The 56,976-nt window shown below is 62.2% G+C and carries 51 protein-coding genes and 1 tRNA gene; 33 read left to right on the top strand and 19 right to left on the bottom strand.

Features of this window, described 5'->3' with window-relative positions; all coding sequences use genetic code 11:
• Positions 1–121: 121 nt before the first annotated feature.
• The 3 genes from OX460_RS20960 to OX460_RS20970 form a co-directional block, all read right to left on the bottom strand.
• On the bottom strand, positions 122–832 hold the full coding sequence (locus OX460_RS20960; RefSeq protein ID WP_289899806.1) for a DUF5343 domain-containing protein: 711 nt from the start codon (positions 830–832) through the stop codon (positions 122–124).
• A 461-nt stretch (positions 833–1,293) separates the two neighbouring features.
• Positions 1,294–3,048 (bottom strand): allantoate amidohydrolase, encoded by a 1,755-nt coding sequence (locus OX460_RS20965; protein WP_289899807.1) that lies wholly within the window; start codon positions 3,046–3,048, stop codon positions 1,294–1,296.
• A gap of 73 nt (positions 3,049–3,121) precedes the next feature.
• The gene (locus tag OX460_RS20970) at positions 3,122–4,060 is read right to left on the bottom strand and encodes a LysR family transcriptional regulator (RefSeq protein WP_034754583.1); all 939 of its coding nucleotides are present in this window, start codon (positions 4,058–4,060) and stop codon (positions 3,122–3,124) included.
• Between the two features lie 131 nt (positions 4,061–4,191).
• On the opposite strand from OX460_RS20970, the gene OX460_RS20975 reads away from it, so the two are divergent.
• The 14 genes from OX460_RS20975 to OX460_RS21040 all read left to right on the top strand — a co-directional run bounded on the left by OX460_RS20975 (position 4,192) and on the right by OX460_RS21040 (position 20,039).
• A complete protein-coding gene (locus tag OX460_RS20975; protein ID WP_289899808.1) occupies positions 4,192–5,424 on the top strand; it encodes a urate hydroxylase PuuD in 1,233 nt (410 codons plus the stop codon).
• Complete coding sequence (locus OX460_RS20980) at positions 5,421–6,656, top strand: M20/M25/M40 family metallo-hydrolase (RefSeq protein WP_289899809.1); 1,236 nt, start codon at positions 5,421–5,423, stop codon at positions 6,654–6,656. The genes OX460_RS20975 and OX460_RS20980 overlap by 4 nt, the downstream gene beginning before the upstream one ends.
• Before the next feature lie 57 nt (positions 6,657–6,713).
• Positions 6,714–7,640 carry a LysR family transcriptional regulator gene (locus tag OX460_RS20985; RefSeq protein ID WP_289899810.1) on the top strand — a complete coding sequence of 309 codons (927 nt, stop codon included), beginning with the start codon at positions 6,714–6,716 and terminating at the stop codon, positions 7,638–7,640.
• 134 nt (positions 7,641–7,774) lie between these two features.
• Positions 7,775–8,446: a DUF4286 family protein gene (locus tag OX460_RS20990; protein ID WP_289899811.1), complete on the top strand. Its 672-nt coding sequence runs from the start codon at positions 7,775–7,777 to the stop codon at positions 8,444–8,446.
• 108 nt (positions 8,447–8,554) lie between these two features.
• On the top strand, positions 8,555–9,880 hold the full coding sequence (locus OX460_RS20995; protein ID WP_289899812.1) for an MFS transporter: 1,326 nt from the start codon (positions 8,555–8,557) through the stop codon (positions 9,878–9,880).
• 4 nt (positions 9,881–9,884) lie between these two features.
• On the top strand, positions 9,885–10,562 hold the full coding sequence (locus OX460_RS21000; protein ID WP_289899813.1) for a DUF2848 domain-containing protein: 678 nt from the start codon (positions 9,885–9,887) through the stop codon (positions 10,560–10,562).
• Positions 10,563–10,566: 4 nt separating this feature from the next.
• The gene (locus OX460_RS21005) at positions 10,567–11,925 is read left to right on the top strand and encodes an amidase (protein ID WP_289899814.1); all 1,359 of its coding nucleotides are present in this window, start codon (positions 10,567–10,569) and stop codon (positions 11,923–11,925) included.
• An 89-nt stretch (positions 11,926–12,014) separates the two neighbouring features.
• Positions 12,015–13,346: a paraquat-inducible protein A gene (locus tag OX460_RS21010; RefSeq protein ID WP_289899815.1), complete on the top strand. Its 1,332-nt coding sequence runs from the start codon at positions 12,015–12,017 to the stop codon at positions 13,344–13,346.
• Positions 13,339–14,970 (top strand): MlaD family protein, encoded by a 1,632-nt coding sequence (locus tag OX460_RS21015; RefSeq protein ID WP_289899816.1) that lies wholly within the window; start codon positions 13,339–13,341, stop codon positions 14,968–14,970. Before OX460_RS21010 ends, OX460_RS21015 begins: the two co-directional genes overlap by 8 nt.
• A complete protein-coding gene (locus OX460_RS21020; protein ID WP_289899817.1) occupies positions 14,967–15,563 on the top strand; it encodes a PqiC family protein in 597 nt (198 codons plus the stop codon). Before OX460_RS21015 ends, OX460_RS21020 begins: the two co-directional genes overlap by 4 nt.
• A gap of 47 nt (positions 15,564–15,610) precedes the next feature.
• Positions 15,611–16,012: a DUF2946 domain-containing protein gene (locus OX460_RS21025; protein ID WP_289899818.1), complete on the top strand. Its 402-nt coding sequence runs from the start codon at positions 15,611–15,613 to the stop codon at positions 16,010–16,012.
• Between the two features lie 78 nt (positions 16,013–16,090).
• Complete coding sequence (locus tag OX460_RS21030) at positions 16,091–18,205, top strand: TonB-dependent receptor (RefSeq protein ID WP_289899819.1); 2,115 nt, start codon at positions 16,091–16,093, stop codon at positions 18,203–18,205.
• An 8-nt stretch (positions 18,206–18,213) separates the two neighbouring features.
• Positions 18,214–19,557, top strand: a complete 1,344-nt coding sequence (locus OX460_RS21035) for a PepSY-associated TM helix domain-containing protein (RefSeq protein ID WP_289899820.1) — start codon at positions 18,214–18,216, stop codon at positions 19,555–19,557.
• Positions 19,558–19,646: 89 nt separating this feature from the next.
• On the top strand, positions 19,647–20,039 hold the full coding sequence (locus tag OX460_RS21040) for a hypothetical protein (protein WP_289899821.1): 393 nt from the start codon (positions 19,647–19,649) through the stop codon (positions 20,037–20,039).
• 3 nt (positions 20,040–20,042) lie between these two features.
• On the opposite strand, the gene OX460_RS21045 is transcribed toward OX460_RS21040, so the two are convergent.
• On the bottom strand, positions 20,043–20,957 hold the full coding sequence (locus OX460_RS21045; RefSeq protein ID WP_289899822.1) for a LysR family transcriptional regulator: 915 nt from the start codon (positions 20,955–20,957) through the stop codon (positions 20,043–20,045).
• 102 nt (positions 20,958–21,059) lie between these two features.
• On the opposite strand from OX460_RS21045, the gene OX460_RS21050 reads away from it, so the two are divergent.
• The 4 genes from OX460_RS21050 (at position 21,060) to OX460_RS21065 (ending at position 24,962) form a co-directional block, all read left to right on the top strand.
• The gene (locus OX460_RS21050; RefSeq protein WP_289899823.1) at positions 21,060–22,169 is read left to right on the top strand and encodes a muconate/chloromuconate family cycloisomerase; all 1,110 of its coding nucleotides are present in this window, start codon (positions 21,060–21,062) and stop codon (positions 22,167–22,169) included.
• 153 nt (positions 22,170–22,322) lie between these two features.
• Positions 22,323–22,613, top strand: coding sequence for a muconolactone Delta-isomerase (gene catC, locus OX460_RS21055; protein ID WP_289899824.1), 291 nt, complete (start codon positions 22,323–22,325; stop codon positions 22,611–22,613).
• A 24-nt stretch (positions 22,614–22,637) separates the two neighbouring features.
• Positions 22,638–23,453, top strand: a complete 816-nt coding sequence (gene pcaD, locus OX460_RS21060) for a 3-oxoadipate enol-lactonase (protein ID WP_289899825.1) — start codon at positions 22,638–22,640, stop codon at positions 23,451–23,453.
• A gap of 105 nt (positions 23,454–23,558) precedes the next feature.
• Complete coding sequence (locus tag OX460_RS21065) at positions 23,559–24,962, top strand: sodium:solute symporter family protein (RefSeq protein ID WP_289899826.1); 1,404 nt, start codon at positions 23,559–23,561, stop codon at positions 24,960–24,962.
• Between the two features lies 1 nt (position 24,963).
• Here the strand turns inward: OX460_RS21065 and OX460_RS21070 are convergent, their stop codons facing one another.
• From OX460_RS21070 to OX460_RS21080, 3 genes are all read right to left on the bottom strand, one after another.
• Positions 24,964–26,358, bottom strand: coding sequence for a GntP family permease (locus OX460_RS21070; protein ID WP_289899827.1), 1,395 nt, complete (start codon positions 26,356–26,358; stop codon positions 24,964–24,966).
• A 128-nt stretch (positions 26,359–26,486) separates the two neighbouring features.
• Positions 26,487–26,563: transfer RNA gene (locus tag OX460_RS21075), tRNA-Pro, on the bottom strand.
• A 54-nt stretch (positions 26,564–26,617) separates the two neighbouring features.
• Positions 26,618–28,711: an AsmA family protein gene (locus OX460_RS21080; RefSeq protein ID WP_289899828.1), complete on the bottom strand. Its 2,094-nt coding sequence runs from the start codon at positions 28,709–28,711 to the stop codon at positions 26,618–26,620.
• 133 nt (positions 28,712–28,844) lie between these two features.
• On the opposite strand from OX460_RS21080, the gene OX460_RS21085 reads away from it, so the two are divergent.
• Genes OX460_RS21085 through arsH form a run of 3 tightly spaced genes read left to right on the top strand, consistent with a single transcriptional unit; the run spans position 28,845 to position 30,374 of the window.
• On the top strand, positions 28,845–29,216 hold the full coding sequence (locus tag OX460_RS21085; protein WP_289899829.1) for a metalloregulator ArsR/SmtB family transcription factor: 372 nt from the start codon (positions 28,845–28,847) through the stop codon (positions 29,214–29,216).
• Positions 29,213–29,635, top strand: a complete 423-nt coding sequence (gene arsC, locus OX460_RS21090) for an arsenate reductase (glutaredoxin) (RefSeq protein WP_289899830.1) — start codon at positions 29,213–29,215, stop codon at positions 29,633–29,635. Before OX460_RS21085 ends, arsC begins: the two co-directional genes overlap by 4 nt.
• A gap of 1 nt (position 29,636) precedes the next feature.
• Entirely contained in the window at positions 29,637–30,374 is a 738-nt protein-coding gene (arsH, locus tag OX460_RS21095; RefSeq protein WP_099665333.1) for an arsenical resistance protein ArsH, read from the top strand.
• A gap of 66 nt (positions 30,375–30,440) precedes the next feature.
• Here arsH and ispB read toward each other — a convergent pair whose 3' ends face one another.
• Positions 30,441–31,430 carry an octaprenyl diphosphate synthase gene (gene ispB, locus OX460_RS21100; RefSeq protein ID WP_099395339.1) on the bottom strand — a complete coding sequence of 330 codons (990 nt, stop codon included), beginning with the start codon at positions 31,428–31,430 and terminating at the stop codon, positions 30,441–30,443.
• 304 nt (positions 31,431–31,734) lie between these two features.
• Between ispB and rplU the strand changes: the two genes are divergently transcribed.
• From rplU to proB, 5 genes are all read left to right on the top strand, one after another.
• Entirely contained in the window at positions 31,735–32,046 is a 312-nt protein-coding gene (gene rplU, locus OX460_RS21105) for a 50S ribosomal protein L21 (RefSeq protein WP_034754730.1), read from the top strand.
• A gap of 40 nt (positions 32,047–32,086) precedes the next feature.
• On the top strand, positions 32,087–32,359 hold the full coding sequence (gene rpmA / locus OX460_RS21110) for a 50S ribosomal protein L27 (protein ID WP_070219281.1): 273 nt from the start codon (positions 32,087–32,089) through the stop codon (positions 32,357–32,359).
• Between the two features lie 113 nt (positions 32,360–32,472).
• A complete protein-coding gene (obgE, locus tag OX460_RS21115) occupies positions 32,473–33,582 on the top strand; it encodes a GTPase ObgE (RefSeq protein ID WP_077400162.1) in 1,110 nt (369 codons plus the stop codon).
• 12 nt (positions 33,583–33,594) lie between these two features.
• Positions 33,595–34,005, top strand: a complete 411-nt coding sequence (locus OX460_RS21120; protein ID WP_035825091.1) for a hypothetical protein — start codon at positions 33,595–33,597, stop codon at positions 34,003–34,005.
• Positions 34,006–34,032: 27 nt separating this feature from the next.
• Entirely contained in the window at positions 34,033–35,151 is a 1,119-nt protein-coding gene (proB, locus tag OX460_RS21125) for a glutamate 5-kinase (RefSeq protein WP_289899831.1), read from the top strand.
• Positions 35,152–35,328: 177 nt separating this feature from the next.
• Here proB and OX460_RS21130 read toward each other — a convergent pair whose 3' ends face one another.
• From OX460_RS21130 to rsxB, 6 genes are read right to left on the bottom strand one after another with little or no spacing between them, the layout of a single operon-like run.
• Complete coding sequence (locus OX460_RS21130; protein WP_289899832.1) at positions 35,329–36,423, bottom strand: MBOAT family O-acyltransferase; 1,095 nt, start codon at positions 36,421–36,423, stop codon at positions 35,329–35,331.
• 34 nt (positions 36,424–36,457) lie between these two features.
• Entirely contained in the window at positions 36,458–37,348 is an 891-nt protein-coding gene (locus OX460_RS21135) for a hypothetical protein (protein ID WP_289899833.1), read from the bottom strand.
• A 1-nt stretch (position 37,349) separates the two neighbouring features.
• Entirely contained in the window at positions 37,350–39,143 is a 1,794-nt protein-coding gene (locus tag OX460_RS21140) for an AMP-binding protein (RefSeq protein WP_289899834.1), read from the bottom strand.
• Between the two features lie 14 nt (positions 39,144–39,157).
• A complete protein-coding gene (locus tag OX460_RS21145; RefSeq protein WP_289899835.1) occupies positions 39,158–42,016 on the bottom strand; it encodes an AMP-binding protein in 2,859 nt (952 codons plus the stop codon).
• A gap of 27 nt (positions 42,017–42,043) precedes the next feature.
• Positions 42,044–42,691: an endonuclease III gene (gene nth, locus OX460_RS21150; RefSeq protein ID WP_034782448.1), complete on the bottom strand. Its 648-nt coding sequence runs from the start codon at positions 42,689–42,691 to the stop codon at positions 42,044–42,046.
• Positions 42,688–43,419 carry an electron transport complex subunit RsxB gene (rsxB, locus tag OX460_RS21155; RefSeq protein WP_289899836.1) on the bottom strand — a complete coding sequence of 244 codons (732 nt, stop codon included), beginning with the start codon at positions 43,417–43,419 and terminating at the stop codon, positions 42,688–42,690. Before rsxB ends, nth begins: the two co-directional genes overlap by 4 nt.
• Positions 43,420–43,782: 363 nt before the next feature.
• On the opposite strand from rsxB, the gene OX460_RS21160 reads away from it, so the two are divergent.
• The 3 genes from OX460_RS21160 to OX460_RS21170 all read left to right on the top strand — a co-directional run bounded on the left by OX460_RS21160 (position 43,783) and on the right by OX460_RS21170 (position 47,955).
• Positions 43,783–44,523, top strand: coding sequence for a transporter substrate-binding domain-containing protein (locus OX460_RS21160; protein ID WP_099665327.1), 741 nt, complete (start codon positions 43,783–43,785; stop codon positions 44,521–44,523).
• A 129-nt stretch (positions 44,524–44,652) separates the two neighbouring features.
• Entirely contained in the window at positions 44,653–47,217 is a 2,565-nt protein-coding gene (locus OX460_RS21165) for a TonB-dependent receptor (protein WP_289899837.1), read from the top strand.
• A 42-nt stretch (positions 47,218–47,259) separates the two neighbouring features.
• Positions 47,260–47,955: a DOPA 4,5-dioxygenase family protein gene (locus OX460_RS21170; protein WP_289899838.1), complete on the top strand. Its 696-nt coding sequence runs from the start codon at positions 47,260–47,262 to the stop codon at positions 47,953–47,955.
• A gap of 66 nt (positions 47,956–48,021) precedes the next feature.
• Here the strand turns inward: OX460_RS21170 and phaZ are convergent, their stop codons facing one another.
• The 4 genes from phaZ to OX460_RS21190 all read right to left on the bottom strand — a co-directional run bounded on the left by phaZ (position 48,022) and on the right by OX460_RS21190 (position 51,948).
• Positions 48,022–49,242, bottom strand: a complete 1,221-nt coding sequence (gene phaZ / locus OX460_RS21175) for a polyhydroxyalkanoate depolymerase (protein ID WP_077400193.1) — start codon at positions 49,240–49,242, stop codon at positions 48,022–48,024.
• A 275-nt stretch (positions 49,243–49,517) separates the two neighbouring features.
• Entirely contained in the window at positions 49,518–49,841 is a 324-nt protein-coding gene (gene fdxA, locus OX460_RS21180; protein WP_010395176.1) for a ferredoxin FdxA, read from the bottom strand.
• A 332-nt stretch (positions 49,842–50,173) separates the two neighbouring features.
• Complete coding sequence (locus OX460_RS21185) at positions 50,174–50,461, bottom strand: protealysin inhibitor emfourin (RefSeq protein WP_289899839.1); 288 nt, start codon at positions 50,459–50,461, stop codon at positions 50,174–50,176.
• Between the two features lie 89 nt (positions 50,462–50,550).
• Positions 50,551–51,948, bottom strand: a complete 1,398-nt coding sequence (locus OX460_RS21190; RefSeq protein ID WP_289899840.1) for a hypothetical protein — start codon at positions 51,946–51,948, stop codon at positions 50,551–50,553.
• Positions 51,949–52,148: 200 nt separating this feature from the next.
• Between OX460_RS21190 and OX460_RS21195 the strand changes: the two genes are divergently transcribed.
• The 4 genes from OX460_RS21195 to proX all read left to right on the top strand — a co-directional run bounded on the left by OX460_RS21195 (position 52,149) and on the right by proX (position 56,407).
• Complete coding sequence (locus OX460_RS21195) at positions 52,149–52,433, top strand: polyhydroxyalkanoic acid system family protein (protein WP_077400202.1); 285 nt, start codon at positions 52,149–52,151, stop codon at positions 52,431–52,433.
• A 573-nt stretch (positions 52,434–53,006) separates the two neighbouring features.
• Positions 53,007–54,239 (top strand): glycine betaine/L-proline ABC transporter ATP-binding protein ProV, encoded by a 1,233-nt coding sequence (gene proV / locus OX460_RS21200; RefSeq protein ID WP_099668215.1) that lies wholly within the window; start codon positions 53,007–53,009, stop codon positions 54,237–54,239.
• Entirely contained in the window at positions 54,236–55,339 is a 1,104-nt protein-coding gene (gene proW, locus OX460_RS21205; RefSeq protein ID WP_289899841.1) for a glycine betaine/L-proline ABC transporter permease ProW, read from the top strand. Before proV ends, proW begins: the two co-directional genes overlap by 4 nt.
• 9 nt (positions 55,340–55,348) lie before the next feature.
• Positions 55,349–56,407 carry a glycine betaine/L-proline ABC transporter substrate-binding protein ProX gene (gene proX, locus OX460_RS21210; protein WP_099665321.1) on the top strand — a complete coding sequence of 353 codons (1,059 nt, stop codon included), beginning with the start codon at positions 55,349–55,351 and terminating at the stop codon, positions 56,405–56,407.
• A 138-nt stretch (positions 56,408–56,545) separates the two neighbouring features.
• Here the strand turns inward: proX and OX460_RS21215 are convergent, their stop codons facing one another.
• Positions 56,546–56,800 (bottom strand): acyl-CoA-binding protein, encoded by a 255-nt coding sequence (locus OX460_RS21215; RefSeq protein WP_034782468.1) that lies wholly within the window; start codon positions 56,798–56,800, stop codon positions 56,546–56,548.
• Positions 56,801–56,976 lie beyond the last annotated feature (176 nt).

Here is a 56,976-nt window from a genome sequence, read left to right on the forward strand (position 1 = left end):
TCATGCTAACTGTGATCCGCTTCTGCGGGGGTATTTTTAGAGAAGCAATCCTTACGGATTGCGCCATGCTCCTAACAGCCTGCCTCCGCCAAGAGTTTTTTAGGCTGTTAGGATTTTCTAACTAGTTCGTTTCATTTGGGCTTTTGAAGCCTTTCCAGCGTTTAATATAGACGGTGATCATGCTTTGAAGCATTTCCCAATCGTCAGCGTCTAAGTCTCCCGGAACAATAACTTTTACACTAGTTTTTCCTGGAATGGGAATTTCAAACCTTTCTGTTCCTGTGGGGTCTTCTTGATCTGTTTTTGGTGCCGCCGGCTCATCTTCCCTTAGCTTGCTTGTTTTTTTTGCACCCTTCGCTAGTCGTACAGTCGTCGGTGGACGTATGTGACTAGATACTTTTATTCCTGATTCTTTCGCCGCTGCAAGAAAAAACGAAATTGTTTTTGTCAAAGTACTACCGGAAATATTCAACTCCCTGAATTTTTCCGTCATCTCTCCACTAGTAGCTTTTTCTAAATTAAAGTTGCTATCGGAGAATAAAAAACTGTAAGAGCTTCTTAAAACCTGCTCAATAGTTTCCTTCCTCTTACTATCATCTTCCATCACTAGTGACTGAAACGTCTCACTAGGACGATTTACATCATCAATCAATGACAAATATTTAAGCGCAGCTAGCATGCCGGACGTTTGTGAGCCTGATGCTGTCGGCATTAGTGTTTTGTCAATTCTGGTCGGCACATGACCGTGCTCTCGTAGTTGATTTAAGAATGAGACAAAAGAAGAAAATGACACAATGGGAGGTGTTGCTAATCGTTCAGTTTTCGATGCCATTTTTATCCTTTCGTCAGATATGGACAGATAGTACAGTCGTTGCATATCTGCTGCAACATAAATCGCGCAGAATTTCCTTTTTCTTGCCGAAAGCGGCACTTACTCCGTCTCTGTGTCAGCTATGTGCTAACTCTGTGTCAATTTATGTGTGAGGAAATGTGTGAAGGAATGAGTGAAGGAATGTGTGAAGTGCGTGTAGGTACATTAAAGTGGAGTGATATGTGGCGAGGTGTAGTGAGGTGTCGCGAAGTATAGTGAGGTGTGATGATGTGCAATAAGGTGAATTAATGTGTGATAACGTTCGGTGATGCTAAGAGGTCTCTGTGCGTTCTCTGTGTAATTTATGCGTTTTTTTGGGGGAGCTAAGTTGACCGCTAGCGATACTAATCGCATCTTCCTGATGAATATCTGTGGGAGTTGTAATCCTGGGAGTGTTGCGTACTGGGAGTAGGAGCTTTAGTTCAAGGCTTGGGCTGGAATCTGCGCAAAAACGCCAGCAGGGCGCGCGCCGCGATGTCGGCGTCGTCGGCCGTCATGGTTTCCAGCGGGTTGTGGCTGATGCCACCATTGCCGCAACGGGTAAATAGCATGGCCACGTCGGTGATGGCAGCCATGGCCATGGCGTCGTGGCCGGCGCCCGACAGCAGCGCGTATGGTTCGACGCCAACCGATTCCACGGCTTGCGCCAGCTGCGCCATCAGCCATGGCGCACACGGTGCGGCACGCGCCGACAGCAGCAGTTCCAGCTGGTAGTCGATCTGGCGCCGTGCACAGATGGCGGCGATGCCATCGAGAATATCGTCGACGGCTGCCTGGCGTACCGCGTCAACGGCCGCGCGGATGTCGAGCGACAGGGTGCAGGCGCCGGCGATTACGTTGACGGAGCCGTTGGGCACGTGCAGCTGCCCCACGGTGCCCACCAGCGCCTCGCCCTGGTTGCAGCGCCGTTCCACCAGCAGGATGATTTCGGCCGCAGCGCTGGCGGCATCCTTGCGCATGGTCATGGGCGTAGTGCCCGCGTGGCTGGCCACGCCACCAAGATTGACCAGGTAGCGCGAGCTGCCGGCAATCGCCGTGACGATCCCCAGCGGCAGGTCGCGTTCCAGCAGCACGGGACCCTGCTCGATATGCACTTCCACATAGCCGAGCAAGTCGGCGGGATCGCGTGCTATGGCGCCGATGGCGCTCACTTCGTGGCCGGCGGAGGCCAGTGCGTCGCGCATGCTCACGCCATCCGCATCAAGCTGCTCAAGCAGCGATACGTCGAACTTGCCCGTGACGGCCGTACTGCCCAAAAACGTGCTCTTGAAGCGCACGCCTTCTTCCTCGGCGAAGCCGACAATCTCGAAGTGAAACGGCAGCTTTTCGCCCTGTTCGTGCAGGTGGCGCACGACGGCGATCGGCAGCACGATGCCCAGGCGGCCATCGTACTTGCCGCCGTTGCGCACCGTGTCGTAATGCGATCCCGTCATCAGGGTTTTTGCGTCAGGCGCATCGGACAGATAGCGCCCGACCACGTTACCGACGGCGTCGATGTGCACCTGCATGCCCGCGTCCCGCATCCAGTCGGCCAGCTGTGCTGCCGTTTTCTGGTGCGCCGGCGTCAGGTAGGCGCAGGTCAGGTTGTAATCGCTGTCGCTCCAGCCGGCCAGGGTTTCTGCCTGCTGCATGATGGCCGGACCGAAGTCCAGGCGCACGTCGAACAGGTCGTTCAGGCGCAGCTCGGCGATGCGCTTGATCTGCCGCAACGATTCGGCCAGTTCATCGGCGCGCCGGTTCTTCAGGCGCCGCGCAAACGTGGCGATGATGTCCTGGCGCGTCAAGCCTTCGCCCGTCGGGCCCTTGACGGCCAGGATGAAGGGAAAGCCGAATTTGGCGTTGTATTCACTATTGAGGCGCTGAAGCGTGGAGAATTCGTCGGCGCTACACAGGTTCAGGCCGGACTTGGCCTGCTCGCGCGTCGATTCCGCCGTCAATTGCCCTGCGATGGCGGCCTTGCCTGCCAGCTCCGGGTGGGCGCGTATCAGCCCCAGCTGCTCTTCCGGCGAAGCTTGCGCCAGCACGCGCTGCAGCTCCGTCTTGAGTGCCGTCAGGCTGGCAAATGGCCGGGCGGGGGCCGCGCGCTGGGCGATCCAGGGCGAATGTTCATAGATGCCGTGCAGCCGTGCGATAAAGTCTGCCGTGCTGCCGGCGTTCAGGTCTGAAAGGGTGGTCATGGTTTTCCGATCATGCAAGCGGTGATGATAGCGCCCCGTTCCTGTCTCCATTATATGCGCGTGCTGATAGCGGCTATCGCTGCACCAGCGCCTTGGCGGCCGCGCTGACCTGGTCGCGCAGCCATTTGTGTTCGGGCGCCTGGTGCACGCGCTGGTGCCACAGCTGGTAAAAACGCATGGGCGGGAATTTCAGGGGCACGGTATACGTTTTCAGCGGCAGCGTCTTTTCATAGAAGCGCATGAATTGCCGGCCCGTGGTCAGCACCAGATCCGTCTGCGTCAGCATGTAGGGGATCAGGCCGAAATACGCCGATTCCACCACCACATTGCGCTGCAGGTTTTGCCGTTCGAGGAAGGAATCGATTACGCCGTGGTAGCCGGGCATCATCTGCGACGGCGCCACGTGGGGCAGGCTCAGATAGTCGTCGAGGGTCATGGCGTCGCTGGCCGTGCGCCGCGCATAGGCGTTTTCCGCATGCATGGCGCAGATGATGGGGTCTTCGAACAGCTTCGAGATGTGCAGATGCGCGGGCGGCTCGTCCCAGTTGGCGATCACCAGGTCCAGGCCCCCATCGGACAGTTGGCGGATATGGTCGATGCCGGGCCCCAGACTGTGCAGCACGACGCGGCTTTTCGGTGAACCGCGGCGCAGCAGGGCCACCACGTTGGGCAGGAACTGGCTATCCAGGTAGTCGGGCGCGGCGATATGAAAGGTGCGCGCCTCTTCCTGCGCCACGAACGGCGTCTTCTTGACGAACAGGCTCTCCGTCTGGTCGAGGATGCGCTTGGCCGGATTGAGCAGGCTTTCGCCATGCTGGGTGGGCACCATGCCGCGCGCGCCGCGCACCAGCAGCGGGTCGCCCGTCAGTTCGCGCAGCTTGCGCAGGGAGGCGGAAATCGAAGGTTGCGGCTGATTGAGTTTGAGCGCCACGCGCGAGACATTCTTTTCCACCAGCAGCAGGTAGAGGATGCGGATCAAGTGCAGGTCAAGGTGTTGCGGCAGGCTGGACATGTGGCGGCGGCTCTGTTGTATATCGATTTGAATATGTCAAATATACGATATTTTTCATGTGATAGGCGGTAAATCCGTTTATCTTGTGTAGATTGGCACGAATATTGGTTCGGTCTGACTAGAGGAAATTTATGGAAGTATTTGCCTACCTGATTCCGTACGGCCTGGAGTGGCTGAACCTGATCGTCCGCTGGCTGCACGTCATCACGGGCATCGCCTGGATCGGCGCTTCCTTTTATTTCGTCTGGCTCGACAACTCGATCCGCCCGCCCGCGCCCGGCTCGGAGCTGGCGAAGAAAGGCGTGTCGGGAGAATTGTGGGCCGTGCACGGCGGCGGCTTCTATAACCCCCAAAAATACCTGGTGGCGCCCGCGGAACTGCCGAAGGAACTGCACTGGTTCAAGTGGGAAGCGTATTCCACCTGGCTGTCCGGCTTTGCGCTGCTGACGATTGCCTACTACTTCAATGCCCAGGCCATGATGATCGACAAATCCGTGGCCGACATCAGCAGCGGCCAGGCGATCGGCATCGGCATCGCCACCCTCGTCATCGGCTGGACCGTGTACGACCTGCTGTGCCGATCAAAGCTGGCGCAATACGAGCTGTGGTTCGGCGTGACGGTGTTTGCCCTGATCGTCGGCGCCGCGTATGTGCTCACGCACTTGCTCAGCGGGCGCGCCGCCTACATCCACGTGGGCGCCATGATCGGCACCATCATGGTGGCCAATGTGCTGATGCTGATCATTCCCGGCCAGCGCAAGATGGTCGAAGCCATGGCCGCCGGCAAGCTGCCCGACCCCAAACACGGTCTGAAGGCCAAGCAGCGCAGCGTGCATAACAATTATTTTACGTTGCCGGTGCTGTTCATCATGATCAGCAACCACTACGCGATGACCTACCGCAACGATCGTGCCTGGCTGGTGCTGGCGCTGATCATGGCGGCCGGCGTCTTCATCCGCCACTTCTTCAACCTGCGTCACAAGGGAAGAGTGGAGTGGCGTTATCCAGCCCTCGGCGTGGCCTTGCTGGTGGCCGTGGCCGTGGCCATCGCACCCAAGGCGCCTGTGGCCGTGGCGGCCGTGCCGGCGGTGGACCCTGCCGCGCAGTTCAAGGCCGTGCATGCCATCATCGCTCAACGCTGCGCCACCTGCCATTCGGCCCAGCCCACGCAGCCGGGTTTCGCCACGGCGCCGGCCGGCATGATGCTGGATAATGAAGTCGAAATCCGCCAGCACGCGGCGCAAATCTACAAGCAGGCCATCGAACTGAAGGCCATGCCGATCGGGAACCTGACCAATATGACGGACGCCGAGCGCAGTGAGCTGGGCGTCTGGCTGCAACAGACCATGCAAGGAACAAAATGACAACGCACACAGAACGAATCACGGCCTGGATCGACGAACACTTCGACGAGGAAGTCGCCTTTTTGCAGAAGGTGGTGCAGCAGCCGACGGATACGCCGCCCGGCAATAACGCGCCCCATGCGGACCTGGTGGCGCAGCTGCTGCAGGCGTATGGCTGGCAGGCGGAGCAGCATGCCGTGCCAGCGGCGCAGGTGGAAGCGTACGGCATGCAAAGCATCACCAACCTGATCGTGCGCCGGCCGTATGCCGCGGGCGGGCCGACCGTGGCCCTGAATGCGCATGGGGACGTGGTGCCGCCTGGCGACAACTGGACGTATCCGCCGTATGGCGGCCAGATCGACGACGGCTATATCTACGGCCGCGCGACGGCCGTCTCGAAGGGCGATTTCGCCACCTATGTGTTTGCCGCGCGTGCGCTCGAGGCGTTGGACATTCCCTTGAAGGGCCAGCTCGAGCTGCATTTTACGTACGACGAGGAATTCGGCGGCTTGCTGGGGCCGGGCTGGCTGCTGGAACAGCAGCTGACGAAGCCCGATTTCGTCATCGCCGCCGGTTTCAGCTACGGCATCGTCACGGCCCATAACGCCTGCCTGCAGCTGGAAATCACTGTGCACGGCAAGTCGGGCCACGGCTCCATGCCGGAGACGGGACACGACGCGCTGCAGGCGGCCAACAAGATACTCAACGCCATCTACGGCCAGTTGCCGGAGCTGAAAAAGGTCAGATCCACAGTGGCGGGCATCGATTCGCCCACCATGCTGGTGGGGCGCATCGACGGCGGCACGAATACCAATGTGGTGCCGGGCAAGGTGGTCATGAAGATGGACCGCCGCATGATTCCGGAAGAAGACCCGGTAGCGGTGGAAGCGCAGGTGCGCGCGCTGATCGAAGACGCCGTGCGGGGCGAGCCCGGCATCCGCCTCGAGATTCGCCGCCTGCTGCTCTCGCACGCGCTGCGTCCCTTGCCCGGTTCCGAGCAGCTGGTGGGCAGCCTGCAGAAAAATGCGCAAGCCATCCTCGGCGAAACGATTCCCGCCGTCGGCACGCCCCTGTATGCAGATGCGCGTCTGTATGGCGAGCGGGGCATCCCTGCCGTGCTGTATGGCGCCGGTCCGCGCACGGTGCCCGAATCGAATGCGAAGAAGGCCGATGAGCGCCTGGCGCTCGACGATTTGCGCAAGGCCAGCAAGATCGTCGCCCTGACCCTGCTGGACTTCCTGGCGCAGAAATAAGGTCGCTGACTTTGGCTTACAATGGGGCGGACATTCAAACTGTGAAGAAGAGCCCCATTGAATACCCGTTTTCTCGAAGCGTTTGTCTGGGCCGCGCGGCTGGGCAGCTTCCGCACGGCGGCCGACAAGCTGCACATCACGCAGGCGGCCATCTCGAACCGCATCGCCTCGCTGGAGCAGGATTTCGGCACGCGTCTGTTCGACCGCGACGCGCGTGAAATCCGCCTGACCTTTGCCGGGCGCAACCTGCTCGTGTACGCCGAGCGCATGCTGGAACTGTGCCGCGACATGTATGCGGCCAATTCCTCGCCAGCGCTGATCACGGGCGAAGTGCGCATCGGCGTCATCGAAACCATCGTGCATACCTGGCTGATTCCGTTCCTGCAGCGGGTGCAGGAGCGCTATCCGGGCATCGAGATCCAACTGACGTCGGAATCGACGCGCCGTCTGCACGAGCAGCTGCAGCAGGGCGAGCTCGATATCGCGCTGCAGACGGACATGCTGACGGGCGACCATCTCCGCAGCACGGGCAGCGGTGCCATCGCCATGGGCTGGGCGGGCAGGGCTGCCGACTGGCCCGACACGGGAAAGCCGTTCACGGTGGCGCAACTGGCGCAGCATCCGATCATCACCATGAACCGGGGCTCGCAGCCCCATTCCGCATTAAAAGCGCTGTGCCAGGACGAGGGTGTGCAGTTGGGCAGGGTGCATTGCGTCAGCTCGATTTCCGCCATCGTGCGGCTGGTTAAAGCGGGTTTCGGCATCGCCGTGCTGCCGCTGGCGCCCCTGCGCGAGGAAATCGAGCAGGGCCACATCGCGCTGATTCCCTGTACCAGCAGCCTGGCGCCGCAGCGCATCGTCATCAGTTACAGCGAAGACCTCACCACGGAAGCGATTCAATTGGTGGCCATGCTGGCATGCGAGGAGGCGGCCAGGTTCACCCTGGGGCTGGGCGAAGAGTATGGCGCCGGTGCGCGGACGTGAGAATTAAATTGCTGTTGTCACCGCGACCCATAAGAAAAACTTATCAGTCACGTTCAGAATAACCCGTTTGCCAAGTGATGGCGTGCCACCTATTCTGGGCTGGCATACCACCCATCACGCAGAACGGAACCATCATGACGACGTCCACCACCTTGCCCGGCATCCTGTTTGTCTGGACCAGCGCCGACCCGGAGCACGAACTCGATTTCAACCGCTGGTACGACCGCGAACACGTGGAAGAGCGCGTGCGCATTCCCGGCTTCGTCAGCGGCACGCGCTACCAGAGCGTGCGCGGTCCCCGCAAATACCTGGGCCTGTACCGCACCGATTCGCTCGACGCCTTCCAGACGCCCGACTACTTCAAGGCTTTCGGCCAGCAGACGCCATGGTCGGTGACGAATCTGCAGCGCATGGTGGACCCGATGCGCCGCGTCTGCGCCATCGAGGCGGAAACGGGCATGGGTACGGGCGCCTGGCTGGCCGTGTTGCGCCTGGGCGCGTCGGCGATCGGTCAGGATGCGCAAGCCGTGGCCGCCATGGCCGCGCTGGGGGCGACATTGCTGCAGATCGATGGCGTGATTGCCACTCGCTTGCTGACGCCCGACGCGAACCTGTCCGGCCCCCTGCCGGCGGAGCAGAAGGAGGGCCGCGTGCTCGACCCGATCTTCCTGATCGACGCATCGTCGGAAAGCGCCGCCATGGCCGCCGCCAATGCCGCCAGCGCGGCGCTGGGCCTCGACGGCGAACAGGCGGCCATCCTGCAGCTGTCCTGGCAGTTGCGCGAGGCCGACCTGCACGCGGCCTGACACGGCCGCGCGTATCTTGCCGGCACTGATAACACGAGACACGGGCCACGGCGCAGGGCAAAGCATCCTGCGCCGGACCTGCAATAAAACTGACGAGAGAGGTAGGCAATGACCACATATACAACGGCAAACGCTGCGCATCCGGCGGCTCAGACACCGGGCGACAAGCCAAAAACGGGACGCCTGGCCACGGCCAGCATGGTCGGCACGACCCTGGAATGGTATGACTTCACCGTCTACAACACCATGGCCGCGCTGATCTTCAACCATCTGTTTTTCCCTTCTTTCGATCCGCTGACGGGCACCATCCTGGCCTTTTCCACGTATGCCGTCGGCTATATCTCGCGCCCGATCGGCGGCGTGATCTTCGGTCATCTGGGCGATAAGCTGGGACGCCGCTGGGTACTGGTGGTGACCCTGATGCTGATGGGTGTGACGACGGGCCTGATGGGCCTCTTGCCCACGTATGCGACGGCCGGCATCTGGAGCCCGGTCCTGCTGGTGGCGCTGCGCTTCGTGCAGGGTATCGCTTTGGGCGGCGAATGGGCGGGCGCCGTGCTGATCTCCGTCGAACACGGCGCGCCGGACAAGCGTGGCCGCAACGCCTCGTGGACGCAGGTGGGACCGTCGTTCGGCACCTTGCTGGCGACCGGTTGCATCGGCCTGATCACCTACCTGCTGCCGCATGAAGCGTTCATGGACTGGGGCTGGCGCATGCCGTTCATCGCCAGCCTGCTGCTGGTGGCCTTCGGCATGTGGATACGCAGCGGCATCGAGGAAACCCCGCTGTTCAAGGAGCTCGACCAGCAGGATGCGAAGGCGGAAGCGCCGATCGGCGACGTGCTGCGCATCTACTGGCGCCGTTTGCTGATCGCCGGCGGCGTGCGCATCGGTTCGGACGTGCTGTACGCGCTGGTGGTGGTGTTCACCCTCACGTATGTGACGACGGTGCTGCACCTGTCGTCGACGCTGGCACTGACCGCCATCATGATCGGCACGGCTTGCAATGCGCTGGCGGTGCCCGTGTTTGGCGCGCTGTCGGACAAGATTGGCCGCCGTCCCGTGTATGCGTTGGGCGCCATCCTGGGTCTCGTGTGGGCGTTTGCCTTCTTCACCTTGCTCGATACTGCCAGCCCGGCAGCCATCGTCACGGCTGTCGTCGTGGGCCTGGTCATCCACGCCATCATGTACGGCCCGCAGGCCGCCTTCGTCATCGAGCAATTCCCGACCAAGGTGCGCTATGCGGGGTCCTCGCTGGCCTACACCCTGGCCGGCGTCATCGGCGGCGGCTTCGCCCCGCTCGTCATCGCCAGCCTGTATCGCTCGTACAACAGCAGCATGGCCGTCTCGCTGTATGTGGCGGCCGCCTTGCTGATCACCGGCGCCGCCGTTTTTGCTGCACGCGAAACGGGCCGCGGCCCTCTTGAGGAATAAAATCATGACGACATTGATTTTTCAACTGGCCGGCCACGGCCCCGTCACCTTCGATATCGATCAGTTGATCATCGCCGGCTGGACGGGCCGCGACATGGCGATGGTGGAACACCATATCGCCGAACTGGAAGCCATCGGCGTGGCGCGCCCGAAAAGCGTGCCAACGTTTTACCGGGTTTCGGCGGCGCTGCTCTCGAGCGACGCCGCCATCGAAGTGCCTGGCAGCGATTCGTCCGGCGAGGCGGAATTCGTGCTGTTCTCCACGGAATACGGCCTGCTGGTGGGGATCGGTTCCGACCATACGGACCGCAAGGTGGAAAGCTATGGCGTGACGGTGTCGAAGCAGATGTGCGGCAAGCCCGTGGGCGATACCTTGTGGCGCTATGCCGACGTGGCCGGCCACTGGGACCAGTTGCAGATGCGCTCCTGGCGCGAGCGCGCCGGCGTGCCGGCCCTGTACCAGGATGGTCCCGTGACGCGCATGCTGTCGCCGGAAGATTTGATTTTGCGCTACACGGGGCAAGCGACCCTGCCAGTGGGCAGCGCCATGTTCTGCGGAACGCAGCCCATCATCGGTGAAATGGGCCACGGCGACGCCTTCGAACTGGAGCTGTATGATCCAGCCTTGCAGCGCCGCCTGCAGCACCGCTATGCCGTGCAAACCCTGCCCGTGGAAGGATAAGAGAATGACCCAGTTGACCAAGACTATCCGCGAACTGGCGGCCGACCTGGCCGCCGGACGTATCACCAGCGTGGAACTGACGCAGCGCATGCTGGCGCGCGCCGAGGCGCACCGGGCGCAGGGCGGCCATGCGTATGTCAGCCTCGATGGCGAACAGGCCCTGGCCGAGGCGCGGGCCAGCGACGCGGCGCGCGCGGCCGGTATCGTTGCCTCGCCCCTTGCCGGCGTGCCCATCTCGATCAAGGACCTGTTCGACGTCGAGGGGCAGGCCAGCAGCGCCGCTTCGCTGGCGCTGGCCGACGCCCCGCCCGCCGTGGCCGATGCGGGCGCCGTGGCACGCCTGCGCGCGGCCGGCGCCGTCCTGCTGGGCCGCACCAACATGAGCGAATTCGCGTTTTCCGGCCTGGGCTTGAATCCCCATTACGGCACGCCGCGCAATCCGCTGGACCATGAACGTGTGGCGGGCGGCTCCACTTCGGGCGGCGCCGTCACGGTGGCTTTGGCAATGGCGGCCGGCGCGCTGGGCACGGACACGGGCGGCTCGATCCGCATCCCTTCCGCCTTTTGCGGTTTGACGGGTTTCAAGCCGACGGCCGCTTCCGTATCGCTGGCGGGGACGGTGCCTTTGTCGCGCTCTCTCGACTCGGCAGGGCCGATTGCCCACAGCGTCGATTGCTGCGCCATTCTGTACGCGGCGCTGTCGGGTCATGACATCGGCGTGCAGGCGCCAGCGCTGAAAGGCTTGCGCTTTGGCTTTACCCTTGATTATGTCGGTACGCACGTGGAGCCGCAGGTGCAGCGGGCTTTCGACGCCGCGCTGGACAAGCTGCGGCAAGCCGGCGCCCTGGTGGAACAGTTCGATTTCCCCGAGTTGCTGGAACTGCCGGAGATCAATGGTGGCGGCGGCCTGGTGGCGGCGGAAGCCTGGCACTGGCACAGGGTATTACTTGAAGAGAAGGGTGCACAGTACGACCAGCGCGTGGCGGCGCGCATCCGACGCGGCCAGCAGCAGGGAGCGGCCGATTACATCGATTTGCTCGATGCGCGCGCGCGCCTGATCGCCATCGCCCGGCGGCGCCTGGCGCCGTTCGACGCCTGGCTGATGCCCAGCGTGGCGATTCTGGCGCCGCAGGTTGCGCCCCTGGAAGCGGATGACGCCACTTTTTTTGCCACGAATGGCCTGGTGCTGCGCAACGCCAGCGTGATCAACTTCCTCGACGGCTGCGCGCTGTCACTGCCTTGCCACGCCGACGGCGAGCTGCCCGTGGGGCTGGGCATTTGCGGCCTGGCGGGCGCCGACGATACAGTGCTGCAAATCGGCCGCGCCGTGGAGGCGCTGCTGCGGGAGCGTGGAAAAGAATAATGCTGTAGTGCAGAAAAATGCCAACTCTGTCATGATGGCTGGCATTGACATGGGATAGTCGCGCTTCAGGCGCCGGCAAACTTCACACTGTGCACCGATACGACCTGATTAGTTGTCATGACTGCGGCGTGCTGTACCGCAAACGTCCGCTGCGTCCCCGCGAAAAGGCGCGCTGCATCCGTTGCCGCTCGGTGCTGTATCGCGGCGAGCATGCGCAGGGCGCATCGGCCGAATTGACCAAGGTGGTGGCGCTCACTCTGGGCGCCGCTTTTGTCTTCCTGATCGCCCAGTTTTTCCCTATCGTCGAACTCGACGTCAATGGCCTCACTTCCAGCGCCACCTTGCTCGGTTCCATCCGCGTGCTGTGGTCCGAGCAGATGCACATCGTGGCGACGATGGTCTTCCTGTTTACCATCCTCTTTCCCGCCATCGAACTCGGTTCCCTGCTGTACGTGGCGCTGGGCCTGCGCGGCGGCGTCAAGGTGCCCGGCTTTAACCGCGTGCTGCGCGCCGTGCAGACGGCGCGTGAATGGGGCATGACGGAGGTGCTGATGATCGGCATCCTGATCACCGTCGTCAAGATGACCAGCCTGGCCACGGTGCTGCCGCAACCGGGGCTGTTCGCGTTTGGCGCGCTGACCCTGATGCTGGCCATCGTCGTCTCGTTCGACCCCAAGGCCCTGTGGAACCTGGGCGACGACCTGACCCGGCAAGCGCTGCCCGGCATCCGCTACAAGGCCTTCGCGCCGGGCGAGAAGGTGCTGCCCTGCCATGCCTGCGGCCTGGTGGCGCCGCCGCTGGGCAAGGGCAGGCACCTGGCCTGCGTACGCTGCGGCACGGCCCTGCACGTGCGCAAACCGGACAGCATCAACCGCACCTGGGCCTTGCTGATCGCCGCCATGATCCTCTACATTCCCGCCAACCTGCTGCCCGTGATGGTAACGCGATCGCTGTTCGGCGCGCAGGACGACACCATCATGAGCGGCGTGGTGCTGTTCTGGAGCAGCGGCTCGAAAGGACTGGCCATCATCATTTTCATCGCCAGCGTGGTCGTGCCCATGCTCAAGCTGGGTGTGCTGGCGCTGCTGGCGTTCACCGCGCAGTGGCGTTCGCGCTGGCGGCCGCGCCAGCGCACCATCTTGTACCGCATGGTCGAATTCATCGGCCGCTGGTCCATGCTCGATATCTTTGTCGTCACCCTGACGGTGGCGTTGGTGCGCTTCAAGTCGCTGGCCGTGATCACGGCCGGTCCTGGCGCGCTGGCCTTTGGCGCCGTGGTGGTGCTGACCATGCTGGCGGCGATGCAGTTCGACCCGCGCCTGATCTGGGACCCCGTCGACGGGCAGGTGCCAGACGAGGAAGAACCCGTGGTGGTGACAAATACCGGAAACAATACAGTGATTGGAGAACAGCATGTCTGACAAAGAAGCAGGCGACCTTGCCGAAACGGGCGGCCGTCCATTGCCGGAGCCTGATGTGGAACAGGGCAGCCGCTGGCTGCCGTCGCTGGTATGGCTCATCCCGCTGCTGGCTGCACTGATCGGCGCCGGCCTGGCCGCCAAGTCCATCCTCGACCAGGGGCCTACGGTGACGGTCAGCTTCAAGAGCGCCGAAGGACTCGAGCCTGGCAAGACCAAGGTCAAATACAAGGATGTCGATATCGGCCAGGTGCGCGCCATTACCCTGGGCGAGGACTTGAGCAAGGTGCTGGTGACGATCGACATGAGCAAGGAAGCGCGCCGCTTCGCTACCGCCGATTCGCGCTTCTGGGTGGTGCGTCCGCAGATCGGCGCCAGCGGCGTGACGGGCCTGGGCACCTTGCTGTCGGGCGCCTACATCGGCGTCGACACGGGCAAGTCGGAAGCCAAAAAGGAGAATTTCGTCGGCATGGAGAGTCCGCCCGCCGTGGCCGGTGACCAGAAGGGCAAGCTGTACACCCTGCATGCGGAAAGTCTCGGTTCCGTCGACGTGGGTTCGCCCCTGTTCTTCCACCGCCTGCGCGTGGGCAAGGTGGTCAGCTTTGCGCTGGACAAGGATGGCAACGGCATTACCATGTCCGTCTTCGTGAACGCGCCATACGACCAGTTCGTTGGCAAGAATGCGCGCTGGTGGCATGCCAGCGGCGTCGATGTGCGCTTGGATTCCAACGGCTTCAAGTTGAACACGCAATCGCTGGCCGCCATGCTGGTGGGCGGCATCGCCTTCGAGGCGGAAAATGGCCGCAAGCCCGAGGAACCGGCGCCGGCCAATACCAATTTCCGATTGGCGGCCGATGAGGCCAGCGCCATGCGCGAACCCGATGGCCAGGCCATCACCACCGTGTTCTATTTCGACCAGTCCCTGCGCGGCTTGCAGCCCGGCGCCACGGTGGACTTCCGCGGCATCGTACTGGGCGAGGTGCGTTCGGTCGGCATCGAGTTCGATCCCGTGAAGAAGAACTTCCGCATGCCCGTCACCGTCAATCTGTACCCGGCCCGCCTGGGCATGCGCTTCAAGGCCGCTGTCGACGATGAGGAAGGCTCGGCCGGCCACCAGCTGCTCGAACGCATGGTCAGCCGTGGCTTGCGCGCCCAGCTACGCACGGGCAACCTGCTGACCAGCCAGCTGTACATCGCGCTGGACTTCTTCCCGAAAGCGCCGAAGGTGGTGCTCGACGCGAACAAGTATCCGCTGGAAGTGCCGACCGTGCCTAACACGCTCGACGAATTGCAGACGCAGATCGCCAGCATTGCCCGCAAGCTCGACCAGGTGCCGTATGCGGAGATCGGCAATAACCTGAACGCCACCATCAAGCAGGCCAATACCCTGTTCAAGCAGCTCGATGGCCAGGTGGTGCCGGAAATGCGCGATACCTTGACGGCGGCGAAACAGACCTTCGGCACGGCCGAACAGGTGCTGCAAAAGGATTCGCCGCTGCAGTCGGACGTGCGCCAGGCCTTGCAGCAGCTGACGCAAACCCTGCAATCGCTCAATGCCCTGTCGGATTACCTGGAACGCCACCCCGAGTCCCTGATCCGCGGTAAAAAAGGAGATGAGAAAAAATGAAGCAGCCAATTTTTGCGCTTTTGATGACAGCCATCCTGCTGGGCGCCTGCTCCACGCCCCAGCCCGAGCATTTCTATACGCTCAGCGGCGGCGCCGACGCGCAGCCGGCCAAACCCGTCAAATACTATGTCGAGGTGCTGGCCGTCAGCGTGCCGCAGCAGGTGAGCCGCAACCAGTTTGTTGTGACGGCGCCATCGGGGCGCATCGAATTGCTGGAGCAGCAGCGCTGGGCGGGGCCGCTGGCCGGCGAGATCGGCCAGGCCCTGTCGACGGCCGTGACGAACGACCTGGGCGCCATCGACGTGTTCCGCACGCCGCATCCGGACAACTTGCCCGTGTACCGCATCAGCACCAATGTGCAGCGTTTCGAGTCCGTGATGGGCCAATATGCGCTGATCGACGCCGTGTGGAGCGTGCGCCAGCTGGCCAGCAGCAAGGTGGTGACTTGCCGCACGATAGCCAATGAAAAGGTGGGCGCCGGCTACGATGAACTGGTGCTCGGTCACCGCCGCGCCGTGAACCGCATCGCCGCCGATACGGCGAGCGTCGTGCGCGCTTTTGACAACGGCAACGCCGCCTGCCCGGCCGCCTGAACCGCTTTCCGCTATCCAGTCCCGGCGGCCGCTGGTAAAATGCGGCCATGGGAATGACCTTGTTCACGCGCCGCTTTGCCGCCTGGATCGCCTGTTTCGCGATCCTGCTGGCGGCGCTCGCGCCATCGATTTCCCAGGCCGTCGCCAACGCCCAGCAGGAATCCGGCTCCGGCTGGGCGGAAATCTGCTCGGTGGCCGGTATCCGCTTCGTCCAGGTCGATGATGATGGCGTCGCCGATGGCAAGTCTGGCGGCAAGGCCATGCAGATGGAGCATTGCGCCTTCTGTTCCACGCATGCGGGTTCCGTCGGCCTGCCGCCCGCCAGCCCCGTGCTGCCGCTGCTTGTGGCCAGCGGCACGGCGATTTTCCCGGCCCTGTACTATCAGTCCCCATCGCCACTGTTCATCTGGTCCACCGCGCAGTCGCGCGCGCCGCCTACCCTCATTTAAGTTTTTTGCATTTTCAATGTTGGCGCTGTCCACCTTGCGGTGTGATGCGCCGCATCCGCACACTTAAACGAGAATCACATGAACAAGAAATTATTGGTGCTGGCCGTCGCCATCACCGTGGCTTACCCCTGCGCGCGGGCGCAGCAACTTGACCACGCCATCGACACTGTCGTCGTTTCCGGTTCGCGCGCGCAAGCGTGGCTGTCCGAGACGCCACAGGCCATCGGCGTCGTCAATGCCACAACCCTGGAACGCGACAAGCCCAAGACCATGGGCGATATCCTCAACCGCATCGCCGGCGTGTACTGGAATGACCTGGGCAACGAACAGCACAGCATGAGCATCCGCCAGCCCATCGGCACGAATGCCGTCTACCAGTACCTGGAAGACGGCATTCCCATCCGCCCGCTGGGCGTCTTCAACCATAACTCGCTCAACGAGATGAACATGGCGGGCGCCAGCGGCGTGGAAGTGGTGAAGGGCGCCGCCTCGTCGCTGTACGGCAGCAATGCCGTCGGCGGCGCCGTCAATTTCCTCACGGCCGGCGCCAGCGTGACACCCACGGCAAGCGTGGGCGTGCGGCGCGATAACGTGGGCGGCTACACCCGCTACGACACTTCCGCCAGCGATACCTGGGGGCCGCTGGGACTGCGCTTTTCCCACTACAGTTCGCGCCGTTCGCGCGACAACTGGCAAGAGTACAGCTACGGCGACAAGGATTCGTTCTCGCTGCGCGCCGACTATGCGCTCAGTTCCACCTCGCAGCTGCGCGCCACCATCGTCCACACGGATCTCGATGCGGCGATGACGGGCAGCCTGTTCGAGAACGACTACCGCAATGACCCCGGCAAGAGCCTGAACACGTTTACCTACCGTAAGGACAAGACCACGCGCATGAATCTGGCGTGGGAGGGCGCGACGACGGCCAATGGCACGAGCACCGTCACCGTGTTTACACGCAAGAACGACCATGGGCAGGTTCCCGCGTATTCCATCGGCAGCTGCGCAGGCATGCTGTGCAAGGGCGTCATCAACAATAACCATGTTGATTCGCTGGGGCTGGACGTGAAGCACCAGCAGGAATTCGCCGGGCTGCGTTCGCGCCTGATCGCCGGCGTGTATGTGGACAAGAGCGACAATCCCTTTGTCAGCGATAACCTGTCCATCGTGCGCGATGCCGCCACGGGCCGCTACCTGCGCTACACGCTGGCCAATGCCAGCAATCCGCAGGGCGTGCGCGACTACCAGACGGATATCCTCAATACTGCCGTTTTCGCGCAATGGGAATTTTCTCCGCTGGCGGGCACGCGCGTGGTGCTGGGCGGCCGTTCGGACGCCATCCGCTACGATTACCATAACAAGCTGGCGCCCGGCGGCAGCGTCAATTATGGCGCGCCCGACGAGTCGCGCAGCTTTTCGCACGTGAGCCCGAAGCTGGGCGCCACCTATGCCATCGGCCATGCGGGCAGCGCGTATGCGAACGTCAGCCAGGGTTTTACGCCGCCCGAGGTGAGCCAGCTGTATGGCAAGACGGGCATCGCCGACTTGCAGCCGTCCGTCTACAACAACTATGAACTGGGCTTACGCTGGGCGTTCCTGCAGGGCCGTTTGAAACTCGATACGGCCCTGTACCGGCTCGATGGGCGCGACACCATCGTCAGCTACACGCTCTCGCCCGGCAACAGCGAAAACCGCAATGCGGGGCGCACGCGCAGCGAAGGCCTGGAGCTGGGCCTGAACTACGACAGCGGCCCCTTCGACGCGCGCTTCGCCACGGCCATCGCGCGGCACCGCTACCTGCGCTACCAGGTATCCGCCAGCCTCGATTACAGCGGGCGCGACATGCCGCAGGCGCCGCGCGACATCACCTCGATCGAGATCGGCTACAAGCCCGTGGCCGGGGCGCGTATCGCGCTTGAAGCCGTGCACCAGGGGCGCTACTGGATGAACAATGCCAACACGGTGGAGTACAAGGGCCACGCCTTGCTGAACCTGCGCGCCAGTTACCAGCTCGCGCGCGGGCTGGAAGCGTGGGCGCAGGTGCGCAACATGGCCGACAAACGCTATGCCGATTCGGCCAGCAGCAGTTATGCGGGCACGGGCAGCTATGCGCCGAACAGCCAGAACCAGTACACGCCCGGCGCGCCGCGCAGCGTGATGCTGGGCCTGTCCTACACCTACAACGCCCTGTGAGGATGGCCATGGACGATTTCATCTTTCTCATCGCCCGGCGTAAGAGCCTGTACTGGCGCATCCACTTCTGGGCCGCGCTGATCGCTTCACCGTTTGCCCTGGTGGCTACCCTGACGGGCATTTTGTACGTATTCACGCCGCAGATCGAGGCAAGGCTGTACCAGCACCTCGACCATGTGGCGCCGCAGGGCGCCATGCTGCCGCTGGATGCCGCCGTGGCGGCGGCCGAACGGGCGGCGCCGCGTGGCTGGGCGGTGCAGCACGTGGTGCCGCCGTTTCAGCAGGATGACGCGGTGCAGGTGGCGTTCGCGCCGCCCGGCGGCGCGCAGGATGAACATGCGGGCCATGGCGGACATGCCGCGCCGGCCACGCCCGCCAGGCCGAAGTTCGGCCTGCCCGCGCAAGCCGTCGTCGTGTATGTGAACCCCTATGATGCGCGTGTGCTGGGCCGCCTGGCCAGCAGTGAACGCTTCGGCAACTGGGCGAAAAAGCTGCATTCGCGTCTGCTGCAAAACGATGGCTGGCGCTGGATGATCGAGCTGGCGGCCAGCTGGCTGGTGGTGATGCTGGTGACGGGTGTGGTCCTGTGGTGGCCGCGCGGCGCGCAATCGGGCTTGCCGAAGCGGGGTGCGCGCGGGCGCAATGGCTGGCGCCAGTGGCATGCTTTTCTTGGCGTGGCGCTCGGCATCGTCAGTGTCGTCATCCTGACGACGGGGCTGACGTGGAGCCAGCAGGCGGGCGGGCGCATCCGCGCGCTGCGCGACGTCAGCGGCCAGGCGCCGCCGCCCGTGCCACGCGGCCTGCACTCAACGGAGGAGGGCGCCCCGCTCGACTGGCAGGATGCGTGGCAGGTGGCGCGCAGCCATGCGCCCGCCATCGCCGTGCAATTGACGGCGCCCGTCAGCCAGGACGATGTGTGGCGCGCCACCATGGCCGACCGCAGTCAGCCCACCTTGCGCTTCGACCTGCAATTCGACGCCTACAGCGGCAAGCCTTTGTACTATGCGGGGTGGGAGGCGCAGACGGCGTTCGGCAAGGCCACGGCCATCGGCATCCCCTTCCACCGGGGCGAATTCGGCTGGTGGAATCAGGCGCTGTTGCTCGTGTTCGGTGCCAGCGTGCTGTTCTCGCTCGTATCGGGCTGGGTGATGTTCTTCAAGCGGCGCCTGCCAGGTTCGCTGGGCTTGCCCAAGCTGCTGCCGGGCGCCTGGACGTCGCCCTCGGCCCTGGCCTGGCTGACAGCGGCGGGCATGTGCGCGCTGATGCCGCTGCTGCTCCTGTCCGGCAGCCTGCTGGTGCTGCTGGAGCTGGGACTGGCGCGCCATGGCCGCCGGCGCCGGCTTGCGCGATGACGGACCATATGGCCTGGCGCTGACTGGGCTAGAATGCAAGGGCGCTGCCCGGCTCGTTGCCATGGGCCGCCCCTTGCATAGGCTGAACCATGGTATTCATCGATTTTCCCGCCTTGTCCGCACTGGCCGCCGCGTCGGCTGCGGTTAGCCAGAAATGCAGCTGCTGCGCCGTTCCGTTGGACGCCTGGCAGCGCCTTCCCACCTCGCTGGAGCTGGACCGCTTCGAAGAAATCGGCACCCTGCGCGAAGATCCGTACGAGGAACCGACGTTTGACGAGTATCACCCGCACGGCACGCGCTACGACAGCGTGGACGCGCCCATCGCGCCGCGCTACTATCCCGCCAATCTGAGCCAGGTAGCACGCTGCCTCAATTGCGGCCGCCACTACCTGCGCTACAACGAGGCGGGCGGCTATTTCACGGAACTGCGCATCCGCGCGCTGCGCCCGGCATTGCTGGCCGACGCGCCGCTATCTGCCTGAGGGCTACAGGCTTTCCTTGACGTGCGCGATGCCGTGTTCATCATAGATCGAGTACACGGCAGCGAGGAGATTGTCCAGTTCCGGCGAGCGGTCCATGTGCCGCATGCTGAATAAAATGGGCGAGAACGCATGCTTGTCGTCCAGCTTGCGGTACACGACGTTCCGGTGATGCATGGCCTGCACGCTTTCCGGCACAATGGAGATGCCCTGGCCGGCCGCCACCAGTCCCATGGAAATCTGCAGTTCGCGCACTTCCGTGACGGGGCCGGGCGTGACATTGCCCTCGCTGAACATGGCCAGCACCTGGTCGGCGAAGCTGGGGCGGGGCGCTTTCGGATACACGAGCAGGGTTTCGTGGATCAGATCCGTCAGGCGCAACCCGCCTTCCCCCTTGGCCAGCCGGTGGCCGGGTGGCAGGGCCACCACCAGCCGCTCCTCGCGCAGCAGGATGCGGCGAATGCTGGGGTCTTCGCTTTTCAGGCGCCCGAAACCCACGTCGATGCGGCCTTCCTTCAGGGCCTTGATTTGCTCCACCGTCGTCATTTCATGCAGGGTCACGTCGACCGCGGGATGGCGCTCGCAATAGCGGTGCACGACGTCGGGCAATTCCCCGTACAGGGTCGAGGCGACGAAGCCGATCGACAGCGTGCGTTCCAGCTTGCCGATGCGCTGGGTCATCGCCTTCAGGTCGCGCACCTGGTCGAGCAGCGGGCGGGCGTGGGCGAGGAAAAATTCGCCCGCTTCCGTCAGCCGCAAGGGCCGCGAGCCTTTCTCGATCAGCGCCACGCCCAGGGTTTCTTCCAGCTGCTGCATCTGCCGGCTCAGTGGCGGCTGCGCGATATGCAGGCGCGCGGCGGCCCGCGTGAAGTTTCTTTCCTCTGCCACCGCCACGAAGTAGCGCAAGTGCCGTAATTCCATCTGCATACCTTTCAGGTATAGGTTTGATACCAACTCGGTGTTGGACGTGGGGACATTCGGGGAATATCGTGTCTCCACTCCACAGAATTATACGGAATAAATATGATTCAAAATATCGAGACCTACTTGGTCGATGTGCCAACCATCCGTCCGCACAAGCTGTCCGTCGCCACCATGAATACGCAAACCCTGGTGCTGGTACGGCTGCGCTGCGCCGATGGCATCACGGGCTGGGGCGAAGCGACCACCATCGGCGGCTTGAGCTACGGCGGCGAAAGCCCGGAAAGCATCAAGACGAATATCGATACCTACATCGCGCCGCTGCTGGTCGGCATGGAAGCGAGCGCAGTGGCCAAGGCCATGGCCAGGGTGCGCAAGGTCATCCAGGGCAACCGCTTTGCCAAGTGCGCGATCGAGACGGCGCTGCTGGACGCGCAGGCGCGCCGCCTGAATGTGCCGCTGTCGGAATTGCTGGGCGGCCGCGTGCGCGATGCGCTGCCCGTGGCCTGGGTGCTGGCCAGCGGCGATACCGCGCGCGATATCGCCGAAGGGGAAAAAATGCTGGAATTGCGCCGCCACCGCATCTTCAAGCTGAAGATCGGCTTGCGCGACGTGATGGACGACGTGGCCCACGTGCTGGAAATCAAGCGGGCGCTGGGTGAACGGGCCAGCGTGCGCGTCGACGTCAACCAGGCCTGGAGCGAGACGGACGCCGTGCGCGGCATCGCCGCGCTGGAAGCGGGCGGCATCGACCTGATCGAGCAGCCCGTCAAGGCGGGCAACCGCGCCGCGCTGGCGCGCCTGACGCAGCGCTTCGACGTGGCCATCATGGCCGATGAAGCCTTGCACGGTCCCGCCGACGCACTGGCGCTGGCCCAGGCCGATGCGGCCGACGTGTATGCGGTGAAGATCACCCAGTCGGGCGGCTTGCTGCCGGCGCTGGAAGTGGCCACCGTGGCCCGCCTGGCCGGCGTTGGCCTGTACGGCGGCACCATGCTCGAAGGCGGCGTCGGCACGGCCGCCACGGCCCATGTCTGCTCGACCTTTGCCGAACTGGCCTGGGGCACGGAGCTGTTCGGGCCACTGCTGCTGACGCAGGAAGTCTTGCGCGAGCCGCTCGTGTACCGCGACTTCATGCTGCAAGTGCCGACAGGCCCGGGCCTGGGCGTCGAGATCGATATGGACAAACTACGCACCATGCAGCGCGCCTGAAGACGCCTATCAAAACCTACTGCGCGTCGTGATTTACGGTCTGCGATGCTCACTGTACCTTCGTACAGTTGCGCTTCTCGACCGCAACTCTCTTCCGCTCGCTACGGTTTTGTTAGGCGTTGTAAGTGCCTATAAAAATCTTAAGGAGACACCATGTTATTCCATGTACGCATGAACGTGAACCTGCCAATGAGCATGCCCGCCGAGCAGGCAGCGCAGCTGAAACAGACGGAAAAGGAACTGGCGCAGCGCCTGCAGCACGAGGGCAAGTGGCGCCACCTGTGGCGCATCGCCGGCCAGTACGCCAACATCAGCGTCTTCGATGTGGACAGCGTGGACGAGTTGCACAACTTGCTCACCTCCTTGCCGCTGTTCCCCTACATGCAGATCGACGTGATGCCGCTGTGCCGCCATCCATCGTCGGTGCGCGACGGCGATGCCTGACCCGCAGAGCGAAGGATACATGCGATGAAACACACGGATACCGGAATTGTCGTGACCACCTGGAACGGGGACGATACGCTGCTGCATTACCGCACTGATGGCGAGCGGGGCAAACCATGTCTGCTGCTGTCGAATTCCCTGGGCACGGACCTGTCCATGTGGGATGTCCAGACGGCGGACCTGGCCAGCGACTTCTATGTCGTGCGCTACGATACGCGCGGCCATGGCCGCTCGGCCAGCGGCGGCGCGCCGTTCGGCATCGAGCGCCTGGGCCTGGACGTGGTGGCGCTGCTCGACCACCTGGATATCGCCCGTGCCGCGTTCTGCGGCATTTCCATGGGCGGCTTGACGGGCCAGTGGCTGGGCATTCACCAGCCGCAGCGCTTGACGAAGCTCGTGCTGGCGAATACGGCGGCGCGCATCGGCACGGCCGACGCCTGGCTGACGCGCGCGGCGCAGGTGCGCCGCGACGGCATGGCCACGGTGGCCGATGGCGCGGCCGCGCGCTGGTTTACGTCAGCCTTCATCGCGCGTGAAGCGGCCACGGTGGCGCGCATGATCGCCACCCTGCGCGGACAGGATGCCGAAGGCTACGCGGCCTGCTGCGCAGCGCTGGCACAGGCGGACTTGCGCGCGCAGGTGGCCACGATTGCGGTGCCGACCCTGGTCATCGCCGGCGAGCACGATCCCGTCACCACGGTGGACGATGCGCGCTGGCTGCAGCGGCAGGTGGCAGGTGCACAGCTGGCCCAGGTGCCCGCGTCGCATTTGTCGAATGTCGAGGCGGCGCAGGCCTTCACGGCGCAGCTGCACGCCTTTGTATCGTCGCCGGCAGGGTAAGATTTCGCTTTGCCCCTGAGCACCGCCACCGGCAAAGACCGGCACGCGGCAGGGGAAGCTTTTTTGAAAAAATAATAAGAAAAAAAGCAAACTTGGAGTAGACAGATGGAAAACAGATTGATCATCATCGCGGCGGTCACGGTGGGCTATTTCGCCCTCATGTCGTACATTACGTATAGCGTGCGCAAGCATGCCAACAGCGCCGAGGGCATGACGGCGGGCGGACGCAACTATCCCGCTTACCTGATCGGCGCGCTGCTATTGTCGGAATTCATCGGCAGTTCCGTCAGCATCGGCACCGCCCAGAAGGGCTATGAACTGGGCATTTCGGCCGCCTGGAACCTGGTGGCGCTGTCGCTGGGCTTTTTGCTGTTGGCCATCGTGCTGGTGAAAAAATACAAGGAAAGCGGGCAATCGACGATTTCCGGCATCCTGGCGCAAACGTACGGCGAACCCGTGCGCTATGCGGCATCCATCCTTACCATCGTCGCGCTGAGCATCGTTGCCGTGGCCCTGTATGCGAGCGGCGGCGCCGTGCTGGCGGCTGTGCTGCACATCAACAAGACGGTGGCTATTTTGCTGGTGGGCGCCATCACCGTGATCTATGTCAGCCTGGGCGGCATGCGCTCGGTGGTGTACACCAATTTCGCCCACTCCATCGTCAAATACCTGGGCGTGATCCTGGCGCTGGCGTATGCGCTGGAAGCAACCGGCGGCATCGGCGCGCTTCAGGCGCAGCTGCCGGCCAAGATGTTCAACTGGGTCGAGATCGGCTGGGGCCAGATCATCGCGTGGATGATCGGCGGCATCGGTTCCATCTTCGCCACGCAATACGTGATCCAGGCCCTCGTCAGCACGGATAACCCGGCCGTGGCCAAGCGCGCCTGCTATTACGTGTCTTCGTTGATGATTCCGTTCGGCCTGATGGCCGCGCTGATCGGCATGTGCAGCGCCGTGTTGTATCCGGGCATGAAGTCGATCGACGCCTTCCCGACCCTGATCGCCCACATGCCGGCGTTTTCCGCCAGCATCATGATCGTCGGCCTGGCCGGCGCCCTGTTCGGCGGCATTTCCGCCACCACCCTGGCATCGGCCACCCTGGCCATGAAGGATTTTTATGATCCCTGGTACAACAAGGCGAAGAACGACGCGAAATCGCTGATGTTCCTGCGCATCGCCATCGTCGTGGCCGGCTTGCTGCCGCTGGTGCTGGCGCTGTATGCGGAAAAGCTGCTGATGATCGCCTTCCTCGGCAAGGCCCTGCGCGCCACCCTGGCCGTGCTGGTGCTGATGGCTTTCTATGCGCCGAAATTCGGCACGCCGCGCGGCGCCTTTGTCGGCGTGATCGTCTCGGTGATCGCCACCATCGGCTGGTTTCTGGCAGGCAATCCCTACGGCGTCGACAGTTCCTACCTGGCGCTGGCTGGTCCGCTGCTGACCATGGGCATCAGCCATCTGTTCAAGCCGGCGCAAGCCGTGGCGAAGCCGGTATCGTCGTCACGGCTCTAGGTCAGACCAGCCCCGTCAGGTAATACAGGGCAATGACGAGGAACACGGCCACCGTCTTGATGACGGTGATGCCGAAAATGTCGCGGTAGGACTGGCGGTGCGTGAGGCCCGTGACGGCCAGCAAGGTGATCACGGCGCCATTGTGCGGCAAGGTATCCATGCCGCCGCTGGCCATGGCCACCACGCGGTGCATCACTTCCAGCGGAATATGCGCCTGTTGCGCGGCCTGGATGAAACTGTCCGACATGGCGGCCAGCGCGATGCTCATGCCGCCCGAGGCCGATCCAGTAATGCCGGCCAGGGTCGTCACGGACACGGCCGCGTTGACGAGGGGATCGGGTACGCTGCGCAAGGTGTTGCTGACGGCAAGAAAGCCGGGCAGGGCGGCAATGACGCCGCCAAAGCCATATTCGGAGGCCGTATTCATGGCCGCCAGCAAGGCGCCGCCCACGGCCGCCTTGGTGCCTTCCGCAAAGGCGGCGCGGATGCGCCCGAAAGCCGTCACGCAGACCAGCAAGATACCCAGCAACAAGGCGCCTTCCACGGCCCAGATACCTGTCACGGACGCGATCGACGTGGTCACGGGCGCATGCAGCCCTGGCAATGCCTCGGCGGTGAGCGAGTAGCTGGCGCCGTACCAGTGGGGAATCAGCCGGGTCAGCGCAAAGTTGGCCACCCCCACCAGCACCAGAGGCGCTACCGACAGCAACGGATGGGGCAGGTCGCCCGTGTCGGCCGTGGCCTTTTCGGCCTCGGCCCCATAGCCTTCGCCCGTCGCCATGACGGAACGGCGGCGCCATTCGAGGAAAGCCAGCCCCATGATCACCGTCAGTACGGCGCCGATGGTGCCCAGCCACGGCGCGGCCCAGCCCGTCGTATTGAAAAAGGTGGTGGGGATGATGTTCTGGATCTGCGGCGTGCCGGGCAAGGTATCCATGGTGAACGAGAACGCGCCCAGGGCGATGGCGCCCGGCATCAGCCGCTTGGGGATATTGCTTTGGCGATACAGCTCGGCCGCAAACGGATACACGGCGAACACCACCACGAACAGCGACACGCCACCATAGGTCAGGGCCGCGCACACGGCAACGATCACGGCATTCGCGCGCGAACTGCCGATGTAGCGGATGGCGGCCACGACGATGGACTGGGAAAAACCGGACAGTTCGATGAGTTTGCCGAACACGGCGCCGAGCAAGAAGACGGGGAAATACAGCTTGATGAAGCCCACCATCTTTTCCATGAAGATGCCGCTGAAGACGGCCGGCACGGCCGACGGATCGGTCAGCAGTACGGCGCCCAGCGCGGCGACGGGCGCAAACAGGATTACGCTGTAGCCGCGGTAGGCGGCCAGCATCAGGAAGGCCAATGCGGCCAGAACTATCAGGAAAGACATCGGTCAGGCCCTTGCGCGGAAAGTGATCAGGATACTAATGATGTAATTAGTATCATACTTCTCGGCAAGACACCAACGCGCAGGTCAAGGTGCAAGCAGTTGATGCAGGCGCAGCAAGGAGAAAGGGCTGGTCGGGGTGAGAGGATTCGAACCTCCGGCCTCTGCGTCCCGAACGCAGCGCTCTACCAGGCTGAGCCACACCCCGCTTTTCTTCATTACAGCAGATGGCGGAACGGGTTTCAAGCGGTTGCATCAAAGCTTATTTCTTTTCCTGCTGCGCCTTCCTGATGTCCGCTTCGCTCACTTTCTTGGCTGGCGCGTTCGTCGCCGGCGAGACAGGGGCCTTGCGGGTGGCGTTCGCTTGCGCCATGACGGCGGCGCAGTCCGTGTCGGGCGCCTTGTCGACGTTGACGAGTGGCAGCAGGGCGGCCAGGGGCGTGACGACGGTGGCCAGGGCCACGGCGGCGCCCGCTTTCAGGGCCAGCGGGCCTTTTTGCGGACCCACGTCCGGGTTCTTGAACGTGCCTTTCGCGTACAGCGGCGTGCGCAGGGTGATGATGCGGGCGCCCTTGGTGCGCGGGCGCACGTCGAGGTCCAGGGTTTCGTGGGCCAGGTTGACGTTGCCCGTGACATTCACGACGGCTGTGTCCGTATCGAGCACGAAGCGGCGCACGTCGGCCTGGCCGTTCGTGACGGCGAAGTCGCTGGCCATGCAATTGAGGTGCACTTGCTTGTCGCCAAAGATTTTCACGAAGACGGCGTTGGCCAGGTTCAGGCCGGCCAGTTCCAGCATGAATTGGCTGACGGAGCCTTCGCTGACGGTGGCCGCCAGTTCGCCATTCGCGCTGGCCAGCATGGCCGAGACGGAGTTGCCGTGGCCCGTCAGCGCCGCGTCGCCATACACTTCGCCGAAACTCGCTTGCATCGATTGCAGCTTGGGAAACAGTTCGCGAATTTTGAGGTGACGTGCCGCCACCTTGGCTTGCGCGGCGATGGTCTTTTGACGGCCGTCGAGCGTGATATTCGAGGTGATGTCGCCGCCGGCCATGCCGAAGTTGAGCGGCGTCAAACTCAACACCTTGTCTTTCATGTGGATATGGGCGACGATATCGTTGAACGGAATGTCGTGCGTGCGCACCAGTTTCTTGCCCGTGAATTTTACGTCGGCATCGAGCGCATTCCATTTTGCCGTGTTGAATTGTTCCACCGGCAAGGCTTTGTTGTCGGGTTGCACGGGCGCCTTGCCGCGCGCCTGTTTCTGCGCATTGCTGTCGGCGCCGATGGTGGGCCCCAGGTCTTCCAGACGCAATTGCTGCGACGTCACTTCACCGCGCAGCAGGGGACGCGGCTGGCGCGGCAAGTATTGCAGGGTGCCGGCCAGGTCGCTCTGGCCCACCGTGCCCTTGAAGTCTTGATAGGTCCAGTTCCAGGTGGCGCCGTCTTTCTTGCCCAGCAAGCGTCCCTTGGTGGCGTAGTCCGGCGTTTCCGGCAGCAGCACGCCCGTCAGCGGATACAGATCGGCCATGCTGGCGCCGGCCAGGCTCAGCTGCAAATCGATGCCGGACAAGGAGCGCGGGTCCGTCAGGGTACCGTCGATGCTGGCCTTGTTCTTGCCCAGCACGGCATGTGCCTGCACGGGATAAACGGTGTTGTTATCGGTCAAGGACAGCACGGCGCCCGCCTTGCCGCCGCCCGTCACGGGCGCCTTGCGGTAGCTGCCGCCCAGGGTGAATGCGATGCCGTATTTCTGCACGGGCGCGCTGCCTGGCGCATCGCCCGGCGTCGCGTCGGGCGCCGTCGAGCTCACCTTGGCGCGCACGTCCAGCGCGATGCCCTCGTCCAGATAACGGATGGCGCCGTCGCCGAAGGCCATGCGCTGGATTTCCACGTCCCATGCCGAAGGGCCGTTATCCTTGAAGGTCCAGCTGTTGCTGCCATCGGCGCGCCGCTGCAGGGCGATGTTCGGCGTGTCGAGCGCCAGGTCCGTCAGCACTACCTTGTGCTGTAGCAAGGGTAATGGATGGAGGGCCACGTCGATGCGTTTCGCGCTGGCCAGTTGCGGGCCGGCCGTGACCCAGTCCGGGTTGCTCATGCGCACGTCCTGCGCGCTGATGATGGGCCGCGGCACGTAGCGGCGCCAGCCGGGCTCCGTTTTCAGCCCTTGTTTCCATTTCACCTGCAAATCGCCGCCGATGACGAAGGTACGGCCCGTGCTTTCCGACACCTTCTCGTTGATGTAGGGGCGCGCGCGGTTCCAGTCGAAGGTCAGCACAAAGATGACCACGATGGCGACCAGGGCCAGCAGGGCGGCCAGGCTCCAGCCGAGGATTTTCAGGGGTGTCGAGCGTGTCATGGGATGCCGATCGCAGTGATTTTTTCATCAAGGTAGACCGATAGGCCATGAAAGTCGGTGCGCTAGGTTACGTAAGATAGGTAGCCAAGGCGTGTGGCTTGAAAAGATTCAATAATTCGACTATTATTGAAATATGGAAAATACACAGCAAATAGCGAGCGGAGCGACACCGCTGACGAGCACTTCCGCCATCGTGGCCCTGGCCGCGCTGGCACAGGAATCGCGGCTGGCCGTGTTCCGCCTGCTGGTGCAAGCGGGGCCGCAAGGCATGGCGGCGACGAAAATCGCCGAAGCGCTGGCCATTGCGCCCTCGTCGCTGTCGTTTCACTTGAAAGAACTGGCGCACGCCAATCTGGTAACGGCAAGCAAGGCGGGCCGTTCCATCATCTATGCGGCCAACTATGCGGGCATGAACGGCTTGCTGGCCTTTTTGACCGAGAACTGCTGCGCTGGCGCGCCTTGCTGCGTCAGCGAACCACATTTACTGAAGGACATCACGACATGACGATCACGATTTACCACAACACGGCGTGCGGCACCTCGCGCAATACCCTGGCCCTGATCCGCAACACGGGCGTCGAACCCGTCATCATCGATTACGTCAAGCATCCGCCTTCGCGCGAGGAATTGGTCGACCTGATCGCCCGCGCCGGCCTGACCGTACGCGCCGTCATGCGCGACAAGGGCGCCCTGTACGACGAGCTGGGCCTGGCCAATCCGGATTTGCCCGATGCGGCCCTGCTCGACGCTATGCAAGCCCATCCTATCTTGATCAACCGCCCCATCGTCGTCACGGAACTGGGCGTGCGCCTGTGCCGGCCGTCGGAAAAAGTGCTGGAAATCCTGCCGCTGCCGCAGCAGGGCGCATTTGCCAAGGAAGACGGCCAGGCCGTGGTGGGCGCCGATGGCAAGCCGGTGGCCTGAGATGGCAGACCTTGCCAACGAGCTGCCGAACATCAGCGCCGCGCACCTGGACGTGCCGGACCTGGACAAGCTGGCGCCGGCCAGCGTGTCCACCCACGCGCCGCGTATCTTGCTGCTGTACGGTTCCTTGCGCGAGCGCTCGTACAGCAAGCTGCTGACCCTGGAAGCGGAGCGCATCCTGCGTCACTTCGGCGCCGACACGCGCGTGTTCGACCCGCACGGCTTGCCCATGGTCGACAGCGTGTCGCCCGAGCATCCGAAAGTGCAAGAGTTGCGGGCGCTGTCGCTGTGGTCGGAAGGGCAAGTCTGGTGCAGCCCCGAGCGGCACGGCGCCGTCACGGGTGTCTTTAAGTCGCAGATCGACTGGCTGCCGCTGGAAACGGGCAGCGTGCGGCCCACGCAGGGGCGAACCCTTGCTGTGATGCAAGTGTCCGGTGGTTCGCAATCGTTCAACGCCGTCAACGGCTTGCGCGTGCTGGGACGCTGGATGCGCATGGTCACCATTCCGAACCAGTCTTCCGTTGCCAAGGCGTACCAGGAATTCGACGATGACGGCCGCATGAAGCCGTCGCCGTATTACGAGCGCCTGGTCGACGTGATGGAGGAGCTGTACAAATTCACCCTGCTGGTGCGCGACCGCCGCGATTACCTGGGCAGCCGCTACAGCGAGCGGCTGGAAGCGGCGCCGGCCATCGTGCAGGAATTGGCGGGCGCGGCGATGGCGCACGAGCGCACGTAGCTTTTCTGCAGTGCATAAAAAACGGCGCCATCGGCGCCGTTGTCTTTGCTGTAGCGCAAATCGCGATCAGTGATTGCGGTCCACGGCAAACGAGCACAGTTGCAGCATGGATTGCTTGTAGACGCTGTCCGGCCAGCCGGCGATGGCATCGGCGGCGCGCTGGCCGGCGATTTCCGCCTGCTTGCGCGTGTAGTCGAGGGCGCCGCTGCTGGTGATGGCCGTCAGGACGGCGTCGAAATGCTGTTCGTCGCCTTGCTCGATGCAGCTGCGCACCAGTTCGCGTTGCTCTGGCGTACCGTTTTCCATCAGCCAGATCAGCGGCATGGTCGGTTTGCCTTCGCGCAAGTCGTCGCCCACGTTCTTGCCGATTTCGGCAGCGTCGCCTGCATAGTCGAGCACGTCGTCGATCAGCTGGAAAGCCGTGCCCAGCGAGCGGCCGTATTCGGCAGCCGCTTCGATATCGTCTTCGCTGGCGCCGGCGATCAGGGCGCCCAGTTGCGCCGACGCTTCGAACAGCTTGGCCGTCTTCGAGCGGATGACGTTCAGGTAGCTGTCTTGCGTCACGTCCGGATCGTGCATGTTCAGCAACTGCAGCACTTCGCCTTCGGCGATCACGTTGGTGGCGTCGGACAGGATTTGCATGACGCGCATATTATTCAGCGACACCATCAGCTGGAACGAGCGCGAGTGCAGGAAATCGCCCACCAGCACGGAGGCGGCATTGCCGAACAGGGCGTTGGCCGTCTGGCGTCCGCGGCGCATCGACGATTCGTCGACGACGTCGTCGTGCAGCAGGGTGGCGGTATGGATGAATTCGACCACGGCGGCCAGTTCATGGTGCGCCGTGCCGCGATAGGCGTGGGCATTGGCCACCAGCAAGATCAGCACGGGACGGATGCGTTTGCCGCCTGCGCTGATGATGTATTCAGCGATCTGGTTGATCAGAATCACATCGGAGTGCAACTTTTGGCGGATCACCGTATTGACTGCGTCCATATCGGCGGCAATCGTTTGCACGATGGTGTTTTGGTTAACGTGTTTGTTAGCGTCAGACAAGGCGAACCTGCATTAGATTGTGGGTGCCGCGATTATACGACAAGGCTTGCGCGTGCGTGATGTTTGCCTATGACTGTAGAGCAATTGATTGATCTGCTTGGCACTGGCGCGCGTTTTGCTGTCCGCCTGGCGCAAGCCTGACATGATGGTCAGGTTGTCGACATACCACGATCGTCAAGCTTTGTGAATACTTTTTGACGCAATTTCTCAGTCCGTGTATAATCGCTGGTTCCCCCTGTTGTGCACGGCTTGCTTTTCATGGCAGTGGGACAAATTCTTTCAACATTTGATGAGGTTTCAAATCATGTACGCGGTCATAAAAACCGGTGGCAAACAATACAAAGTTGTCGCTGGCGAAAAACTTAAAGTAGAACAGATACCGGCAGACATTGGTTCCGAAATCACCATCGATCAAGTGCTCGCAGTAGGCGCGGGCGACAGCATCAAGTTTGGTGCTCCATTGGTCGAAGGTGCAACGGTACTGGTTACGGTTGTGGCGCATGGTCGCCATGATAAGGTCAAAATTTTCAAGATGCGTCGTCGTAAGCACTACCAAAAGCATCAAGGCCATCGCCAGAATTTTACCGAAATCCAAATCGTTTCGATCAACGGCTAATCGCCGCTGTTTGAATTAATCAGCTATCAAGGAGTCTTAAATGGCACATAAAAAAGGCGGCGGCACAACGCGAAACGGCCGTGATTCAGAATCAAAACGTCTGGGCGTTAAAGTCTACGGCGGCCAAGCTATCAATGCTGGCGGCATCATCATTCGTCAACGCGGCACCCCAGTGCGCGCCGGCGAAGGCGTAGGCATGGGCAAGGACCACACGTTGTTCGCGCTGATCGCGGGCAAAGTGAAGTTCGTTGTCAAAGGTGCTGGCTCGAAGCAATTCGTGACCGTTGTACCAAACGAAGCAGTACCAGCGTAATTCATCGCGGAGCGCCAGTTCGCTCCGCCATGATCGCATGATGTAAGGCGCAAGCCTTCAATCGAAAGGCTCTGCCCAAGGTAGAGCCTTTTTAGTTTTATGGCGGCAAAATTATGAAGTTTATCGACGAAGCAAAAATCGAAGTCATCGCGGGCGATGGCGGCAACGGCTGCGCATCTTTCTGCCGTGAAAAATTCCGGCCTTTCGGCGGTCCCGATGGCGGCGATGGCGGCAAGGGCGGGTCCATCTGGGCTGTCGCCGACCGCAATATCAACACGCTCGTCGATTTCCGTTTCTCCAAAATGCACAAGGCTCGCAATGGCGAGCCTGGCCGTGGCGCAGATTGCTATGGCAAGGGCGCGGATGACATCCACCTGCGCATGCCTGTGGGCACCTTGATCATCGACAACGCGAGCGGCGAAATCCTGGCCGATTTGACCGAACACGGCCAGATCGAATTGCTGGCCAAGGGCGGCGAAGGCGGCTGGGGTAATATCCACTTCAAGTCCTCGACCAACCGCGCGCCACGCCAAAAAGGCGAGGGCAAGGAAGGCGAACGCCGCGAACTGCGCCTGGAACTGAAAGTTCTGGCCGACGTGGGCCTGCTGGGCATGCCGAACGCCGGCAAGTCGACCTTCATTTCGGCCGTCTCGAACGCGCGCCCGAAAATTGCCGATTATCCATTTACCACCCTGCACCCGAACCTGGGCGTGGTGCGCGTGTCGCACGAGAAGAGCTTTGTGATCGCCGATATTCCCGGCTTGATCGAAGGCGCTTCCGAAGGCGCGGGCCTGGGCCATCAATTCCTGCGTCACTTGCAGCGTACGGGTCTGCTGTTGCACATCGTCGACCTGGCGCCGTTCGAAACCAACGTCGATCCTGTCAAGGAAGCCAAGGCGCTGGTGAAGGAATTGAAGAAGTACGACGAGTCGCTGGTCGACAAGCCGCGCTGGCTGGTGTTGAACAAGCTCGACATGGTGCCGGAAGAAGAGCGCAAGAAGATCGTCAAGGACTTCCTCAAGCGTTTCGCCTGGAAAGGTCCCGTCTTCGAGATTTCCGCGCTGAACCATCAGGGTTGCCCGGAACTGGTGAATGCGATTTACCAGCATCTGGAAGCGAAGAAACACAGCGAAAGCCGTGCCGAAGAAACGCAGATGACCGAAGAAGCACGCGGTATCTCGTCGATCGACCCGGATGATCCGCGTTTCAAGATCCTCGACTAAGGCTTTACCCTGATGTCGGTACAGACGGCCGCTGCCGCGCCAGCGCGCAAGCAAGCGTGGCAGCGCCGTGTATTGCATCTGATCGCGTATGCTTACGGGCTGAGCGCGGTCGCCTGCCTGTTGTTCGCCGATGAAATGGCGGCCGGCATGGGCATCTTCCTCAATGGCGTCAATGGCTACAGCCAGTTCTACGCCACGCATGTCGGTGTCTGGGGCGCTACCGCGCTCCTGGCACTGTTCGCGGCACGGCAGGGCGAACCGCCTGTGCTCGGCGATATCACAGCAATGTTGGTCCTGGCGCAGCCCGCCGGCCGTCTGTTCGCGGCCATCAGCTTCGGCTTGCCCCAGGGTTTTGTGTTGTTCATGTGCGCAATGGAGCTGACGGCGGGGCTGGCCTTGCTGCTGCTGCGTCCTGCGCGCTGACGTCTATTAAGTGAAGAGCGCCGCCCCATGGATTCCGTGATTCAAAAAGCTACCCGTATCATCATCAAAGTCGGCTCTTCGCTGGTCACCAACGATGGCCGCGGGCTCGACCATGCCGCCATCGCGCGCTGGGCTGCGCAGATTTCCGGCTTGCGCGCCCTGGGCAAGGAAGTGGTGCTCGTCAGCTCCGGCGCCATCGCCGAAGGCATGCTGCGCCTCGGTTTCGAGCAGCGCCCCACCGATATCCACGAATTGCAGGCCTGCGCCGCCGTCGGCCAGATGGGCCTGGCGCAAATCTATGAAAGCAGCTTCCGTGCCCACAGCCTCGGCACGGCGCAAGTGCTGCTCACGCATGCCGACCTGGCCGACCGCGAACGCTACCTGAATGCCCGCTCCACCCTGACGACCCTGCTGCGCCTGGGCGTGGTGCCGATCATCAATGAAAACGACACCGTCGTCACCGATGAGATCAAGTTCGGCGACAACGATACCCTGGGCGCCCTGGTCGCCAACCTGATCGAAGCCGATGCGCTCGTCATCCTGACGGACCAGCACGGCCTGTTCTCGGCCGACCCGCGCAAGGACCCGACCGCCTACCTGATCACGCAAGGCATCGCCGGCGATCCGGCCCTGGAAGCGATGGCCGGCGGCGCCGGCAGCAGCCTGGGCCGTGGCGGCATGCTGACGAAAATCCTCGCCGCCAAGCGCGCCGCCAAGTCCGGCGCGCACACCATCATCGCCTGGGGCCGCGACAGCGACGTGCTCAGCCGCCTCGCCCAGGGCGAAGCGATCGGCACGGAGTTACTGGCGCAAACGGGGCAATTGACGGCGCGTAAGCAGTGGATGGCCGATCATCTGCACACGGCCGGTGCCGTCGTGCTGGACGCGGGCGCCGTGCAAAAGCTGCGCCAGGAAGGCAAGTCCCTGCTGCCGATCGGCGTGACGGGCGTGAACGGCGAATTCGGCCGCGGCGCCGTCATCACCTGCGTCGACGTGGATGGCGCGCCCGTGGCGCGCGGCTTGTCCAACTACACGAGCGGCGAAGCGCGCCGCATCATGCGCAAGCCGTCCACCGAAATCGAAGCGATTCTCGGTTACATGGAAGGCCATGAACTGATCCACCGCGACAATATGGTGTTGCTGTAAGCGATAACGGGGCCGATGCCTGCATCGGTCCCGGCCTACAGTTGCCCGTAACGAAATCCCATTCCCAGCGCCAGCGGCCATTTCAGCCACAGCAGCAGCAGCAGTCCCCCATACCATAGCGTGAAGAGCCCGTGCACGAGCGGCGCTGGCAGGTAGCGCAAGAGAAATTGGTACACCTTAACTCCCAGGTAACAGTGGTGCGAACAGCACCGTCAGGCAAGACCAGGCCGTTTGCAGGTCCGGCGTCGACGTCAGCGCGAAGCTCAGTATGACAAATTGCAAGGTCAAAAACCAGCTGAAGACACGCCACAGGGCATAGCGGCGCAACTGCTCCGCCCATGGCATGTGCTTGCCCCACAGATGGACGATGGCCAGGCCGGCACCGTGAAACAGACCCCAGGCGAGGTAGCGCGGCGACAGTTCATGCCACAAGCCCAGCACGATCATGCTGCCCAGGCTGGCAAACAGGTATTGCCGCGTGCGCGTCAGGATGGGCCGGAAAACGAAATCGCGGCACCATTCCGACACCGTGATGTGCCAGCGCCGCCAGAAGTCAGGCAGATTACGGGCAGCAAAAGGAAAGTTGAAATTTTCCGGCACGCGTATGCCCAGCAGCGCGGCGAAGCCGATGGCAATATCACAATAGCCCGAGAATTGCCAGTACAGGTTCAAGCCATAACCGAGCAAGGGCAGATAGGCATCGAGCCAGGCGTAACCGGTCGACAGGTTCAGGTTGTTGAGCTTGAAAGTGAGTATGTATCCCGCCAACAAAACCACTTTGCAATAGCCGTACAGCATGCGCTGCAGTGCTGGCGAGGCGAGTTGGCTGTCCCAGCGCGCGCGCAGTAGTTCCATGCGGAAGGCATCGTAACGCTGGATCGGGCCGACGGCCAGGGTGGGCGGGAAGAGCAGATAGCCCAGGGTCATGCCGGCGCGGCCATCGCGCGCGATGCCGCCCCCATGCTCGGCGATCAGGTGCCAGGCTTTCAGCGAGACGAAGGCGTAGCCCAGGTAGGCGGCGATGCCATGGCCGGCTTTCGCGTACTGGTAAGCCAGAAAGGCGAGCAAGACACCCGTCAGGCCCAGCGTCTGCATCTGGGCCGGGCGCCGCCATCGGGGGCCGCAGATGAAGGCCAGCCATGCCAGCAATGCACCCCAGGCCGCCATGCTGGCCCAGCCATCATGCCATAGCAGCGCGCCGCCTGTGGCCACCAGCAGCCAGGGGCGCCAGGCCACTGGCAAACGCCAGTAAAGCACGACCAGAACAAGCATGCACAGCATGCCAAAAATTGTCAGCCACACCATGTCAACCCCTGTCCCGCAACTGCCGTAACTGGGTTTGCCACCAGGGAGCGAACTGACGCGCGCCCTGCGTGTTCAGATGGCTGGCGTCGCAATAAAGGTTTTGTTCGGTGAGTGCGGGCGAGGCTAGATAGATGATGTTTTGGCTCGCAGGCAGCAATGCTTGCAAGCGCCGCTGCCAGTCTGTCTTTTGTTGCGCCGTCTGTTGTTCAATCAGCAATGATCGCCTCACATCGAGCAGTATCACCCGCACGCCCCGTTGCGCCAGCGTGGCAATGTTGTTGATCAGTGCAGCATCGAAGGTGCTCTGTCGATACAGATTTTGTAGTTCGGCAGCATGCTGCCGTATTTGTGACGCGCTTAATTTCTTCAGCTCCGGGCCGCAGGTAAATGCAAGTTCCTGATCATTGCGCTCCCAGTATGGCGGTGGCGAGGCAAGTTTGCCAGCGGTGAGCAATGAAGCAGCTTGCTTGCCCCAGTGCCAGACATCTTCGCGTAGTTGATCCATTGTCGCGTTGCCATCATCTGGCAAGAACAGGTTCTGTTCGAGGACCAGCACCTCCGGTGGGCGGCTGCCAAGGGTGGCGAGGCTCGATTGCAAGTAGCCGATACCTGCGCCGCCTTTCGTCATCCGCATCCAGGCGATGTCCGGCAGCTCGGCACGCTGCACATTGGCTGTTTGCGGGGTGGCGGCATGGAGCAGGGACGAACCCAGCGCCAGCACGCGCCATTTCCCTTCTGGCCTGGGCGCGTCGAGAAACGTTTTCGTCTGGCCTGCAATCGTATTGTCGTAGCGTGGGCCGGGCACATGACGCAGCAGCATGCATAGTCCGACCACGCCAGCTGCCAGCGCCGCACTGTATGGCCAGATGCGCAGAGGAAGTACGTTCGCCATCTCAGCGCGTCAGCCGCTTGATCAGTTGCACGGTGGCGTCCATGGTTTCCATATGCACTACATCCGATGGACTCAGACGCACCTTGAACAGCGTTTCCAGGCCGATCACGAAGTTGATATGTGCCAGCGAATCCCAGCCTGGCGTATTGGCGGGGCCTGAATCCCCCTTCAGCGCACTTGCCGGTAAATTGAACAGGTCCGCGGCCAGCGCAAAAATGTCTGCCTGCTGATCGCCGTGGGCGCTTGCTTCCTTGGGCGCAAGCGATAGCGCGTGCTGCAACTGTGCCGTGATGACCTTGCCTGATGGCGTGCGCGGCAATTGGCCGGTAAAACTAATGCGTTTCGGCAATTCGTGTGCACCCAGATGTTGGGCGCAATGCAGCAGCAGTTGCTGGTTGTCCGCCTCCATGCCAGGGCGCAATACTACGCAGGCGACGGGGATTTCGCCCCACGTCGGGTCAGGCAAGGCGACGGTCGCCGCTTCCAGTACGGCCGGGTGTTGCATCAGTACGCCATTGATGGCTTCCGGCGACAGATTGTAGCCGCCACAAATGATCACGTCCTTGATGCGCCCCGTGATCCAGTACACGCCATCGCTGTCGCGCCGTGCCAGGTCACCCGTATGCAGCCAGCCATTGCGCAGGACGGCAGCGGTCGCTTGCGGATTGTCCAGGTAGCCCTGCATCAGGTTGGCACCTTGCAGGCACAGTTCTCCGGCCTCGTCGCAGCCGGCCTCGCTGCCATCGTCTCGCAAGATTTTTGCCAGCATGTCGCGCGGCATGCCCACGCTGCCGATCTTGTGGCTGGCCGCGTCCGGTCCCGCATATAGTCCGCAGGTTCCCGTTTCGCTCAAGCCGTAGGTATTGATGAGCTTTACATTGAAACATTGGCTGAAGCTGGTCCAGGTAGCCGCGCTCAAGGGGGCGCTGCAGGAAACGGCGAAGCGGAAATGGCCATTCTCGAAGTTTTCCGCCAGGTGGGCGCCATATTGCTGCATCAGGGCCAATGCCGTGGGCGCGGCGATCAGGTGCGTGACTTGTTCGCGGTAGATCGCAATCAGGATGCTCTCGATGGCGACAATGCTGAATGGCGCAGGACGCACCAGGGTACAGCCGCGTTGATAAGCCAGCAGCACGCCTTGCACCAGGCCATCGGCATGCGATAGCGGCATCAGGTTCAGCAGGCGTGATGCGGGCGTCAGCGCGTAATGTTCGCCGATCGTCTGCAAATGCGCGAGCAGGGCGGGCCAGTGCATTTCCACGCCTTTCGGACGGGCCGTACTGCCGGAGGTGAACACGACATAGGCAGGCCCCTCCTGTCTTGCCGGCGGCAACGGTGCCGGTGCGGGAGCGGACAGCAGGCCAGGCCAGTTGTCCAGGTCGGCTGGCGCCCGCCGTCCCAGCAGCTTGTTCAGCAGCAAACCCTTGGCCTGGACAGTGCCGACGCGTATCTGCTGCGCCGGCAGAGGGACACCCTCGGCGCGCCACAGGTCGATGGCGTCCGCATCGGCAATGACGCCATCGATATGCGTATGCTGCAGTAAATCCCTGACTTGCCGCACCGAGGTTCCCGGATCGAGCAGCAGGGGAATCGCGCCGGCCCGCATGCAGCCGAGCAACAAGGGCGCATAGGCCAGATCGTCGCGCACCATCAGCAGCACGCGTTTATTGTGCAGTTCGCTGCTGATCAGCCGGGCAGCCACTTGCAGGATTTGTTCCTCCAGATGGCTATGCGACAAAGACTTGGGGCCGATCAGGAATGGCGTATTCGCAGGTGTGGGACGAGTCTGAAACATGGTGAGCGTATCTGTTATGGTGTGATTGAATGGGCCAGCGCGCGGCGGTCGAGTTTTCCTGCGGCCGTGTACGGTAACGCTGCCTGGATGCGCAGGTCACGGGGGAATGCCTCGATTTGCGCGTGCTGGCGGCAATAGGCGACAAAAGCGGGTAATTCGAAGCCGCCGTCGACCACCAGCATGCCGATCAGTCCCTGTGGTCCTGCGGTGATGGCGGCTTCCCTGACGTGTGGATAGCTGCACATCGCCCGTTCCAGCGGGGCAGGGTGGACGATGTCGCCATATTCGTTCTTGAGCTGGTCGTCGTGCCGGCCCAGCAAGGTAATGTTGCCGAGGCCATCGTGGCTGGCGATATCGCCAGTGAAGATCCAGCCATCGCGGGCGATGGACGCCGTTTGCGCCGGATCGCGCCAGTATTCCAGCATGAGCTGGTTGCTGTGCACGCGCAATTCCCCTGTTTGTCCTTTCCCGAGCGGCATGCCCCTGTCATCGCAGATTTGCACGATGGCGCCGACGGCGCGGCCGCAAGCTTGCGTGGCACCGGGCGCGTGCTGGAACAGCATGCACAGCCCCCCCGTTTCCGTCAGTCCGTAATAATCGATGATGGCGAGCCGCATGCGCTCGCTCAAGGCCGCGTGCAGCGACGTTTGCAGGGGCGCGCCCGTGGAAATGATTTGCCGCAAGCTGGCCGGGTGCAGGGTCAGGTGGGCCGGCAGCAACTGCAGCATGGCTAGCCAGGCGGGACCTGTCGCCAGGACGGTCACGCCATGGCGCTGGGCCGCTTGCAAGGTCTTGCCGACATTGCCCCGTTCGTTTTCATCGGCCAGATACACGCTGGCACCGGCAAACAGGGCGGCGACCATGGGGTTGCGTAAGCCGCTCATGGTGTGGCAGTCGCCCAGCGACAGCAGGATGTCGCCATCATGCCAGCCAAATTCCGTCGCCGCCAGCTGGCCGCTCTGCATGAGGGCGCGCTGGCTGTGGACGACGCCCTTGGGGATGCCAGTACTGCCAGAAGTAAACAGGATCACGGCAGGATCGTCGGGGTGGACGGCCTGTCCGGGCAGCTCCGGCGTCGGCGGCAGCTCCATCCAGCCTTCCAGCAAGGCTGATAATTCAGGCAATGCGCAATCTGGCGGCAAGACCGCCGCCGCTTCCTGGCCGATATCGTCGAGCAGCAGCGCCGGGCAGCTTGCCAAAGCGGCGGCGCTGTGACGGGGATGATCCAGTACCAGCAGGGCGGGAGCAATGCGTTCCAGCAAGGGTTGCAGCAAGGCGGGCGTGTCCGTCAATTCCTTGCGCAAGGGAACCACGACAGCGCCGATGCGCCAGCAGGCCCAGCTGAGCAGTACCGCTTCAGGGTGGTGGGCACACAGCATGGCGACGCGGTCACCTGCCCGCACGCCCATCGCCAGCAAGCCCCGTTGCAACGCCGGCACGAGTAGCTCGACTTCGGCCCAGCCAAAGGCGCTGTCGTCCATGCCGCACAGCAGGAGCGGGCGCTGCTGGTACAGCGTGGGCAGTAATTGCCACAGATACTCAAAGGTTTCTTCCTGTGGCAGCGGACGCACGATCTGGCTGGCATAGTACGATTGCAAGCGTGCCATGGCGCCGCTGATGGGGGCCATCTGCAGCAGTTCCATATCGACCATGTTTCTGGCTTGCTGGCAAACGTATTCCACTGGCAGGCGCAGGCGCTGCGCCACTTGCTCCAGGGTACGTAGCTGGCCCAGCTGGAACAGGATCTGCAATTCTTCAGCGCTCAGTTGTCGTGGTCCGAGGCGCGCCAGGCGTTCCGCATAACAAGGATGGCGCACCAGCAAATCTTGCATCAAGCCACCCAGCGCATCGGTATCGGGCACACACCAGCCGTTCAAGCTGTCGAGCCGCAGCACGGCATTGACGACGGCGCGCGATGCGGGCAATGCCAGGTCGAGATCGGCCTGGCGCAGGGGCGCCCCTTCCCATGCGGGAGGCACCAGCGCCACGACGCCGTTGTAGTGTGCAGTGTCCGGTTCGCCATGCAACTGTCCGATGGCGTCGAACAGGGTTACCTCCGACATCACCAGCGTCTTGCGTTCGCCGCGTGCTTGCGCAGCATCAAAGCGCTGCTGGTAGCAACGGCCGTGAATAATGTTGCCGCCGCGCTCGAAGTACGGCGTGGGCTGGCTATTGGCCATGTGTACATGCGGGAAGATGATCGGCGCATCGCTGCGGGCGATGCGCAGCATGTCGCCGGCGAAGGTCAGTGGCGCATAGCGATGCAGTGAATCAAGGCCATGAATCAGCGCGAACGTGCCGTCGCGAAAAGGCATGGGACTACCTGGCGGCAAGAAAATAATGTCATGGTTGGGCGCGCGCTTTCCAGCGGGCAACCAGTGCGCATATCCCATGTAGCCGAGCACATCGAAGTTGCCTTCCCATACAGAAATGACATGTTGCTGGGGAAACGCCGCAGCCAGCATTTCGCCACTCCAGCCCGTTCGGCCCCAGGTGTCGAGAATGAGGTCGCCAGGTTGCAAATGCTCCCTGATCAGGTCCAGCAAGGCATAAAAGGCGCGGGTGGATTCATTGAAGGGTTGAAAGGCGGCGTAGCGGTCGGGAATGCGGCGCACATGGCGGCGGTGCATGAAGGACAGATAGTCGGCGCTGGGCGTCAGCTGGGCACGCATCGCCGGCAGCATATGGGCATCGCCGCCTTGCCGTGCTTCCGTAAAGAGCACAAAGCCTTGCACGACGGGAACGGTAATCGCGCACGCCGGACAGCTCAATATCGCTTCCAGCAACGGTGCCGACGCCCCGGCTGGCGTGTTGCTTTGCAGGGGCTGTCGGCAGGCGGGGCAAGCCAGGGTATCTAGTGTCGTTTGCAACATGGTGTCGCCGTTCGTAAAGGTGTGTTGTCAGACCACGGCCGGCATCGGCGACTTGTCCTTGTAATCGCACAGGTCGGCAATCATGCAGTTCCAGCATTGTGGCTTGCGCGCCGTGCACGTGTAGCGGCCGTGCAGGATGAGCCAGTGGTGGGCGTCGTGCAGGAATTCCTTGGGGATGAATTTCAGCAGTTTTTGCTCGACGATATCGACATTCTTGCCCGGCGCGATGCCGGTGCGGTTCGAGACGCGGAAGATATGCGTGTCCACGGCCATCGTCGGTTCGCCAAACGCCGTGTTCATGACCACGTTGGCCGTCTTGCGGCCCACGCCGGGCAAGGCTTCCAGCGAGGCGCGGTCGCGCGGCACTTCGCCGCCGTGCTGCTCGAGCAGGATCTGGCAGGTGGCGATGACGTTCTTCGCCTTGGTGCGGAACAGGCCGATGGTGCGGATGTAGCTGGCCAGCTCGTCCACGCCCAGGGCCAGTATCGTGGCTGGCGTATTGGCGACCGGATACAGCAAGCGGGTCGCCTTGTTGACGGACACGTCCGTCGCCTGTGCCGACAGCAGCACGGCGATCAGCAGCTCGAACGGCGTCGTGTAGTCGAGTTCCGTTTTCGGGGAAGGATTGGCGGCGCGAAAGCGCGTAAAGATTTCCAGGCGTTTGGCGGCGTTCATGCGTCTTTTTTCGGGGTGGTGGGGGCTGGCTGGGGGGTATCCGTGCTGGCGGCAGCGGCCTTGGCGCGCGCGCGCTCCATGGCCGCGGCGATGATGGCGCGCTTGCGTTCCTTTTCCGCCTGTTCATCGGGCGTGACGGGCACTTCCTGCGTCACTTCGCGCATCTTGGCGACGGCCTTGGCGGCCAGGCGCGCTTCGTTTTCCTCCGTTTCGCGGCGCAGGCGCTGCGTGCGGAAATCGTGGCGCGCGCGCGCGTCGTCTGCTTCTGCCTGGCTCCAGGCATCCCAGCCCGTGGCGTCGCCGCTGACCGGGTACATGACGATGCAATCGACGGGGCAGGGCGCCACGCACAAGTCGCAGCCCGTGCACAGGCTTGTCACCACCGTATGCATCTGCTTGGCGGCGCCGACGATGGCGTCCACCGGGCAAGCCTGAATGCACAGGGTACAGCCGATACACAGCGATTCGTCGATATAGGCGACAGATCGCGGACGTTCGAGGCCGTTGACGGGATTGAGCGGGATGATTTTTTTGCCCAGCAAGCCGGCCAGGCGCACGATGCCTTGCGCGCCGCCCGGCGGGCACTGGTTGATGTCGGCGCTGCCGGCGGCAATCGCTTCCGCATACGGGCGGCAACCGTTGTAGCCGCATTTGGTGCATTGCGTTTGCGGCAGCAAGTCTTCGATCTGGTCGGCAAGTGAGGGAGGGGCAGGGTGCGGCACGGTCATCTTCCACGGTAAAACGCCATTATCGGCCATCCGGCGCGCGCACAAGTAAAAACCTGTTTCGCGAGAGGGGATAGCCGGCGCCATGACAGCCTGTTGCAGGCGCGCCGCAATCGTATTTTATTTCCCGTGGGAATGTCAAAGTGCAAATAAACAACTTTGCAATTTCTTTTTTTTGTGGGAGCATGATTTTTATCAAGCCAGTAATCAAAAAAAGCCGACCGCCAGTCCTGTTGCCGTACCTGCATTGCAAGGTGCGCCAGGCCATAGGAGCCAAACATGCGTTTCCTCCGGACAGTTGGTTTGCCCTTCTGTTTGTTCATGCACTCTGCACTTGCCCTGGCACACGGGCAGGCTAGCTCCCCCATGGCGGCGCCGGGCGCTGCCAGCTCGCGCATCGTCCGCTTCGCGGCGGAAGACTGGCCACCGTTCATTTCCCGCAGCCTGCCGGCCGACGGCATGTCGGGCGCCATGGTCAGCGCCGTTTTCGAGCGTCTCGGCTATACGGTCAAGTATGACTATTTTCCCTGGAAGCGCGCCATGCAGTTTGGCCTGGCCAGTTCCCGCTATGCCGGGTTTCTGGCCGTGTGGCGCACGCCGGAACGGGAAAAACTCTGCCACTTTTCTGTTCCGGTTGGTAACACGCAGGGTGTGCTGGCCTACCTGAAGGAGGACGGCGTGCCTGGCGCCAGCCTGGCCGACCTGGGCAAGCTGCGCATCGGCACCGTGGCAGGCTACTCGAATGGGGAACAGTTCGATGGCATGGTGGCGCGCGGCGAGCTGAAGACGGAAGAGGGCTTGAACGACGCGACGAATCTGAAGAAACTGTTCATCAAGCGTTACCGCGTGATCGTCATCGAGCGCCATGTCCTGCAGCACTTGTTGATGGGGCGCAACTTCAGCAAGGCCGAGCGCGAGCGCATCGCCGTCATCGATACCGTCTTCAAGGAGCGTCCCGTGCATGTGTGCTTCCAGCGCGATGCCGGGGGGGCGGCGTGGCAAAAACGCTTCAACGAGGCGGCGCGCGATATCGATACGGCCCGGCTGGAACGCGATTACTGGAAGCGGCTCGATCAGAGCCTGGCGACCGCCCCGGCGACTCCCTGACACGGCGCGCCGCCGCTGTTGTTAGTTGCCAAAACGAAATATCTAAATACGAAACCATTCGTTCTTGTTTGTTTGTCCATCCTTTAGTCTGCAGCCACTGTGTTGACGACTTTGAAAGGATGTTTTCGTATGCTGGAACCGATTCACAAGCATGACCCCGCCCCGCGTTTGCGGCAACTGGCGCACGCCGTCTCGGCCGCCGTACTGCTGCTGGGGGCGCCTGGCGTGGTCCACGCGCAGGCCGCGCCGGACGGCGCTGGCGCACTGGCCGCCGCGCCGTATGACACCGTCATCGTCACGGGGGCGCGCGGCACGGGCCGCACGGTGGCCAACAGCGCCGCCCCCATCGACGTGATCAGCGCGCAGCAATTGCAAGCCACGGGCAAACTGAACTTGCTCGATGCGCTGGATACGGCCTTGCCGTCGTTCAACTTGCCGGCCCGCGTGCAGCCGGACCTGGGCAGCATCGTGCGCGCCGGGCAGTTGCGCAACCTCGACCCGTCGCATACCCTGGTATTGGTCAACGGCAAGCGCCGGCATACGACGGCCATCGTCAACGAGGATGGTTTTCCCGGTTCCGTCGCCACCGACCTGGCCCTGATACCCACGGGCGCCATTGCCCGCGTGGAAATCCTGCGCGACGGCGCCTCGGCCATCTACGGTTCCGACGCGATTGCCGGCGTCATCAACATCATCCTGAAGGCGGATGACAAGGGCAGCTTCAGCACCCAACTCGGCTCCACCTACGACGGCGACGGCACGAACGGTTCCGTGCGCATCGATGGCGGCACGCGCCTGGGCGAACACGGCTTTGCGCACTTCGGTGCCGAAGTCCAGCGCCAGGGCATCGCCGTGCGCAATTTCGGCCTGAATCCCGGCTACCTGTCGTATCCGGCCGTGCGCAACAGCGATGGCCAGCTGGTGAAATTGGGACCGAACAACAGCTTGCCGGCCGGCGCCTCGCCGAACCCGGCAGAAGCAAGCCGCAACAGCAATCCATGGCGCAATACGGGCGTGCCGCAAAGCACGACCGCCTCGCTCAGCGCCAACTTCGGTTATGACGTGTCGAACGAGGTGCAACTGTATGGCTTCGGCACGTACGCGCACCGCAATGCCCGCTCGGCGCAGAATTTCCGTCTGCCCAATACCATTTTTAATAACAACAAAGGCTTGCTGTCCGTGTATCCCGACGGCTTCACGCCGTATGAAACGACGAGCGAAAACGATTTTTCCCTGACGGGCGGCGTCAAGGGCGAGACGGCCGGCTGGAACTGGGATATCAGCAGTACTTACGGACGCGACGATATCGACGTGGGCGTGGAAAACTCGGCCAATTATTCGCTGACCTATCCGGGTGGCAAGACGGATTTCACCATCGGCAATCAGCGCTACAGTCGCTCGACCACCAACGCCGACGCGCGCCGTCCCGTGCCGCTGGGCTTGAGCGAGCCGGCCGACCTGAGCGTCGGTCTCGAGTATTCGCATGAAACGCAGCAACGCAGCCCGGGTGAGCCCGCTTCCTGGCAGGGCAGCGGCTCATCGGCGCTGGCCGGCTACCTGCCCGTCGACGCCTCGGACACGGCGCGCCACAGCTATGCGGCGTATGTCGGCCTGGGCGCGAAACTGACGCCGCAATTGCTGCTCGACACGGCACTGCGCGCCGAGAAATATTCCGATTTCGGCAGCAAGACGACGGGCCGTTTGTCCGCCCGCTATGACGTCACGCCCACGGTGGCCGTACGCGGCACCGTCAGCAATGGTTTCCATGCGCCGAGCCTGGTGACGCAATCGTATTCGAACACCTCCGACCATGCGGGTGTGCCGTATACCCTGGCACAGCCGAACTCGGCCGCAGCGCGGGCACTGGGTGCGCAAGCGCTGAAACCGGAAAAATCGACGAATCTGTCGGCCGGGCTGACCTTCAATCCTACGCCTACCCTGCGCCTGGCCGTTGACGCGTATCAAATCAAGGTCAGCGACCGCCTGGGTGTGTCGTCGAACATCGGCATCGACCGCAGCTCGGGCGTGGCGCTCGACGGCAGTGGCCGGCCGCTGACGGCGGCGCAAGCAAGCGTGATCGAAAACCTGCTGCGCTCGGCGGGTTTGACGGTGGGCAATGGCCTCGTCGCGCATTACTTTGCCAACGTGGGCGACACGCGCACGCGCGGCATCGATTTGACGGCCGAGGATGTCTTGCGCGTGGCCGACGGCAAGCTGCGCTGGACGGCGGCCGCGAATATCAACCACACGAGCCTGGTCGGCAAGGCGGCCTTGCCGACGGTGCTGCAAGGCTTGCCGAATATCGGCACCCTGAGCAAATCGGCCGAGTACGACTTGCTGTACCGGGCGCCGCGCGACAAGGAAATCCTCACCCTGGCGTATGAAAAGGCGGGCTGGACGTTCAACGTGCGCGAGACGCGTTACGGCAAGCTCAAGCGCCTGAACGCCATCACGGGCGGCGATTACCAGCTGAAAGCCGCCTTCGTGACGGATATCAGCGTCGGCTACGACATCAGCAAGCGCATCAACGTGACGGTGGGCGCCAACAATGTCTTCGACCAGAAACCGGGCCAGGTGCCGCGCGACGCGCGCAGCGCCGCGAATCTGGCGCAGTACACGGGCGCGTATGACAACTCGGGACCGTTGGGCGTACTGGGCGGTTATTACTACGCCCGCGCCACCGTTCACTTTTGATCTGCCTTCTCTCCATACTCATAATCAAGAACAGGAAATCCTATGTCTGACAACACTCAACACGCGGCCATCGACCTGGAATGGGCCAATCTCCTCTCGCCGCAGCGCCGCACGGTCTTGCGCGGCGGCGGCCTGGTGGCGGCGCTGGCCGCTTCGGGCCTGGCCGGCACGGCCCTGGCGCAGGATGGCGCCGTCAAACGCGTAAAAGACGTCAAACCAGCGGCTCCCGGCAAGAGCCCGTGGGGTGAGCATACGGACACGGCGCCCACGCCGCGCCCCGTCAGCGTGCGGCCCGGCGAGGAAACCTTGCCGGCAAAGCCACGCGCCTACACGGATATCGAGAGTTATCACGCGCATATCTATTTTGACGAAGACAGTTACCAAAAGGCGGCGCTGATACGCAAGTGGGCGGCCGAGCGTTTCCAGATCGAACTGGGCGACTGGAACCTGGAGCCGCGCGGCCCGCACGTGACGCCGTCGTTTTACTTTGGCTTCACGAATGACTTGCTGCCCGTCATCGTGCCGTGGCTGCAACTCAATAGCCTGGGCCTGACGATACTGATCCACCCGAACACGGAAGATCCGCGCGCCGACCATTTGTATTACGCGCTGTGGGTGAACCGCTCGCAGCCCGTGAATGGCTATGCGATGAAGAAGCCGGGGCCGGGCGAGCCGCGAGTCGAGCAAATCTTTGTCAATACGCGCCCGACGGTGAAGGTCGAAACGTCACGCGCATGAGCGGGGCATAAAAAAAACGGCACGCCAGGGTAGCCTGGCGTGCCGTTTTGCCTGAAATACTGCGGATCAGGAATGTTTCTGGATGAATTCGCCGATTTTCGGGCAAATGATCTCGCGCCAGCGGCGGCCCGAGAAAATGCCATAATGGCCACATTTTGGCGCCACGAAATCCTGCTGCATCTCGGCAGGGATGCCGGAACACAGGTCATGCGCCGCCTGCGTCTGGCCGGCGCCGGAAATGTCGTCCAGCTCGCCTTCTACGGTGAACAGCGCCACATTCGTGATGTCTTGCGGACGCACCAGCTGGCCGCCCACTTTCCACGTGCCCATCGGCAAGCTGAATTCCTGGAAAACCGTTTTAATGGTTTCCAGGTAGTACTCGGCCGGCATGTCCAACACGGCGTTGTACTCGTTGTAGAACTGGCGATGGCCTTCCGCCGGCTCGTCGTCGCCCGTCACCAGGTGCATGTAGAACTCGCGATGGCTTTGCGCGTGACGGCCCGGGTTCATGGCGATGAAGCCGGCGTGCTGCAGGAAGCCCGGATACACCTTGCGGCCAAAACCCGGGTAGTTCGGCGGCACCGCGTAGATCACGGTGTTTTCAAACCACGAGAATTTCTTTTCCGTCGCCAGGTTGTTTACTTGCGTGGGCGAGCGGCGCGGGTCGATCGGGCCGCCCATCATCGTCATGGTTTTCGGCATGTGCGGATCTTTGGCCGTCGCCATCAGCGAGATGGCAGCCAGCACGGGCACGGTCGGTTGACAGACGGAAATGACGTGCAAGTCAGGCGCCAGCAGGCGGATGAATTCCTGCACATAATAAATGTAGTCGTCCAGGTGGAACGGCCCTTCCGTCAGCGGTACCATGCGCGCGTCCGTCCAGTCGGTGATGTAGACATCGTGCTCGGCCAGCAAGCCGCGCACGGTATCGCGCAGCAGGGTCGAGTGGTGACCGGACAGGGGGGCAACCAGCAAAACTTTGGGCTGTTGCAAGCCAGTGGCTTCTTTCTTGAAGTGAATCAGGCGGCAAAACGGTTTTGTCACGACAACGTGTTCGCGGATGTCGACGTTCTCGCCTTGGACGAGAACGGATTTGATGTCAAATTGTGGTTTTTCGTAGTCTTTGCCAAGGCGGTACATCAGCTCGTAGCCGGCTGCGATGCGTTGCGAAAACGGGGTGTGGGCCAGTGGAGAAACCGGGTTGGTAAATAACTTGGAGGACATGTCTGCCCATTGCATCACCGGAGTGAGGAAGGAGCGTTGCAGTTCGTGCAGTTGGTAAAGCATATATAGTCCTTGTTTAATTCCAAGCGCCAATATCGGCTCAAATATCATAATCCAATTTTACGATATTTGTTGAGGACAAAATGTGCATTACCGCGCATAGGTCCACAGTTTGCGCTTTGGTGTGACAGCGCGCCACACTTGCGTGGATAGACCTGCAACGATGTTCTAAAAGCAAAAAAAGCAGCGTTTCCGCTGCTTTTTGTACATTTTTTCGCCGCCACGCCCCTGCGGAGAACAGTGTCTCCGCCGGAAACGCCGCGGCAAGTGCCGTGCGCTTAGCGCACCAGCATGTCGAGTTTGTCCTTGACGTCCTTGTATTGCTCGGCTTCCGGCAAGGCAGCCTTCGTCTTGGTGATCGAAGGCCAGTTACGGGCCAGGTCGACGTTGATCTTGATGAAGGCTTGCTGGTCTCCCGGCACGTCTTCTTCCGCGAAAATCGCGTTCACCGGGCACTCTGCCACGCAGACTGCGCAGTCAATACATTCGTCCGGATCGATTGCCAGGAAGTTCGGGCCTTCCCGGAAACAATCTACCGGGCAGACATCGACGCAGTCGGTATAGCGACAGGCGATGCAGGATTCGGTGACAACGTGGGTCATAACAGTCCTATCAATTTGGGGGGAGGTGCTGTAGCGCCTGCAGGAACCTCGGCGGCGCATACTAAAGCAAAGCATTGTATTTTAAGGCAATTCGCTATTTCTCACAAATCCCGCTTATATACAATACATATAAGCAAATTCATTTTTTGGCAGCGCCGTTGCCGCGCAGAGCGTGCAATTCAGCGACTATCCGGGACGTTACCATGAAGAACGCGGCAAGAAAGCGACAGTCGCCCGATGCTGCAGGGAGCAGGACGGGCGAGGCGGGCGCTCGCCGTGTGGTGTTTTTGTTTTACCCAAATCAAGATCGGTAAAAATAAGTGCCGGAACAATCAGGCGCTGGCGCGTATTTGCATCAGCAACTGTTGCCAACGTGCATTTTCAGCACTGCCATCCTCGGCAAACGTGATGGTGCGGCGCGCGGCCGGTGCCTCGACGGTGATCTGCCAATGGGGGATATCGGCGCCCACCTGTTCGCCCGTGCCCTGCGGGTGCGTGAAAAAACCGCTGCTGGCCAGTGTCGCTTCCAGCCCGGGGCCGGCCGGGTGGGCTTGCGTATCGATGTCGTACTGTTCGCTCAGGCCGGCAAAGCCGCCGCTGCTGCGGGCTGAAATTTTCATGCTGCTCCTTCTTGGGGACGGTGGTGGGGAAATGATGCGGCATGCCTTCGCCTGCGGCTGACCGCTGGCGGGCTTGCGGCGCGGGGCGCTTACCGGGGGGCGTAACTGCGGCACCAGGCCGCCAGTGCTTCGCGCTCCGCTTCCAGCAATTGATCCGATTCGCTGTATTCCGCATGGTTCATGGTACCGCAGCAGGCGCGCCTGTCTTGCACGGCGCCCGCTTCGTCGATGACATCGGGGGCAAAGGTCATTTGTCCATCCTCCGTCATGGCATTGTCCTTGAGCACTTCGCGCACGGTAAAGCTGTTGCGGATGAAATCGAGGTAGCTGGTAAAGCCGTCGGCTTGCGCCAGGGTCAGCATATGACCGGCCACGTCGGCGTACGTGGCCGCCTGGTCGGGGGACGCCACCAGGGCGCGCAAGACCAGGCTGCGCAGGTAGTCGCCGCAACGGTGCAGCACGGCCGCGTCATCTTCCAGCTGGGGCTGGCGTTCGTGGGCAAAGATGTCGGCCAGGATGTCGTAGATAGCGCCTGTAAACACTTGCGAGATGGCGTGCACTTCCGTGCCGGCCTCCGACAATTTGATGTCGTTATCGGCATTGCGCAAGCCGTTCGGCCGGCCTAGCGCCAGGCCGAACTGTTCCGCCAGGTCGGCCAGGAAAGTTTTGTCGTGCAGGTCGGACTTGGTTTGCGCGATCACGGCTTCGACCTGGTCCAGCTGCGACAGGGCCAGGAAGATGGCCGTCAGGTCGCCGAACGATTCGTGCAAGCCGCCCGTCTGCGGTGGATTATTGTTGAGCAGCCAATTCGGCTTGAGGCCATCGAGGATGGCGTGCCCGGTTTCATGCGAGACGATGTCGAGCGAACGGCAGGTGTAGACGCGCTCGGTGGCGCCGCTGGGAATGAAGTCGCCGAACTTGAGGGCCTTGTCGCTGCGGCTGTAATAGGCATTCATGACATTGGGCAAGCCGTGCGGGAACACGCGCAGCGGTGCCGTGTTGCTGGCGCTATTCCATTGCCAGGGCAGGGGCGGCGCCGTGTTGTTGCTGGCCATCGCGCGCTGGTACATGGTCAGCGTCATGCGCACGATGGCGAACGTGTGCACGGCGTCGAATTGGTCGGTGTTGGGCGAGACGATGAAGTCGCCAAAGGCGTTCGGGCTGACCTGGGCGATGCCCGGCTCGCCAAAGGTGATGCGCGCGTCGCGCGGACCTTGCAGTATCAGGCCGGGCAGGAAGGACTTGCGCGTGCCCAGCTCGCTCACGGACGGGTCTTGCTTCCAGATCAGCACGCGCGAACCGACGGGCACGGCGGCCAGGTTGCGGACCGTGGCGTCCGTCAGTCGGGGCGGACCCGGCTGCAGGGTCAGTTGCGCATTCTTGCGGTGCAGGCGGTAGGGCGCCGAGGGGGTAGGGACGTAGCCGACAGGCAAGGACACGCATTTGGTCAGCACGGCTTCGACCGGCACGATGACTTTCTGGTCCATGGTAGCTCTCCAAGACACTCGCAACTGGAATGGAGATAGTCGGCCTGCTTCGGTGGTTGCGGTTTGATGCGGCGCAAGTGCGGCGCAAGAAAGCGCGGTTTTTTCCGGGTGCCGGCGTTCCCCATGGCTGCGGCTGCCGCGTGGCGGCTGGTATGATGCTGGCCGTATGGCACCCGTTTTTATAATAAAAGGATCGTTTGATGGCGGATATAAATATAGTTCAGCAACATAAGCTGACAGCAGCAAAGGCGCGCGAAGCGGCGCAGCAAGTGGCCGACAAGCTGGCCCAGGAATATGACCTGGCGTGCGCCTGGGATGGCGATGTGCTGCGCTTCGAGCGCAGCGGCGTCGATGGTTCGCTGACCCTGGAAAAAGAGCAGGCGCAACTGCAAATCAAGCTGGGCTTCATGCTCAGCGCCTTCGCGTCCACGATTGAAGGCAAGATCGCCGAAAAGATGCGCAAGGTGTTTGCCGAGCCAGTTTGATCCGCTTGTCTGGCGCCATGTTTGGTGCTAGAAAACGTGTCGCAGCGATGGGCGAAAAGACGATGAAAACACGTCGCTTTTCGCCTTTTTCACGTCTGACTGTACGCTGGCGAACATTGCTAGCACATTTCTATTTGGAAAGCCATTGGACTTTGGCGGCTTTTTGCGTTATACTTGAGTCATATTTACAACAGCTACACCGCGTTTCACCATCTGCTTCGCAGTACTCCCCACTCGCTGAGTGGTGAATAATTCATTGGGTTTTACACCCGCATCCAGTTAAAAGTAGCTTGGTCGATTTTTTTCGGTCAAATACATTTGGTGCCATGTATTTGCATGGCGCTAGCGTTGTTAAAAGTCCTGAACCACAGCCTCTTTTAGCACGCACACGGCACCCCGGCACCGGCTTTGGCCATCCGCTGGTCACATGCGTGTCACCCCCTGTTTCCTGTCGCTCCCGTGCGCTTTTTTGTGCCGTGGCGTAGCCGACGCAACAGGGTTTGCTGATTCCCGCCGCAAGCTGGCAGCTTGCTGGGTTTCATTCCATTCGTCAAATCGAGGGAGAACCACATCGTGGCAAAACAAATCATTATCGACCATGTGTTCAAAGTGTTCGGCGACAAGCCAGAAGAAGCACTTGAACTCGTCCATCAGGGCGCCAGCAAGCAGGATATCCTGGCCCAGACCGACTGCACCATCGGCGTTTTCGACGCCACCTTTACCATTGAAGCGGGCGAGATCTTCGTCATCATGGGCCTGTCCGGTTCGGGCAAGTCGACCCTGGTGCGCATGCTGAACCGCCTGATCGAACCGACCGCCGGCCGCATCCTGATCGACGGCAACGACATCAATACCTTGCCGGACGCCCAGTTGCGCGCCCTGCGCCGCAAGGACATCAGCATGGTGTTCCAGTCGTTCGCGCTGCTGCCGCAAATTACCGTGCTCGACAACACTGCCTTCGGCATGGAGCTGGCCGGCATGCCCAAGGCCGAGCGCCATGCGCTGGCCCAGCAAGCTCTGGAACAAGTGGGCCTGGACGGCTACGGCGCCAGCTATCCCGACGAATTGTCGGGCGGCATGCAGCAGCGCGTGGGCCTGGCCCGTGCGCTGGCCTGCGATCCATCGATTCTGTTGATGGATGAAGCGTTTTCCGCGCTCGATCCGATTATCCGTACGGAAATGCAATCGGAACTGCTGCGCTTGCAGCAAATCAAGCGCCGCACCATCGTCTTCATTTCGCATGACCTCGACGAAGCCATGCGCATCGGCGACCGCGTTGCCATCATGAAAGACGGCCACGTGGTGCAAGTGGGCACGCCGGAAGAAATCCTGCGTAAACCTGCCAACGATTACGTGCGCAACTTCGTGCGCGGCGTCGATGCGGCGGCCGTCTTCAAGGCCAGCGATATCGCCCGCAAGAGCCAGATCGTCGTGTCCGAATCGCCGAGCCGCGGCTCGCGCGCCGCGCTGTCGATGCTGGAAGAGCAGGATCGCGCGTTTGCCTACGTCGTCAATCCGCAGCGCAAGTTCCTCGGCGTCGTCTCGGCCGATTCGCTGCGCAGTGCGCTCGACGGCCATGTGGGTCCGCTGGGCCTGGCGCATGCCTATCTGCCCGACGTGCAGACCATCAATGCAGATGAGCCAGTCGCCGGCCTGTTCGGCCAGGTGGCGCAACTGCCTTACGCCGTCCCTGTGGTGGCCAATGACGGCAGCTTCCGCGGCGCCATCAGCAAGACAACCTTGCTGAAGTTCCTCGACCGCGACACGCCAGCCATAGCCGAACAACAACAGAAAGGACAAGCATGAATCCAAGCACCGTTTCCACAGTAGAACCTGTTGTTGAACAGGCCGCTCAAATCAATCCTTGGGCGCTGACGCCGCCTACCGACGCCAGCACCGCCTGGCTGGACGCCGCCGCGCCTGCCGTGCAGCCGGAACATGCGTCCGGCTTTCACCTGACGCAGATTTTCGACGGCTCGCTGCCGCTGGAAAGCTGGATCAACCAGGGCCTGGGCTGGGTCGTCGCGCATTTCCGTCCCTTCTTCCAGGCCGTGCGCGCGCCGATCGACAGCGTGCTGTCCGGCGTGGAAGGCGTGCTGCTGGCCGCCCCGTCGCTGACGGTGATCGCCATCATCGGCTTGCTGGCTTGGCAATTTACCAGCCGCACCCTGGCCATCGGCACCGTGCTGGCGCTGCTGCTGGTGTCGATGCTGGGCATCTGGCCGGAAGCCATGACGACCTTGTCGCTGGTCTTGACGTCGCTGGCGTTCTGCCTGGCCATCGGCTTGCCGTTGGGCATCTTCCTTGCCAGCAGCGACCGCGCGCAGAATATCCTGCGCCCCCTGCTCGATGCCATGCAGACGACGCCGGCCTTCGTCTACCTGGTGCCCGTGGTGATGCTGTTTGGTATCGGTAATGCGCCTGGCGTGATCGTGACGATCATCTTTGCCCTGCCGCCGCTGGTGCGTTTGACCAACCTCGGCATCCGCCAGGTGCGTCCCGACCTGATCGAAGCGGCCCGCGCCTATGGCGCCTCGCCGTGGCAGTTGCTGACCCGCGTGCAATTTCCGCTGGCCATGCCATCGATCATGGCCGGTATCAACCAGTCGCTGATGCTGTCGCTGTCGATGGTCGTGATCGCCTCGATGATCGCCGTCGGCGGCCTGGGCCAGATGGTATTGCGCGGCATCGGCCGCCTGGATATGGGCCTGGCCACCGTGGGCGGCCTGGGCATCGTGTTGCTGGCCATCACCCTGGACCGCTTGACGCAAGCGATGGGCCAGCCACGCCGTGGCGTGCGCCACTGGTACCAGACGGGTCCAGCCGGTTTCGTGCTGCGCCTGGTGCGCGGCAATGCGGAGAAAAATAATGTTGAACAGCAAGTAACGCTGGCCAACGCACAATAAAGGATACACATGCATCAAATCGACAATTTCAAAGTGACGCAAAAATCGCAACGCAAGTTCCAGCTGTTTTCCGCCCTGGCGATCGCCGCCATGGCCCTGACCACCAGCCTGGCCATGGCGCAGACGCCGGCCGCCGCTGCCGATGCGCTGCCCGGCAAGGGCGTCAAGGTGCAGCCGCTGCAAAGCTCGATCGCGGAAGAAACCTTCCAGACCATGCTGGTCGACAAGGCCCTGGAAAAGCTGGGCTACGAAGTGCAGCCCATCAAGGAAGTGGAATATCCGACGGCGCATATCGCCATTGCCAACGGTGACGCCACCTTCATGGCCGTGCACTGGGACCCGATGCACAAGGATTTCTATAACAATGCGGGCGGCGACGCCAAGCTGTCGCGCACGGGCCAGTATGCGGGGCCTGCCGCGCAAGGTTATCTGATCGACAAGGCGACGGCGGAAAAGTACAACATCACGAATATCGACCAGTTGCGCGATCCCAACCTGGCCAAGCTGTTCGACCATGATGGCGATGGCAAGGCCGACTTGACCGGTTGCAACCCCGGCTGGGGCTGCGAAGCGCTGATCGAGAACCACATGGATGCGTATAAATTGCGCAAGACGGTGACCCACGTGCAGGGCAGCTATGCGGCCCTGATCGCCGACACCCTGGGCCGCTACAAGCGTGGCGAACCGATCCTGTATTACACGTGGACGCCGTACTGGGTCAGCGGCGTGCTGGTGCCGGGCAAGGACGTGGTCTGGCTGAAAGTGCCGTTCTCGGCCAATCCGGACAAGGTGAATACCCGCCTCGACGATGGCAGCGACTACGGCTTTGCCGTCAACACGGCGCGCATCGTGTCGAACAAGGCCTGGGCGGAGAAGAACCCGGCCGCAGCCAAGCTGTTCGAAGTGATGCAATTGCCGGTAGCGGACATCAATGCGCAGAACGAGCGCATGCGCCGCGGCGAAAACACGCAAGCCGATATCGCGCGCCATACGGCTGGCTGGATCAAGTTCCATCAGCAGACGTTTGACGGCTGGATCGCGCAAGCGCTGGCGGCGGCGAAAAAGTAAGTTTGCGGCTGAGACAGGCGTAAAAAAAGTGGCTACCGATTTGGTAGCCACTTTTGCATTTTCAGCCTGTTTTTGTGGTTTTTGGTGAGTTTTCAGCCGTTTTCGGCCCATTTCTCTGCAAAACAGGCGTTTTCAGGTTTAATCCTTCAAGTCTTCGATCAGGTCGATGTATTGCTGTTGCGCCTCTTCCTTCGAGGTGCCGGCCAGGGCCGCCCAGGCGTCGAACTTGGCGCGGTTGACGAAGTCGGTCATGCCAGGACGCTCGCCCGTGGCGTCGCCGCTCGACGCTTGCTTGAACAAGGCGTAGATTTTCAACAAGGTCATATTGTCCGGACGCTCGGACAGGGTCTTGGAATCGAGCTGCGCTTGTTCGAATTGCTCTTGTAAACTCATGATGGCTCCTGTGTGCTGATGGAATCGCTGGAAAAGTGCGGCAGGCCCGGCGGAGTGGCCACCGTGCGTGCTGCAGTGCCTGACATCATAGTGAAAAAAGCGCGCCGTGCATTAGAGGACACACTCAAAACAAAAACGCCGCCGCTGCGTGAACAGGGGCGGCGTCCGTACAGTCG

Source organism: Janthinobacterium sp. SUN033 (assembly GCF_030397595.1).
GTDB lineage: Bacteria > Pseudomonadota > Gammaproteobacteria > Burkholderiales > Burkholderiaceae_D > Janthinobacterium > Janthinobacterium kumbetense.

Bases quoted from the DNA above. Each gene is read 5' to 3' on its own strand.
- OX460_RS20960 (WP_289899806.1), bottom strand. From the start codon at position 832: ATGGCATCGAAAACTGAACGATTAGCAACACCTCCCATTGTGTCATTT.
- OX460_RS20965 (WP_289899807.1), bottom strand. From the start codon at position 3,048: ATGACCACCCTTTCAGACCTGAACGCCGGCAGCACGGCAGACTTTATC.
- OX460_RS20970 (WP_034754583.1), bottom strand. From the start codon at position 4,060: ATGTCCAGCCTGCCGCAACACCTTGACCTGCACTTGATCCGCATCCTC.
- OX460_RS20975 (WP_289899808.1), top strand. From the start codon at position 4,192: ATGGAAGTATTTGCCTACCTGATTCCGTACGGCCTGGAGTGGCTGAAC.
- OX460_RS20980 (WP_289899809.1), top strand. From the start codon at position 5,421: ATGACAACGCACACAGAACGAATCACGGCCTGGATCGACGAACACTTC.
- OX460_RS20990 (WP_289899811.1), top strand. From the start codon at position 7,775: ATGACGACGTCCACCACCTTGCCCGGCATCCTGTTTGTCTGGACCAGC.
- OX460_RS20995 (WP_289899812.1), top strand. From the start codon at position 8,555: ATGACCACATATACAACGGCAAACGCTGCGCATCCGGCGGCTCAGACA.
- OX460_RS21000 (WP_289899813.1), top strand. From the start codon at position 9,885: ATGACGACATTGATTTTTCAACTGGCCGGCCACGGCCCCGTCACCTTC.
- OX460_RS21005 (WP_289899814.1), top strand. From the start codon at position 10,567: ATGACCCAGTTGACCAAGACTATCCGCGAACTGGCGGCCGACCTGGCC.
- OX460_RS21015 (WP_289899816.1), top strand. From the start codon at position 13,339: ATGTCTGACAAAGAAGCAGGCGACCTTGCCGAAACGGGCGGCCGTCCA.
- OX460_RS21020 (WP_289899817.1), top strand. From the start codon at position 14,967: ATGAAGCAGCCAATTTTTGCGCTTTTGATGACAGCCATCCTGCTGGGC.
- OX460_RS21025 (WP_289899818.1), top strand. From the start codon at position 15,611: ATGGGAATGACCTTGTTCACGCGCCGCTTTGCCGCCTGGATCGCCTGT.
- OX460_RS21030 (WP_289899819.1), top strand. From the start codon at position 16,091: ATGAACAAGAAATTATTGGTGCTGGCCGTCGCCATCACCGTGGCTTAC.
- OX460_RS21035 (WP_289899820.1), top strand. From the start codon at position 18,214: ATGGACGATTTCATCTTTCTCATCGCCCGGCGTAAGAGCCTGTACTGG.
- OX460_RS21040 (WP_289899821.1), top strand. From the start codon at position 19,647: ATGGTATTCATCGATTTTCCCGCCTTGTCCGCACTGGCCGCCGCGTCG.
- OX460_RS21045 (WP_289899822.1), bottom strand. From the start codon at position 20,957: ATGGAATTACGGCACTTGCGCTACTTCGTGGCGGTGGCAGAGGAAAGA.
- OX460_RS21050 (WP_289899823.1), top strand. From the start codon at position 21,060: ATGATTCAAAATATCGAGACCTACTTGGTCGATGTGCCAACCATCCGT.
- catC (WP_289899824.1), top strand. From the start codon at position 22,323: ATGTTATTCCATGTACGCATGAACGTGAACCTGCCAATGAGCATGCCC.
- pcaD (WP_289899825.1), top strand. From the start codon at position 22,638: ATGAAACACACGGATACCGGAATTGTCGTGACCACCTGGAACGGGGAC.
- OX460_RS21065 (WP_289899826.1), top strand. From the start codon at position 23,559: ATGGAAAACAGATTGATCATCATCGCGGCGGTCACGGTGGGCTATTTC.
- OX460_RS21070 (WP_289899827.1), bottom strand. From the start codon at position 26,358: ATGTCTTTCCTGATAGTTCTGGCCGCATTGGCCTTCCTGATGCTGGCC.
- OX460_RS21080 (WP_289899828.1), bottom strand. From the start codon at position 28,711: ATGACACGCTCGACACCCCTGAAAATCCTCGGCTGGAGCCTGGCCGCC.
- OX460_RS21085 (WP_289899829.1), top strand. From the start codon at position 28,845: ATGGAAAATACACAGCAAATAGCGAGCGGAGCGACACCGCTGACGAGC.
- arsC (WP_289899830.1), top strand. From the start codon at position 29,213: ATGACGATCACGATTTACCACAACACGGCGTGCGGCACCTCGCGCAAT.
- arsH (WP_099665333.1), top strand. From the start codon at position 29,637: ATGGCAGACCTTGCCAACGAGCTGCCGAACATCAGCGCCGCGCACCTG.
- rplU (WP_034754730.1), top strand. From the start codon at position 31,735: ATGTACGCGGTCATAAAAACCGGTGGCAAACAATACAAAGTTGTCGCT.
- rpmA (WP_070219281.1), top strand. From the start codon at position 32,087: ATGGCACATAAAAAAGGCGGCGGCACAACGCGAAACGGCCGTGATTCA.
- obgE (WP_077400162.1), top strand. From the start codon at position 32,473: ATGAAGTTTATCGACGAAGCAAAAATCGAAGTCATCGCGGGCGATGGC.
- OX460_RS21120 (WP_035825091.1), top strand. From the start codon at position 33,595: ATGTCGGTACAGACGGCCGCTGCCGCGCCAGCGCGCAAGCAAGCGTGG.
- proB (WP_289899831.1), top strand. From the start codon at position 34,033: ATGGATTCCGTGATTCAAAAAGCTACCCGTATCATCATCAAAGTCGGC.
- OX460_RS21130 (WP_289899832.1), bottom strand. From the start codon at position 36,423: ATGCTTGTTCTGGTCGTGCTTTACTGGCGTTTGCCAGTGGCCTGGCGC.
- OX460_RS21135 (WP_289899833.1), bottom strand. From the start codon at position 37,348: ATGGCGAACGTACTTCCTCTGCGCATCTGGCCATACAGTGCGGCGCTG.
- OX460_RS21140 (WP_289899834.1), bottom strand. From the start codon at position 39,143: ATGTTTCAGACTCGTCCCACACCTGCGAATACGCCATTCCTGATCGGC.
- OX460_RS21145 (WP_289899835.1), bottom strand. From the start codon at position 42,016: ATGTTGCAAACGACACTAGATACCCTGGCTTGCCCCGCCTGCCGACAG.
- nth (WP_034782448.1), bottom strand. From the start codon at position 42,691: ATGAACGCCGCCAAACGCCTGGAAATCTTTACGCGCTTTCGCGCCGCC.
- rsxB (WP_289899836.1), bottom strand. From the start codon at position 43,419: ATGACCGTGCCGCACCCTGCCCCTCCCTCACTTGCCGACCAGATCGAA.
- OX460_RS21160 (WP_099665327.1), top strand. From the start codon at position 43,783: ATGGCGGCGCCGGGCGCTGCCAGCTCGCGCATCGTCCGCTTCGCGGCG.
- OX460_RS21165 (WP_289899837.1), top strand. From the start codon at position 44,653: ATGCTGGAACCGATTCACAAGCATGACCCCGCCCCGCGTTTGCGGCAA.
- OX460_RS21170 (WP_289899838.1), top strand. From the start codon at position 47,260: ATGTCTGACAACACTCAACACGCGGCCATCGACCTGGAATGGGCCAAT.
- phaZ (WP_077400193.1), bottom strand. From the start codon at position 49,242: ATGCTTTACCAACTGCACGAACTGCAACGCTCCTTCCTCACTCCGGTG.
- fdxA (WP_010395176.1), bottom strand. From the start codon at position 49,841: ATGACCCACGTTGTCACCGAATCCTGCATCGCCTGTCGCTATACCGAC.
- OX460_RS21185 (WP_289899839.1), bottom strand. From the start codon at position 50,461: ATGAAAATTTCAGCCCGCAGCAGCGGCGGCTTTGCCGGCCTGAGCGAA.
- OX460_RS21190 (WP_289899840.1), bottom strand. From the start codon at position 51,948: ATGGACCAGAAAGTCATCGTGCCGGTCGAAGCCGTGCTGACCAAATGC.
- OX460_RS21195 (WP_077400202.1), top strand. From the start codon at position 52,149: ATGGCGGATATAAATATAGTTCAGCAACATAAGCTGACAGCAGCAAAG.
- proW (WP_289899841.1), top strand. From the start codon at position 54,236: ATGAATCCAAGCACCGTTTCCACAGTAGAACCTGTTGTTGAACAGGCC.
- proX (WP_099665321.1), top strand. From the start codon at position 55,349: ATGCATCAAATCGACAATTTCAAAGTGACGCAAAAATCGCAACGCAAG.
- OX460_RS21215 (WP_034782468.1), bottom strand. From the start codon at position 56,800: ATGAGTTTACAAGAGCAATTCGAACAAGCGCAGCTCGATTCCAAGACC.